47 protein-coding genes, 1 tRNA gene and 2 pseudogenes (1 of these 50 only partly in view) are annotated in these 55,728 nt (G+C 73.3%); 26 read left to right on the top strand and 24 right to left on the bottom strand.

Translation table 11 applies throughout. The features are described from left to right. Nucleotides 1-604 carry the 3' end of an enolase-like domain-containing protein gene (locus AC5JJ1_RS07825; protein WP_495784547.1) on the top strand. The gene continues 800 nt to the left of window position 1, outside the view, so 604 of the gene's 1,404 nt are visible here — the last part of the coding sequence; the start codon falls outside the window, past its left edge; its stop codon occupies nt 602-604. Between the two features lie 13 nt (nt 605-617). Here the strand turns inward: AC5JJ1_RS07825 and AC5JJ1_RS07820 are convergent, their stop codons facing one another. The 4 genes from AC5JJ1_RS07820 to AC5JJ1_RS07805 all read right to left on the bottom strand — a co-directional run bounded on the left by AC5JJ1_RS07820 (nt 618) and on the right by AC5JJ1_RS07805 (nt 5,162). Further along, complete coding sequence (locus tag AC5JJ1_RS07820; RefSeq protein ID WP_495784546.1) at nt 618-1,898, bottom strand: phospholipase D-like domain-containing protein; 1,281 nt, start codon at nt 1,896-1,898, stop codon at nt 618-620. A 66-nt stretch (nt 1,899-1,964) separates the two neighbouring features. Then, nucleotides 1,965-2,546, bottom strand: a complete 582-nt coding sequence (locus AC5JJ1_RS07815) for a Uma2 family endonuclease (RefSeq protein WP_495784545.1) — start codon at nt 2,544-2,546, stop codon at nt 1,965-1,967. A 23-nt stretch (nt 2,547-2,569) separates the two neighbouring features. Beyond that, a complete protein-coding gene (gene mdoH, locus AC5JJ1_RS07810) occupies nt 2,570-4,234 on the bottom strand; it encodes a glucans biosynthesis glucosyltransferase MdoH (protein ID WP_495784544.1) in 1,665 nt (554 codons plus the stop codon). 10 nt (nt 4,235-4,244) lie between these two features. After that, the gene (locus tag AC5JJ1_RS07805) at nt 4,245-5,162 is read right to left on the bottom strand and encodes a LysR family transcriptional regulator (protein ID WP_495784543.1); all 918 of its coding nucleotides are present in this window, start codon (nt 5,160-5,162) and stop codon (nt 4,245-4,247) included. Nucleotides 5,163-5,256: 94 nt separating this feature from the next. On the opposite strand from AC5JJ1_RS07805, the gene AC5JJ1_RS07800 reads away from it, so the two are divergent. Further along, complete coding sequence (locus AC5JJ1_RS07800; protein WP_495784542.1) at nt 5,257-7,755, top strand: SDR family NAD(P)-dependent oxidoreductase; 2,499 nt, start codon at nt 5,257-5,259, stop codon at nt 7,753-7,755. Here AC5JJ1_RS07800 and AC5JJ1_RS07795 read toward each other — a convergent pair. Both AC5JJ1_RS07795 and AC5JJ1_RS07790 read right to left on the bottom strand, forming a co-directional pair. Further along, nucleotides 7,739-8,971 carry an MFS transporter gene (locus AC5JJ1_RS07795; RefSeq protein ID WP_495784541.1) on the bottom strand — a complete coding sequence of 411 codons (1,233 nt, stop codon included), beginning with the start codon at nt 8,969-8,971 and terminating at the stop codon, nt 7,739-7,741. The genes AC5JJ1_RS07800 and AC5JJ1_RS07795 overlap by 17 nt on opposite strands. Beyond that, nucleotides 8,919-9,146, bottom strand: a complete 228-nt coding sequence (locus AC5JJ1_RS07790; protein ID WP_495784540.1) for a hypothetical protein — start codon at nt 9,144-9,146, stop codon at nt 8,919-8,921. Before AC5JJ1_RS07790 ends, AC5JJ1_RS07795 begins: the two co-directional genes overlap by 53 nt. Nucleotides 9,147-9,306: 160 nt before the next feature. Here AC5JJ1_RS07790 and AC5JJ1_RS07785 point away from each other — a divergent pair, with 160 nt between their 5' ends. Continuing rightward, nucleotides 9,307-10,350, top strand: coding sequence for a hypothetical protein (locus AC5JJ1_RS07785; RefSeq protein WP_495784539.1), 1,044 nt, complete (start codon nt 9,307-9,309; stop codon nt 10,348-10,350). A gap of 2 nt (nt 10,351-10,352) precedes the next feature. Here the strand turns inward: AC5JJ1_RS07785 and AC5JJ1_RS07780 are convergent, their stop codons facing one another. After that, nucleotides 10,353-10,817 (bottom strand): MarR family winged helix-turn-helix transcriptional regulator, encoded by a 465-nt coding sequence (locus tag AC5JJ1_RS07780; protein WP_495784538.1) that lies wholly within the window; start codon nt 10,815-10,817, stop codon nt 10,353-10,355. Nucleotides 10,818-10,954: 137 nt separating this feature from the next. Here AC5JJ1_RS07780 and AC5JJ1_RS07775 point away from each other — a divergent pair, with 137 nt between their 5' ends. The 4 genes from AC5JJ1_RS07775 to AC5JJ1_RS07760 are packed head-to-tail and all read left to right on the top strand — an operon-like array spanning nt 10,955 to nt 15,504. After that, nucleotides 10,955-12,007 (top strand): 2,5-dihydroxypyridine 5,6-dioxygenase NicX family protein, encoded by a 1,053-nt coding sequence (locus AC5JJ1_RS07775; RefSeq protein ID WP_495784537.1) that lies wholly within the window; start codon nt 10,955-10,957, stop codon nt 12,005-12,007. Beyond that, a complete protein-coding gene (locus AC5JJ1_RS07770) occupies nt 12,004-12,786 on the top strand; it encodes an alpha/beta fold hydrolase (RefSeq protein WP_495784536.1) in 783 nt (260 codons plus the stop codon). The genes AC5JJ1_RS07775 and AC5JJ1_RS07770 overlap by 4 nt, the downstream gene beginning before the upstream one ends. 4 nt (nt 12,787-12,790) lie before the next feature. Further along, nucleotides 12,791-14,032, top strand: a complete 1,242-nt coding sequence (locus tag AC5JJ1_RS07765; RefSeq protein ID WP_495784535.1) for an acyl-CoA dehydrogenase family protein — start codon at nt 12,791-12,793, stop codon at nt 14,030-14,032. Next, nucleotides 14,029-15,504, top strand: a complete 1,476-nt coding sequence (locus tag AC5JJ1_RS07760) for an AMP-binding protein (RefSeq protein ID WP_495784534.1) — start codon at nt 14,029-14,031, stop codon at nt 15,502-15,504. The genes AC5JJ1_RS07765 and AC5JJ1_RS07760 overlap by 4 nt, the downstream gene beginning before the upstream one ends. A gap of 100 nt (nt 15,505-15,604) precedes the next feature. On the opposite strand, the gene AC5JJ1_RS07755 is transcribed toward AC5JJ1_RS07760, so the two are convergent. From AC5JJ1_RS07755 to AC5JJ1_RS07745, 3 genes are read right to left on the bottom strand one after another with little or no spacing between them, the layout of a single operon-like run. Further along, nucleotides 15,605-16,123, bottom strand: coding sequence for a sugar transferase (locus AC5JJ1_RS07755; RefSeq protein ID WP_495784533.1), 519 nt, complete (start codon nt 16,121-16,123; stop codon nt 15,605-15,607). Next, nucleotides 16,116-17,336, bottom strand: a complete 1,221-nt coding sequence (locus AC5JJ1_RS07750) for an O-antigen ligase family protein (RefSeq protein WP_495784532.1) — start codon at nt 17,334-17,336, stop codon at nt 16,116-16,118. The genes AC5JJ1_RS07755 and AC5JJ1_RS07750 overlap by 8 nt, the downstream gene beginning before the upstream one ends. Continuing rightward, the gene (locus tag AC5JJ1_RS07745) at nt 17,320-17,733 is read right to left on the bottom strand and encodes a hypothetical protein (RefSeq protein ID WP_495784531.1); all 414 of its coding nucleotides are present in this window, start codon (nt 17,731-17,733) and stop codon (nt 17,320-17,322) included. The genes AC5JJ1_RS07750 and AC5JJ1_RS07745 overlap by 17 nt, the downstream gene beginning before the upstream one ends. A 38-nt stretch (nt 17,734-17,771) precedes the next feature. On the opposite strand from AC5JJ1_RS07745, the gene AC5JJ1_RS07740 reads away from it, so the two are divergent. Both AC5JJ1_RS07740 and AC5JJ1_RS07735 read left to right on the top strand, forming a co-directional pair. Continuing rightward, a complete protein-coding gene (locus tag AC5JJ1_RS07740; protein WP_495784530.1) occupies nt 17,772-18,203 on the top strand; it encodes a capsule biosynthesis GfcC family protein in 432 nt (143 codons plus the stop codon). 91 nt (nt 18,204-18,294) lie between these two features. Beyond that, entirely contained in the window at nt 18,295-20,316 is a 2,022-nt protein-coding gene (locus AC5JJ1_RS07735; protein WP_495784529.1) for a YjbH domain-containing protein, read from the top strand. Nucleotides 20,317-20,331: 15 nt separating this feature from the next. Here AC5JJ1_RS07735 and AC5JJ1_RS07730 read toward each other — a convergent pair whose 3' ends face one another. Next, nucleotides 20,332-21,255, bottom strand: coding sequence for a manganese catalase family protein (locus AC5JJ1_RS07730; protein ID WP_495784528.1), 924 nt, complete (start codon nt 21,253-21,255; stop codon nt 20,332-20,334). 129 nt (nt 21,256-21,384) lie between these two features. On the opposite strand from AC5JJ1_RS07730, the gene AC5JJ1_RS07725 reads away from it, so the two are divergent. Next, nucleotides 21,385-22,440, top strand: coding sequence for a glycosyltransferase family 4 protein (locus AC5JJ1_RS07725; protein WP_495784527.1), 1,056 nt, complete (start codon nt 21,385-21,387; stop codon nt 22,438-22,440). Here AC5JJ1_RS07725 and AC5JJ1_RS07720 read toward each other — a convergent pair. The 3 genes from AC5JJ1_RS07720 to AC5JJ1_RS07710 form a co-directional block, all read right to left on the bottom strand. After that, nucleotides 22,424-22,840, bottom strand: coding sequence for a YjbF family lipoprotein (locus AC5JJ1_RS07720; RefSeq protein WP_495784662.1), 417 nt, complete (start codon nt 22,838-22,840; stop codon nt 22,424-22,426). The two genes, AC5JJ1_RS07725 and AC5JJ1_RS07720, sit on opposite strands and share 17 nt — an antisense overlap. Before the next feature lie 18 nt (nt 22,841-22,858). Next, entirely contained in the window at nt 22,859-23,053 is a 195-nt protein-coding gene (locus tag AC5JJ1_RS07715; RefSeq protein WP_495784526.1) for a hypothetical protein, read from the bottom strand. Between the two features lie 148 nt (nt 23,054-23,201). Beyond that, complete coding sequence (locus AC5JJ1_RS07710; protein WP_495784525.1) at nt 23,202-24,056, bottom strand: prephenate dehydratase; 855 nt, start codon at nt 24,054-24,056, stop codon at nt 23,202-23,204. Between the two features lie 75 nt (nt 24,057-24,131). Here AC5JJ1_RS07710 and hisN point away from each other — a divergent pair, with 75 nt between their 5' ends. From hisN to AC5JJ1_RS07695, 3 genes are read left to right on the top strand one after another with little or no spacing between them, the layout of a single operon-like run. Further along, entirely contained in the window at nt 24,132-24,905 is a 774-nt protein-coding gene (hisN, locus tag AC5JJ1_RS07705) for a histidinol-phosphatase (RefSeq protein ID WP_495784524.1), read from the top strand. 38 nt (nt 24,906-24,943) lie between these two features. After that, a complete protein-coding gene (locus tag AC5JJ1_RS07700; protein ID WP_495784523.1) occupies nt 24,944-26,797 on the top strand; it encodes an extracellular solute-binding protein in 1,854 nt (617 codons plus the stop codon). Nucleotide 26,798: 1 nt separating this feature from the next. Continuing rightward, nucleotides 26,799-27,899, top strand: coding sequence for a microcin C ABC transporter permease YejB (locus AC5JJ1_RS07695; protein ID WP_495784522.1), 1,101 nt, complete (start codon nt 26,799-26,801; stop codon nt 27,897-27,899). A gap of 69 nt (nt 27,900-27,968) precedes the next feature. Here the strand turns inward: AC5JJ1_RS07695 and AC5JJ1_RS07690 are convergent. The 6 genes and pseudogenes from AC5JJ1_RS07690 to AC5JJ1_RS07665 all read right to left on the bottom strand — a co-directional run. Beyond that, a pseudogene (locus tag AC5JJ1_RS07690) lies at nt 27,969-28,280 on the bottom strand (hypothetical protein); the annotation flags it as partial. Between the two features lie 240 nt (nt 28,281-28,520). Then, nucleotides 28,521-31,025 (bottom strand): annotated as a pseudogene (locus AC5JJ1_RS07685) (calcium-binding protein); the annotation flags it as partial. Beyond that, complete coding sequence (locus AC5JJ1_RS07680) at nt 30,917-32,401, bottom strand: hypothetical protein (RefSeq protein ID WP_495784661.1); 1,485 nt, start codon at nt 32,399-32,401, stop codon at nt 30,917-30,919. The pseudogene AC5JJ1_RS07685 and the gene AC5JJ1_RS07680, both read right to left, overlap by 109 nt. Next, complete coding sequence (locus AC5JJ1_RS07675) at nt 32,325-33,341, bottom strand: calcium-binding protein (RefSeq protein WP_495784521.1); 1,017 nt, start codon at nt 33,339-33,341, stop codon at nt 32,325-32,327. The genes AC5JJ1_RS07680 and AC5JJ1_RS07675 overlap by 77 nt, the downstream gene beginning before the upstream one ends. Nucleotides 33,342-33,417: 76 nt before the next feature. Further along, nucleotides 33,418-34,251, bottom strand: a complete 834-nt coding sequence (locus AC5JJ1_RS07670) for an NADPH-dependent oxidoreductase (RefSeq protein ID WP_495784520.1) — start codon at nt 34,249-34,251, stop codon at nt 33,418-33,420. 57 nt (nt 34,252-34,308) lie between these two features. Continuing rightward, on the bottom strand, nt 34,309-35,292 hold the full coding sequence (locus tag AC5JJ1_RS07665) for a Bug family tripartite tricarboxylate transporter substrate binding protein (RefSeq protein ID WP_495784519.1): 984 nt from the start codon (nt 35,290-35,292) through the stop codon (nt 34,309-34,311). A gap of 218 nt (nt 35,293-35,510) precedes the next feature. Here AC5JJ1_RS07665 and AC5JJ1_RS07660 point away from each other — a divergent pair, with 218 nt between their 5' ends. Both AC5JJ1_RS07660 and AC5JJ1_RS07655 read left to right on the top strand, forming a co-directional pair. Beyond that, nucleotides 35,511-36,215: a transglycosylase SLT domain-containing protein gene (locus AC5JJ1_RS07660; RefSeq protein WP_495784518.1), complete on the top strand. Its 705-nt coding sequence runs from the start codon at nt 35,511-35,513 to the stop codon at nt 36,213-36,215. Between the two features lie 337 nt (nt 36,216-36,552). Beyond that, complete coding sequence (locus AC5JJ1_RS07655) at nt 36,553-36,957, top strand: response regulator (RefSeq protein WP_495784517.1); 405 nt, start codon at nt 36,553-36,555, stop codon at nt 36,955-36,957. Nucleotides 36,958-37,092: 135 nt separating this feature from the next. Here AC5JJ1_RS07655 and AC5JJ1_RS07650 read toward each other — a convergent pair whose 3' ends face one another. Continuing rightward, nucleotides 37,093-37,287 carry a hypothetical protein gene (locus AC5JJ1_RS07650; RefSeq protein WP_495784516.1) on the bottom strand — a complete coding sequence of 65 codons (195 nt, stop codon included), beginning with the start codon at nt 37,285-37,287 and terminating at the stop codon, nt 37,093-37,095. A 72-nt stretch (nt 37,288-37,359) separates the two neighbouring features. On the opposite strand from AC5JJ1_RS07650, the gene AC5JJ1_RS07645 reads away from it, so the two are divergent. Next, complete coding sequence (locus AC5JJ1_RS07645; RefSeq protein ID WP_495784515.1) at nt 37,360-38,163, top strand: SDR family NAD(P)-dependent oxidoreductase; 804 nt, start codon at nt 37,360-37,362, stop codon at nt 38,161-38,163. 3 nt (nt 38,164-38,166) lie between these two features. On the opposite strand, the gene AC5JJ1_RS07640 is transcribed toward AC5JJ1_RS07645, so the two are convergent. Both AC5JJ1_RS07640 and AC5JJ1_RS07635 read right to left on the bottom strand, forming a co-directional pair. Beyond that, nucleotides 38,167-38,769, bottom strand: a complete 603-nt coding sequence (locus AC5JJ1_RS07640) for a hypothetical protein (protein ID WP_495784514.1) — start codon at nt 38,767-38,769, stop codon at nt 38,167-38,169. Between the two features lie 138 nt (nt 38,770-38,907). Then, nucleotides 38,908-38,993 (bottom strand) — tRNA-Leu (locus AC5JJ1_RS07635). 133 nt (nt 38,994-39,126) lie between these two features. On the opposite strand from AC5JJ1_RS07635, the gene AC5JJ1_RS07630 reads away from it, so the two are divergent. After that, a complete protein-coding gene (locus AC5JJ1_RS07630) occupies nt 39,127-40,077 on the top strand; it encodes a Bug family tripartite tricarboxylate transporter substrate binding protein (protein ID WP_495784513.1) in 951 nt (316 codons plus the stop codon). On the opposite strand, the gene nhaA is transcribed toward AC5JJ1_RS07630, so the two are convergent. After that, the gene (gene nhaA, locus AC5JJ1_RS07625; RefSeq protein ID WP_495784512.1) at nt 40,078-41,268 is read right to left on the bottom strand and encodes a Na+/H+ antiporter NhaA; all 1,191 of its coding nucleotides are present in this window, start codon (nt 41,266-41,268) and stop codon (nt 40,078-40,080) included. Between the two features lie 229 nt (nt 41,269-41,497). Here nhaA and AC5JJ1_RS07620 point away from each other — a divergent pair, with 229 nt between their 5' ends. The 9 genes from AC5JJ1_RS07620 to AC5JJ1_RS07580 all read left to right on the top strand — a co-directional run bounded on the left by AC5JJ1_RS07620 (nt 41,498) and on the right by AC5JJ1_RS07580 (nt 55,703). Continuing rightward, nucleotides 41,498-44,833: a transglutaminase family protein gene (locus AC5JJ1_RS07620; RefSeq protein WP_495784511.1), complete on the top strand. Its 3,336-nt coding sequence runs from the start codon at nt 41,498-41,500 to the stop codon at nt 44,831-44,833. 1 nt (nt 44,834) lies between these two features. Further along, the gene (locus AC5JJ1_RS07615; RefSeq protein ID WP_495784510.1) at nt 44,835-47,339 is read left to right on the top strand and encodes a circularly permuted type 2 ATP-grasp protein; all 2,505 of its coding nucleotides are present in this window, start codon (nt 44,835-44,837) and stop codon (nt 47,337-47,339) included. Then, nucleotides 47,336-48,238 (top strand): transglutaminase family protein, encoded by a 903-nt coding sequence (locus tag AC5JJ1_RS07610; protein WP_495784509.1) that lies wholly within the window; start codon nt 47,336-47,338, stop codon nt 48,236-48,238. Before AC5JJ1_RS07615 ends, AC5JJ1_RS07610 begins: the two co-directional genes overlap by 4 nt. Nucleotides 48,239-48,374: 136 nt before the next feature. Further along, complete coding sequence (locus AC5JJ1_RS07605) at nt 48,375-49,475, top strand: acyltransferase family protein (protein WP_495784508.1); 1,101 nt, start codon at nt 48,375-48,377, stop codon at nt 49,473-49,475. Between the two features lie 108 nt (nt 49,476-49,583). Continuing rightward, complete coding sequence (locus AC5JJ1_RS07600) at nt 49,584-50,675, top strand: zinc-binding metallopeptidase family protein (protein ID WP_495784507.1); 1,092 nt, start codon at nt 49,584-49,586, stop codon at nt 50,673-50,675. Between the two features lie 199 nt (nt 50,676-50,874). Beyond that, the gene (locus AC5JJ1_RS07595) at nt 50,875-51,228 is read left to right on the top strand and encodes a 6-carboxytetrahydropterin synthase (RefSeq protein ID WP_495784506.1); all 354 of its coding nucleotides are present in this window, start codon (nt 50,875-50,877) and stop codon (nt 51,226-51,228) included. Nucleotides 51,229-51,401: 173 nt separating this feature from the next. Next, nucleotides 51,402-51,917 (top strand): putative pterin-binding protein, encoded by a 516-nt coding sequence (locus AC5JJ1_RS07590; protein WP_495784505.1) that lies wholly within the window; start codon nt 51,402-51,404, stop codon nt 51,915-51,917. A 3-nt stretch (nt 51,918-51,920) separates the two neighbouring features. After that, complete coding sequence (locus AC5JJ1_RS07585) at nt 51,921-54,419, top strand: putative bifunctional diguanylate cyclase/phosphodiesterase (protein ID WP_495784504.1); 2,499 nt, start codon at nt 51,921-51,923, stop codon at nt 54,417-54,419. Between the two features lie 45 nt (nt 54,420-54,464). Continuing rightward, a complete protein-coding gene (locus AC5JJ1_RS07580) occupies nt 54,465-55,703 on the top strand; it encodes a cation:proton antiporter domain-containing protein (RefSeq protein WP_495784503.1) in 1,239 nt (412 codons plus the stop codon). Nucleotides 55,704-55,728: the final 25 nt, after the last annotated feature.

Below are 55,728 nucleotides of genomic sequence, written 5' to 3'. Positions count from 1 at the left end.
GGGCGTCGCTGCGCTCTGGCGGGCGATGGAGGCGGAGCCGCGGCTGCGGCGGCTCTCCGCCTCCGTCGCCTATATCGAGCAGCCGGTGGCGCGCGCGCGGGCGCTGCGGACGCGGATCGCCGCCGCCCGCCCCGTCATCATCGACGAGAGCGACGGCGCGCTCGATGCCTTCGTCGAGGCGCGGGCACTCGGCTATGCCGGCGTCTCGTCCAAGGCCTGCAAGGGCGTGTGGCGCTCGCTGCTGAACTTCGCCCGCTGCCGCCACTGGGGCGAGGGATATTTCATGACCGGCGAGGACCTGACGACGCTCGCCGGCATCTGCGTGCAGCAGGACCTGGCGCTGGTGGCGCTGCTCGGCCTCGCGCATGTGGAGCGCAACGGGCACCACTTCATCGACGGCTTCGACGGCAGGCCGAAGGCGGAGGCGGTGCGCTTCATGGAGGCGCATCCGGACCTTTATGCCGACACGCCGCGCGGCCCGCGCCTGGCCATCCGCGAGGGCGCGCTGGAGCTCGGCTCGCTCGAGGTGCCCGGGCTCGGCGCCAGGGAGGAGCCGGACTACGCCGCCATGCAGGCCATGCCGAAGGCCGCCTGGCCCGGCTGACGGGGCGCCGGCCTCACAGCAGGTCGATCATCAGCCGCGAGGATTGCTCGCGGATGCGGGCGCCGAGGCCACGGCGCTCCCATTCCTCCAGCCTGACCGGGCGGGCGCGGCCGAATTCGCGGGCGAGGATGCGCTCGAGCGTGGCGGCGGTGTCGCGGCCGAGGATGATCGCATCCACCTCGTTGTTCCAGGCGACGCTGCGCCGGTCGAGGTTGGAGGAGCCGACGGCGGACCACACGCCGTCCACCACCGCCAGCTTGCCGTGCAGCACGCCGTCGGTGACCTCGTGGATGCGGATGCCGGCCTGCAGCATGTCGTCATAGGCGGCGTGCTGGGCGTTCAGTGCCTCCTGGCTGTCGCTGACGCTCGGCAGCAGCAGCCGCACATCGACGCCGCGGCGCGCTGCGGCGCGCAGCACGCGGCGCTGCTGCAAGGTCGGCACGAAATAGCCGGTGCAGAGCCAGATCCGCTCCCGCGCCGCCTCCAGCGCCGTCACCAGGGTGACGTAGTAGCGCGGCTGCCGCTCGCCCGGCGCGCTGCCGAGGATGCGGATGCGCGCCGGCCCCGCCTCCGCCAGGCGGGGGAACCAGTCGCGGGGCGCCAGCGGCTCGCCGTGCTCCTTGGTCCAGGTCTCGAGGAAGAGGCGCTGCATGGTGGCGACCGCCGGCCCCTCGATGCGGACGGAGGTGTCGTGCCAGCAGGCGGCTTCCGGGTCCGTCGGCGTCGCCCCGGTGCCGCAGGGGTTCTGGTAGACGCGGTCGAGATTGACGCCGCCCATGATGCCGATGCGTCCGTCCACCACCATCAGCTTGCGGTGGTCCCGGTCGTTCGGCTTCCAGCCGCGCTTGGCGGCGGCCGGGTTGAGGGGGTGGAATTCCAGCGTCCGCGCGCCTGCCGCGCGCAGCGGCTCCAGATTCGTGCCGGCGGAGCCGAAGCTGTCATGGATAATGGTGACGGCGACGCCCTGGGCCAGCTTCAGCCGCAGCAGCTCGAAGAGCGAGGGGCCGTCGAGGCCGGGGATGCGGACATCCTGGAAGATGTAGAATTCGAGGTTGATGTGGTCCGTCGCGCCGGCGATGGCGCGGAAGGCGGCGTTGAACATGGCGACGCCGCCGTCCAGCACCTCCACCCGGTTGCCGCCGAGCAGCGGGGCGCCGGCCAGGGTCTCGGCGAGCAGGGCCTGGCGTTCCATCGGGTCCGAAGGGCCGTCCGGCAGCACCGGGATCGCGGCGCATCCCGACAAGCCTGCCGCCAGCAGCCCAAGGCTGCGCCGTCCGATCCGTCCCTGCTTCATGCCGACCGTAACGCCGCCGGGCGGTTCCGGCTGCGCGCCGATCCGGATCAGCTTGGCGAGAGCCGGTCAGCCGAGGATGTCGGCGACCGCGAGGGTGACGTCGGGCAAGGCTTCGGGCTGCACGGCCTCGCCGCGGCCGGCCCGGGCGATGCGGGCATAGCCGCCCGGCCCCGGCCCTCGGCAAAGCTCCACCGCGCCGCCAGCGAGGTCGACGATCCAGACCTCGGGGATGCCGTGCCGGGCATAGAGCGGCAGCTTCACCTGGCGGTCGAGGCGGAGGCTGCTGTCGGCGACCTCGATCAGCAGCAGGATGTCGGCGGGGGTGGGGTGCTCGCTGCGGTAGTCGTCGGCGCGTGGGCGAAGGACGGCGATGTCCGGCTGCGGCTCCGACTCCTCGCCGAGCCGGACCGGGTTCTGCACGGCGACGAAGGCTCGCTCGCCGAGGGCAAGGGAGAGCCGGCGGTTGAGGCCGAGCGTCGTCCCGGCATGCGCAGCCCCGATCGGCGCCATCTGCACCAGCTCCCCCTCGATGAGCTCCACCCGGTCCTCGGGGCCGAGAATCCCGGCCTCGCCCATGCGGTGGAAGTCGTGGACGTCGAGCTTGAAGCGGTTGATCCAGGGGTGGTGCAACAAGCCGGCCTCGCTCATGCCGTGGCCCTCCTTCGCCTAATCTAGGGCGCGGCCCCAGCCGTCGCCAGTTCCTCGGGCGTTGCCGCCAGGCCGCGGCGGCGGAGGTGGTCGGAGAAGCGGGGGGCGGCGGTCGCCACGCAGAAGGGGATGGCGAGCAGCAGCCCGCCGGCCGGGGGCAGCGCCCAAGTCAGCGCGCCGGGCGCCGTCGCCAGCAGCAGGCCGAAGACCAGGGCGCCGACGAGCGTATGCGGCCAGAGCAGCCGCGCCGCATCCGCCCAGCCGATGCCCCGCGCCGCGCGGTTCTGCGGCGCCCAGCCCTGCCGTAGGCCGAAGGGCAGCCGCGCCAGGAAGATCGCCTTGTTCAGGATGCTCACCGGGTCGAGCAGCGTGGTGAAGGCGAGCTCCGCCGCCGCCCCGCGCAGGAAGGCGGCCCGCCCGCCATAGGCCGCGGCGAGGCCCGGCTTCAGCAGCACCTCGGCATAGCCGCAGAGCTTCGGCGCGTGGAGCATGGCCCAGATGGCGACCATCAAGACCAGAAGCCAGGCGCCCGGCGTCTCCGCCACCCCGCCACTTGCGGCATTGAGCGCGGCGAAGAGCAGCAGGCCGGTCCAGAGCGGTGCGCCGAGGAAGAGCAGGATGGCCTGCAGCAACTGCCACCGCCCCATCCAGGTCATCCCCGGCAGGCGGAGCAGGGCGAAATACTGCATGTTCCCCGCTGCCCAGCGCAGGTCGCGCGCCATGAATTCCGGCAGGGCCGGGGGGTTGCCCTCGAGGCTCCCCTCCTCCTCCGGCAGGCAGCACACCTTCCAGCCGGCGGCGTGGAGACGCACCGCCTCCACCTGGTCGTGGCTGAGGATGGGGCTGCCATCGGGCAGCGGCTCCAGCCGGCAGTGGCGGCGGAAGGGCTCGATGCGGATGACCGCGTTGTGGCCCCAATACGGCCCCTCCGGCCCCTGCCACCAGGCCTGGCCCGTCGCCCAGGCCCGCATGCCGGCGCGCATGCCGAACTGGAACAGCCGCGGGAAGGCCGCCGCCGCCGGCCGCCCGACGATGAGCTGCTGCAGGATGGCGAGCCGCGGATCCGCCTCCATGCAGGCGACCAGGCGGAGCACGGCGCGGGCCGACATCTCGCTGTCGGCATCGAGGCAGAGCATCAGCTCGGCGCCGTTCGCGTGGCGGTCGAGGAAGTCCATGACATTGCCGGCCTTGAAGCCGGCATTGTTCTCCCGCCGCCGGTAGCGGGTGTTGGGGTAGCGGGCGCGGAAGGCCTCGATCGCCGCCGCCTCCGCCGCGGCGAGCGCAGGCTCCTGCGTGTCGGACAGGAACCAGAGGGTGAAGCGCCCGGCGGCGCCGGCCTCGGCCAGCCCGTCCAGCAGCCGGGCGAGGGGCGGCAGCACCTCCGCCATCGCCTCGCTGCGGATGCAGACGGCGATGGCGGTGTGCATCCGCCCCGCGCCCGGCCGGATGCGGCGGAGCGCCGGCAGCACCGCGGCCGGCGGATGCGGCGTGCGCAGCAGGATGGCGAGGCCGACCAGCGCATTGCCGGCGCAGAGCGCCGTCCAGGGCGCCGTGCCGGCGAGGCAGAGCAAGGTCAGCGCCTCCCAGGCCGTCCAGCCGCCCGGCGCCATCACCCGGACGGCGAGCCAGAGCTGCAACCCGGCGAGGGCCAGGCAAAGCAGGGCGAAGGCGAGGCGGCGCAGCGGCATGGCGGCCCGCCTATTGCGCCAGCGTGGCGGAATTGCGGAGCATCCGCCGCGCCACGGCGATGAAGGCGGCGAGCTTCGGCGCCTCGGCCGCCCGGCGCGGGTAGTAGAGGAAGAGCCCCGGCTCCTCGATCGCCGCCGCGGGCAGGATGGGCACCAGCCCGCCGTTGGCCAGCTCCGCCCGCACCAGCGGCTCGAAGACATAGGCGATGCCGATGCCGGCCAGCGCCAGCTCCCGAGCATAGCTCGCATCGGTGACGAGGGCGGTGCCGCGGACCGGCACGGCGACATCCTGGCCGCCCTCCGCCAGCTCCCAGGCATAGGTGGCGCCGGAGCGCAGCAGGCGGAAGCCGATGCAGTTATGCGCCGCGAGATCGGCCAGCCGCCCCGGCGTGCCGCGCGCCGCCAGATAGGCCGGCGCCGCCACCATCATCGCCCGGAAGGGCGGCGTGAGGCGCTGCGCCACCATGTCCTCCGCGATCATCTCGCCGAGCCTGACGCCCGCATCGAAGCCGCCCGCGACGATGTCGGTGAGGCCGTCATCCGCCGTGACTTCGACGGTGAGGGCCGGGTGGCGGCGGGCCAGCTCGGCCAGAATCGGCGTCAGGGCGATGGGCAGGGCGATGCGCGGGGCGTTGATCCGCAGCAGGCCGGTGACCTCGCCGCGGGCCGCGCGCAGCCGCTCCAGCGCCTCGCCGATCTCGCGGAAGGCGGGGCCGACCGCGCCGACGAGGGCCGCGCCGGCCTCGGTCAGCGCGACGCTGCGGGTGGTGCGGGCGAAGAGGGGCGTGCCCAGCCGCTCCTCCACCAGCCGCACCGCATGGCTGACGGCGGAGGCGCCCATGCCGAGCTCGGCGGCCGCGGCCGCGAAGCCGCCGCGCCGGGCGACGGCGAGGATCACCGGCAGGTGGGGCAGCAGGTCCCGGTCCATTCATGAACGATGTCGCATGGTGCATGCGGATTGGGGAGCGTTATCGCAAGCCCGGCGAGGCGCCATCCTCCGCTCACCAGCAAGGAGCAAGACCATGAGCGAGACCTGGTTCATCACGGGCGCCTCCACCGGCTTCGGCCGCGCCTTCGCCGAATACGCCCTGGCCCGCGGCCACCGCGTCGTCGCCACCGCCCGCCGGCCGGAGGCGCTGGACGGGCTGGCCCGGCAGGCGCCGGACCGCGTCCTCGCCACGCGGCTCGACGTCACGCAGCCGGGCGAGGCCGAGGCGGCGGTCGCCGCGGCGCTCGCCCGCTTCGGGCGGATCGACGTGCTGGTGAACAATGCCGGCTACGGCATCGTCGGCGCCATCGAGGAGACGCCGGAGGCCGAGCTGCGGGCGGTGATGGAGACCAATTTCTTCGGCGCCATGGCGGTGACGCGGGCGGCGCTGCCGGCGCTCCGGGCGCAGCGGAGCGGGGCGGTGGTCATGATCTCCTCCATGGGCGGGCAGCTTTCCTATGGCGGGTTCGGGGCCTATTCGGCAGCGAAATTCGCCCTCGAAGGCGCGTCCGAAGCGCTGGCGCAGGAGATGGCGCCCTTCGGCGTGAAGGTGCTGATCGTCGAGCCGGGCGCCTTCCGCACCGAATTCGCCGCCGGCGCCCTGCGGCGCATGCCGGAGATGCCGGCCTATGCCGAGGCGCTCGGTGGCGTCCGCGCCTTCGCGGACGGCATGCACGGCACCCAGGCGGGCGACCCGATGAAGGCCGCCTCCGCCATCGAGCAGGCGCTCAAGGCCGGGCACGCCGCTCCGCCTCCAGCTCGGCGCGGATGCCATCGCCGCGGTGCGCGGCCATGCCGAGACGCTGCTCGCCGACCTCGCCGCATGGGAGGCGGTGGGCATGGCGACGGCGATCGAGCGCTGAGCGCCGTCTTGCCGCCCCCGCCCGCGCATGGCCTCATGGTGGCAAGAATGGGGGAAAGCGGGATGGATGAGGCAGCGGATTACGTGATCCTGGGCGGCGGCTCGGCCGGCTGCGTGCTGGCCGCACGGCTCTCCGAGGATCCGGCGGTGAAGGTGGTGCTGCTGGAGGCGGGGCCCTGGGACCGCAACCCCTGGATCCATATCCCGATGGGCTTCGCCCGGCTCTACGTCACCCGCAAATTCGATTGGAACTACCAGACCGAGGCCGAGCCGGAGCTGAAGGGCCGCAGCGTCTACTGGCCGCGCGGGCGCGTCATCGGCGGATCGGGCAGCGTCAACGGCCTCGTCTTCCTCCGCGGCTCGCCGCGCGACTACGACCGCTGGGCGCAGTCCGGCGCCCGCGGCTGGTCGCATGACGACTGCCTGCCCTATTTCCGCAAGCTCGAGACCTTCGCCGGACCCGACAGCGAGTATCGCGGCAAGGACGGCCCGGTGCGCGTCGGCGAGGTGCCGGACCCTTCGCCCGGCTGCCGCGCCTTCGTCGCCGCCTGCGAGGCGCTCGGCTTCCCGCGCAATGCCGACAACAACGGCGCCTGGTTCGAAGGCGTGGCGCCGAACCAGCTCAACGTCTACCGGGGCCGGCGCTGGAGCCCGGCGGTCGCCTATCTGCGGCCGGCGCTCGGGCGGCCGAACCTCAAGGTGCATACGGAGCAGGTCGGCCAGCGCATCATCCTGGAGGGCGGCCGCGCGGTCGGCGTCGCCGTGCGCGGGCCGGACGGGGCGGAGCGCATCCACCGGGCGCGGCGCGAGGTCATCCTCGCGGCCGGCGCCATCGAAAGCCCGAAGATGCTGATGCTGTCCGGCATCGGCGACGGCGCGGCGCTGCAGGCCTTGGGGATCGAGACGCGCGTGCATGCGCCGGAGGTGGGCCAGAACCTGCAGGACCACTTCATGATCCGCTTCGCCTTCCGCACCAGGCCGTGCGGCACGCTGAACGAGTTCATGGCGAACCCAATCAAGACCGCGCAGCTCGGCCTCGACTGGGCAATCCGCCGGCGCGGGCAGATGGCGATCGGCGCCTCGGAGGCGAGCCTCTTCGCCCGCGTGCTGCCGGGCTCGGAGGAGGCCGAGGTGCAGTACCAGTTCGTCAATTACAGCCTCAACAACCAGGCCGCCTCGGCCGCGTCGCTGGCGAAGCATCCTGGCTTCACCTTCAATTTCTGCCAGTGCCGGCCGGACAGCCGAGGCGAGCTCGCGCTGCGCTCCCCGCGCGTCGAGGACAAGCCGCGGATCGAGGCGCGCTACCTGACCGCGCCGTCCGACGTGCATGTGATGCTGGAGGCGGCGAAGCTCGCCCGCCGCATCTCCTCCACCCAGCCCTTCGCCGGGCTGATCGAGGAGGAGGAATCGCCCGGCCCCGCGACCGAGGGCGAGGAGGCGATGCTCGACTACATCCGCGGCGCCGGCACCACCGTCTACCACCCCTGCGGCACCAACCGCATGGGCACGGACGAGCGGAGCGTGGTCGATACCGAGCTTCGGGTGCGCGGCGTCCACGGCCTCCGCGTCGTCGATGCCTCGGTCTTCCCGCTCGTCCCTTCCTCCAACATCCACCCGGCGGTGCTGATGACGGCGGAGAAGGCGGCGGATCTCATCAAGCGCGCGGCCTGAGCAGCCGCGCCATCGCCAGGCAGCCGAGCACCGGGCCGGGGGCGAGCAGGGCGAAGGCCCCGCCGCCCCAGCCGAGCCAGGCCTCGGCCAGCGGCATCAGGTGGATGGCCGGCAGGGTGAGGGCGAAGCCGAGCGAGGTCTGCACCGTCAGCATGGTGCCTGCGAGGCCGGGCGGCGAGGCCTCCGCCACGGCCGCCGAGAACTGTGCGGAATCGGCGACGACGGTGACGCCCCAGGCGAGGCAGAGCGCCATCACCAGCGCGGGCGCCGCGCCGAAGGCAGGTCCCGCGAGCAGGCAGCAGGCGCCGCTCGCCGCCATCGCCCCGATGGTGAAGCGCGCCCTCCCGATGCGGTCGGCCAGCCACCCGCCGGCGATGCAGCCGACCGCTCCCGCCGCCATCACCGCGAAGCCCGCGAGCGCCGGGCTGGCGGCGCTGCCCGCCGCGGCGAAGCTCGCCGCGAGATAGGCGCCGATCCAGGCCCACATCGCGTAGAGCTCCCACATATGGCCGAGATAGCCGAGGGTCGCGAGCCTGGTGCCGCGATGGCGGAACAGCTCCAGCGCCAGCCCCGGCCGGAAGGGCGGCGCCTTCGCATGGCGCGGCCCGGGCCGCGCCAGCAGGATCAGCCCCGCCCCCGCCAGCGCCGCGAGCGAGGCGATGCCCACCGCGCTCCGCCAGCCGAGCCCGCCCAGCGCATTGGCGAGATGCGGCGAGGCGGAGCCAAGGGTCAGCCCGCCCACCAGCAGCCCGACGACGAGCCCCGCATCCCGCGGCCCGGCCCAGCCCGCGGCGAGCTTCATCCCGACCGGATAGACGCAGGCGAGGGCAAGGCCCGTCACGCCCCGCGCCAGGATCGCCAGCGCATCGCCCGGCGGCAGCAGCAGGATCGCCGCGTTCGCCGCCGCACCCAGCAGGCAGGCGCCCGCGACCAGCCGGCGCGGGTCCAGCCGGTCGGGCAGGGCGAGGGCCGCGCTCGCCAGCGTCCCCAGCACGAAGCCGAGCTGCACCCCGCCCGTCAGCCAGGCGAGGAAGCCGGGCGGCAGCGCCGCCTCCCGCGCCATCCCCGGCCCCGCCGCGGTGCCGGAGAACCAGAGCGAAAGGGCCAGGACCTGCGCGACGGTGATGAGGGCGAGGTTGGCGCCCTTGCCCCCGACGGGGCCCTCAATAGGCCGAGGTGAGCTCCTGGTCGCCCCGCTCGATGGGGAGGCAGACATAGCGCTTCCCGGGCCGGGGGGTGAGCTGGGCGATGGCGTCCTCGCAGGCATGCACGGTCCCGTAGAGGTGGAAGCCGACGGTCGGCGCATTCTGCGGCACGACGGCCTGCGGCGGCAGGGTGGGCGAGGCGGCAAGGCTGGCGGCGGCAGCGACGACGATGACGAAGTCGGTCATGATGGCCTCCTTGGCGGCGATCCACCATCACCTCATCCGCTCGCGATCCGTCCTGTCTTTGTCGACATCTTTCTCACTTGTCGATAGAGGCGCCGCTTCGTCAGGGGCCGGCGCCGCCGGTTGACGCCAACCTGGGCGGATGCTGCGGTGCAGCCTGCCCATGACCTGCCCCAACCTCCCGCGCCGCCTTGCCGGGCTGGCCCTTCTGCTGCTCGCCGGCTGCACCGGCCATGGGCCGCAGCAGCTCGAAATGGATCAGGTCAGCTATGCCCAGGCGCTTAGCGACGGGCTGAAGCGGCAGATGCTGCTGAACATGGTGCGGCTGCGCTATGCGGATGTGCCGACCTTCCTCTCGGTCAGCCAGGTCATCACCGGCTACACGCTGCAAAGCACCGGCCAGGCCGGGCTGAATGCCTATCCCAATGCCAATCCGGGCAATTACGTGACCGTGTCCGGCATCCTGCAATACACCACGCGCCCGACCTTCACCTTCACGCCGATGACCGGCGAGCAGTTCGGCCAGTCCTACCTGCGGCCGCTGGCGGCGGCGGAGCTGCTCTCGCTGGCCCAGAGCGGCGCGCCGGTCGACCTGCTCTTCCGCCTCGGCGTGCAGTCGGTGAACGGCCTGCCGAACGGCGCGACCCGGGGCGGCGAGGCGCAGCAGGCCTCGGGCGGCTTCCTCGCCGTGATCGGGACGCTGCGCGAGGCCCAGGCGGCGGGCGCGGTCGGGCTGCGCTTCGAGCGGCATGGCGGGGCCGGCCGCGTCTTCCTGCTGCTGGAGGGCGACGCGCCGGCGGTGCGCCGGGCGCGCGGCCTGCTCGGCCTGAGCCCGGCCGAGCGGGAGGCGGAGGTGGTCTATGGCCAGGCGCGAAGCGGGCCCCGCCAGGTGGCGATCCTCACGCGCTCCGTCCTGCAGGTGCTGCACGAGCTCGGCGCGCAGATCGAGGTGGCGGAGGCGGATATCGCCCGCGGCGACACGCGGCCGACGGATGCGGGCGTCGGTGAGCGGCTGGTCCGCATCCGCCAGGGCCCGGGCGCCCCGGCCGATGCCTATGCCGCGGTGTCCTACCGCGGGCGCTGGTTCTGGATCGACCAGAGCGACTACCGCTCGAAGGCCAGCTTCACCTTCGTCCACATCCTGCAGATCCTGGCCGAGAGCGGTCGGGGGCAGCCGACGCCGGTGGTGACCATCCCGGCGCAGTAGGCTCAGCCGCGCCGGGGCTTGCCATGCCGGGCGAGGATGGCGCGGAGCAGGTTCTTGATTGCCTCCGCCTCGGCGGGCGGGTGGCGGGCCAGCAGCTCCGCCTCGTGCTGCTTGGCCGCCGCCGCCAGCTCCTCCGCCATGGCGCGGCCGGCCTCGGTGAGGGCGACGCGCACCATCCGGCGGTCCCGCTGGTCCGGGCTCCGGGCGACCAGCCCGGCCCGCGTCATGCGGTCGAGCAGCTTGGTCATGGTCGGCTGCTGCAGCAGGCAGGTCTCGGCGAGGCCGGTCACCGTCTCGCCCTCGCTGCCGATCAGGCCGCCGAGCACGCGCCATACCGCGACGGAAATGCCACGGCGCCGCAATTGCTCATGGAATTCTCCGGAAACCTGATGCGCCGCACGGGCCAGCAGATACACCAGATAGTCATCGATGAAGCGGACCCCGGAGGGCGGGGAGGGGGTTTCCATGATGTCGTCGCAACGTCTTCCTAGAGCTTTCGATACGATAGCAAACCTTATGAGGAAAATCTTCGAAATAATACGGGCCAACGATTAGTGCCGTTTCATTGATTTCGCCCGGAACTTGCCCCAAGCTAGGAGGTGCCATGCTCGCCGACCGGATCGAAGCCCCCTGGATCGAGGCCTTCGAGGCCGTGTTGCGCCGCTGCGGCGCCGGCCCCGGCCTGCCCGTCTGCCTGCTCGGCGAAAGCCAGTCCCGCGCGCTGAACCTCGACCTCGCCGAGCTTGCCGCCCTTCGCCTCGGCTGCCGGCCCTTCCGCTGCATCCTGCCGACCCAGCCCTCCGCCGCCCCGGTGCCGGTGCGCTCGACCGGGGCCTCCCGCGCCATCGGCGGCCACCCGGCGGTGATGGCGGCGCTGGCCGCGGCGCCGCTGACCCTCGACCTGACGGTGGAGGGGCTGCTGCACGCGCCCGAGCTCCCCGCCATCCTGAAGGCCGGCAGCCGGGTGATGATGGTCTCGAACGAGCATCCGGAGGTGCTCGCCCGCCTCGTCCCCCGGGCGGAGGACGAGGCGCCGGTCAAGGCGGCGGTGAAGCGCGCCCGCGCCGCCCGGCGGATGCACGTCACCTCCGCCGCCGGCACCGACCTGCATGTGGCGATGGAAGGGGCCGCGGTCGCCGGCGTCTGGGGCTGGACCGACCGGCCCGGCACGGTCGCGCATTGGCCGGGCGGCATCCTCGTCGCCTTCCCGCGCGCCGGCAGCGTCGCGGGCAAGCTGGTGCTGGATGCGGGCGACGTGAACCTCACCTTCAAGCGCTACCTGGAACGCCCCATCCGCCTCACCCTCGCCGACGACCACATCACTGCCATCGAGGGCGAGGGGGCGGATGCGGAGCTGATGCGCCGCACCCTCGCCGCCTTCTCGGAGCATGAGGGTGGCGGCCGCGCCGCCTATGCCGTCTCCCATGTCGGCTGGGGCCTCAATCCGCGCGCCCGCTACGAGGCGCTCGCCTATTACGACCGGCGCGACGTCAACGGCACGGAGCTGCGTGCCTTCGCCGGCAATTTCCTGTTCTCGACCGGCGCCAACGAATTCGCCGGCCGCTTCACCGAGGGGCATTTCGACATCCCCGTCCGCAACTGCACCATCGCCCTCGACGGCGAAAAGGTGGTGGAGGAAGGAAGGCTGCTGCCATGACCGAGGCCCCGATCCCCGCCTGGCGGGAGCATGGCGAGGGACGCCGCGCCCTCGTGCTGCTGCACGGGCTCGGCGGGAATGCCGGCCTCTGGGGCCCGACCTTGCCGGCGCTCGCCGATTACCGCGTGCTGGCCTGGGACATGCCGGGCTACGGCGCCTCGGCCCCGGTGGAGCCGGGCTTCCCGGCGCTCGCCGCCGCGCTCGGGCGGATGCTGGACGCGGCGGGGCTGGAGCGCGCCGACCTCGTCGGTCATTCGATCGGCGGCATGGTGGCGCTGGAATTCGCCCTCACCTGGCCGGAGCGGGTGCGCAGCCTGACGCTCTATGCCAGCCCGCCGGCCTTCGGCGGGCGCGACCCGGCCTTCCGCGAGCGCTTCCTTGCCGACCGGCTGGCGCCGCTCGAGGCCGGGCGCAGCCTCGGCGACATCGCGCCCGAGGTGGTCGGCCGCCTGCTCGGCGACGCGCCCGCCCCGGCCGCGGCGCCGGCGGCCATCGCCAGCATGGCGGCGGTGCCGGAGGCGGGCTACCGCGCGGCGCTCGCCACCCTCGTCACCTTCGACCGCCGGGCCGACCTGGAGCGCCTCGACATGCCCTGCCTGGTGCTGGTCGGCGAGGCGGATCCGCTCGCCCCCTTCCACGTCATGCACTGGACGGCGAGCGCGATCCCCGGCTCGCGGATGGCGATCATCGCCGATGCCGGGCACCTCGCCCATCTCGAGCGGCCCGAGGACTTCAACACCATGCTGACCAGCTTCCTCGACCGGGTGGGGGAGGACTGACGCCATGGCGGCCCCGATCTTCGATCCCGCCGCCTTCCGCCTGACGGCGGCGGAGGCTGCGTTCACCGCCCAGGCCCGCGAATTCGGCGAGGCCGTGCTCGCCCCGCGCGCCGCGCTCTGGGACCGCGAGGCGCGCTTCCCGACCGAGAATTACCGCGACATGCGGGCGAACGGCCTGCTCGGCCTCTGCATCCCGCGGGAGGAAGGCGGGCTCGGCGCCGGCTTCCGCGCCTATTGCCTGGCGGCGGCCGAGCTCGGCCGGTTCTGCGGCGCGACGGCGCTCACCTGGAACATGCATGTCTGCTCGACGCTCTGGACCGGCGCGTTGAGCGACGACCTGGAGATGGACGCCGCACTCCGCGACGCCCACCGTGCGGGCCGCCGGCTGCACTACCGGCGCATCCTGGAGGAGGGCGCGGTCTACTCGCAGCCCTTCTCCGAGGGCGGCGCGGCGGCGGCCGGCTCGGCGGCCTTCGGCACCGTGGCGCGGCCCGTCCGCGGCGGCTGGCGCATCACCGGGCGGAAGATCTTCGCCAGCCTCGCCGGCCATGCCGACTACTACGGCATCCTCTGCACCGAGCAGCGCGAGGGCGAGGCGCCGCTCTCCCGCCGCGACACGCTCTACCTCGCGGTGCCGCGCGACGCGCCCGGCGTCTCGGTCGAGGGCGACTGGGATCCGCTCGGCATGCGCGGCACCGTCTCGCGCACGCTGGTCTTCAAGGATGTGCCGGTCGGGCCGGAGGCGGCGCTGATGCCGCCCGGCCTCTACATGCAGGCGGCCAGCCGCTGGCCGCACATGTTCCTGACGCTGAGCCCGACCTACATGGGCATCGCCCAGGCGGCCTACGACTTCACCATCGCCTATCTGCGCGGCGAGGTCCCCGGCACGCCGCCGGTGAAGCGGCGGATGTACGCTACAAAGCAGATCGCCGTCGCCGAGATGCGTATCACGCTGGAGCAGACCAAGGCGCTCTGGTTCCAGGCGATCACCGAGGCCGGCCCCGACCCGTCACAGGAACAGGTGCAGCGGGCCTGGGCGGCGCAGCACAGCGTGATGGAGAATGCCGCCGCGATCGCCGCCCGCGCGGTCCGCACCTGCGGCGGCCAGGCCATGCTGAAGACGCTTCCGCTTGAACGCCTCTACCGCGACGCGCGTTGTGGCTCCCTCATGCTGCCCTGGACGGCGGAACTCTGCGTCGACCGGCTCGGCCGCGATTGCCTCTACGAGAAGGGCGAGACTGATTGATCTGCCGCACCATCCTGCGCCATGCCGAGCACAAGCCCGAAGCCGTCGCGCTGACTTACGGCGACACCGAGATCACCTATGCCGGACTCGCCCACCGCATCCGCGCCGCGGCCGCCATGTTGGAGGAGCGCGGCTACGGCCATGGCGACTGCATCGCCTATCTCGGCCACAACCATCCGAGCCAGCTCGTCCTGGCCTTCGCCTGCGCCGGGCTCGGCTGCCTGCTGCTGCCGCTGAACTGGCGCCTGGCGCCGCCCGAGCTGCGCTACATCCTCGACGATTCCGGCGCCGCCGCGCTCTTCGCCCTGCCGGAGGCGGCGATGCTCGCCCGCCGCGCCGCGCCCAGGGGCTGCCCGGTCTTCGACGCCGCCGAGGCCTGGCCGGAGGCGGCCGGGCCCAGCGGCATGGGCATCACCCTGCTGACCGAGGCGGAGGACCCGATGCTGCTGGCCTATACCAGCGGCACGACCGGCCATCCCAAGGGCGTGCCGCTCGACCACCGCGCGGTGATGGTCAATGCGCTCAACAGCCGGCACATGCACGGGCTCACCGAGGCGGACCGCGTGCTGACGGTGCTGCCGATGTTCCATCTCGGCGGCCTCAACATCCAGACCCTGCCGGCGCTGCTCTCCGGCGCCGAGGTGGCGCTGCTGCCGCGCTTCGAGCCGAAGGCCTTCTTCGACGCCTGCGCCCGCCGGCGGCCGACGCTCAGCCTGCTGGTCCCGGCGGTGATGCAGGCGCTGGTCGAGCACCCGCTGTGGGAGGCGGCCGACCTGTCCAGCCTGCGCGCCGTCGGCGCCGGCTCCTCCGAGGTGCCGCTGCGGCTCATCGAGGCCTTCCATGCCCGCGGCATCCCCGTGCAGCAGGTCTATGGCGCGACCGAGACCGGGCCGATCGCCATCTACCAGACCCGGGCGGAGGCGCTGGCGCATCCCGGCTCCCTCGGCCAGCAGGCGCTGCACGGCACCGCGCGCATCGTCGATGCGGAGGGCGCGCCGCTGCCGCCCGGCGAGGTGGGCGAGATCGAGGTGCGGGGCGTGCATGTCGCGCGCGGATACTGGAACGCGCCGGAAGCCACGGAGGAATCCTGGCGCAGCGGCTGGTTCGCCACCGGCGACCTCGCCTGGCGCGATGCGGCGGGCCGCTTCTGGTTCGCCGACCGGCGCAAGCACCTCATCATCTCAGGCGGCGAGAACGTCTATCCGGCGGAGGTGGAGCGCGTGCTGCGCGAGGCGCCGGGCGTTGCCGAATGCGCCGTCTGCGGCCGGCCCGACCCGCGCTGGGGCGAGGTGCCGGTTGCCGTCGTCGTCCCCGGGCCGGGCTTCGACGCGGCCGGGCTGCTGGCCCGCTGCGAGGGCAGGCTCGCCCGCTTCAAGCACCCGCGCGCGGTGGTGACGGTCGAGGCGCTGCCGCGCACCGCCCTCGGCAAGGTCCGGCTGGATGCGCTGCGGGAGATCGCGCGGCAGGGCTGAGGCTGGGGCGGCTTCCGTCCGACCTGGTTCGCGCAACCCGCTCCAGCTTGGTGCTGCGCAACCCGCTCCAGCTTGTTGCTTGGGCAAGCAGATGCTTCGATCAGGCGATCTCGCCTGATCGAAGCTTGCTCTCTTCGGCCTCGCCGCGGAAGGCCGGCATGGTGGCATGGCCCGGCGCGCTGGCACCGCGGCCGCGCAGCACCAGCAGGGCGCAGCGCAGCATCAGCGCGAGATCCCCGCCGAGGCTCTGCCGCGCCGCCTGCCCGGGGCTGAACAGCGGGGTATAGGCCGTCGGCAGCGGCCGCGGCCCGACCAGGCTCATCTCGCCGCGCAGCACGTTGAGCAGCTGCGGCAGCTCGTCGAGCGCGCTCGCCCGCAGCCACCGCCCGAAGCGGCCGAGCCGCTCGGCATCGCCGCCGCGCCCCGGGGACATGCTGCGGAACTTCAGCAGGGTGAAGGGCTGGCCGCCGCGCCCCGCCCGCTCCTGCCGGAACAGCACCGGCCGCCCGAGCGCCACCCGCACGCCAAGCGCCACCAGCGCCATCACCGGCGCCAGGATTAGCAACAGGAGGCCGGCGCCGACCAGGTCGAGCAGCCGCTTGCCGCCGCGCTCATACATGCCGCTCCCGCGCCTCCACCCCCATCGACAGCAGCAGGCCGAGGGCGAACCAGACCATGCGGTTGCCGAGATCGGTCGAGACCATCGCCGTCAGCGCCACCGGCAGCGTCAGCGCCGCGATGCGCGCCGCCCGCCCCGGCGCCACCAGCGGCGCTCGCAGCAAGGCCAGCCCCGCGCCGCCGCCGAAGGCCAGCAGCCAGCAGGCGAAGCCCGGCAACCCCGCCTCGGCCAGCATCTCCAGCGCATGATTGTGCGGATGCAGGCTGCGGTCGTCGCCCGTCCCCGCCGCCAGGGTGAAGCCGCCGGTGCCGAGGCCGAAGGGCGCCGCCTCGCCGGCCTGGCGCATTGCCTCGCCCCAGAGCAGGATGCGCGCCGGCACCGCCTCCCCCGGGTCGCCGAAGAACCGGTCGAGGGTGCGGAGAGCGGCCGCCTCCTGCGGCATCGCCAGCAGCAGGGCGAGGCCGCCCGCCCCGGCGAGCCCAACCCCGGCCAGCCAGCCGAACGCCGCCCCCGGCCGCCGCAGCAGCCAGAAGCGCAGCGCCGGCGCACCCCCGAGCCCCAGGCCGAGGCCGAGCGCCGCCGCCCTTCCCCCCGGCACCAGCGAGGCCGCGGCCAGCGCCAGCACCGCCAGCCCCCAGCCGATCCGGCGCCGCCCCTCGGCCTCGGTCAGCCGCACCGCCGCCAGCCCGCCTGCGCAGGCAATGGCCAGTCCGGCCAGCTGGTACTGCACCCGGATCCGGCCCGGGTCGGCGCCGACCTCGCCGCCCAGCACCACCGCATCCCGTGCCACACCCCAGGCGATCCCGGCCCCGACAAGCAGCCCGATCGGCACCACCGCCGCGGCGAATCGGTGAAACGTCGGCGCATCGCCGCCGACCAGCAGCCCCGCCGCCAGCATGGCCGGGCCGAGCAGCACCACCTGCGGCAGCTTCTCGGCGAGCACGGTGCGGGAGGGGCTCCAGGCCCCCGCCAGCACCAGCCAAACCAGCAGCCCGGCAAGGCCCGCCAGCGGCAGGGCAAGTCCGCGCCCGACCTCCCACCGCCGCAGCGCCAGCAGCAGCGAGGGCGCCAGCAGCAGCGCGGCGAGCAGGGTGAGGTCGACGGGCAGGGCGGCGAGGCCGGGCAGCGACTTCAGCGCGCCCGCGAACTGCAGCAGCGCGGCGAAGAGCCCGGCGCCGGCAGCCAGCGTGCCGGCGTCAATCCGCGCCGGCACCGAGCCTCCGCGGCCCGAGCGCCATCTCGTATTGCCGCGGCGCCACCCGCCCCGGCCCGCGCAGCAGCACGAGGCAGGCGGCACCGAGCAGGCTCGCCAGCGGCGCCGCGACGGCGAGGAGGAGGAGCAGCGGCCGGTTGGGCAACGAGGGCCTGATCTCCACCATGGGCACCGAGACCATCCGCGCCGCCAGCGCCTCATCCGCCGCGACGACGAGGGCGATGCGCTGCTGCGCCGCCAGCAGCTCGTAGAGGGCGGCGCGCTGGAACTGGTCCGGCTCGGCGGCCAGCCGCGCCTCGATCGCCGCCATGCGCTGCCGCGCCTGCCCGAGCAGGTCGGCGCGCACCCGCGCCTCGGCCAGGGCGTGCAGGCGGCGGAGCATGTCGAGCGTCGCCATCCGGTCCCGGCCAGGCCCGGGCCGCGGGGCGGATGGTGGTGGAGGCCAACCCGGTGATCCTCGCCGGCCGCCCCGACCTCGACGTGCTGATGGAGCCGGGCGACCTCATCGCCATCCCCAAGCGGCCGAACGAGGTGACGGTGGTCGGCTCCGTCCTCAACCCCGGCAGCCTGCAATTCGCCACCGGCTGGCGGGCGGGCGACTATGTCCGCGCGGCGGGCGGCCAGCAGCGCTTCGCCGATGGCAGCCGCGCCTTCATCGTCCTGCCGAACGGCCAGAGCAGCCCGGCCGGCCTCGGCGCCTGGCAGATGGGCGGCCCGCCGATCCCGCCCGGCAGCACCGTCGTCGTGCCCCAGGACCCCTCGCCCTATGAAAGCTGGGGGATGCTGCGCGACGTGACGCAGGTGCTGTCGCAGGTCGCGCTCTCCAGCGCGGCGCTCGCGGTGATCGTGCGAACGGGTGCGCGGTAACGGTGTGGCCTCGCCGCGTCCTGACTCAAGGGTTCCAAGGGTCCTTCGGCCCTTGGCGGGAGGGTCCAGGGAGGGCAGGGCCCTCCTTGGCATGGCCTTCGCCATCGTCGCGTCCGGGGCACAGGCGCAGGACGTCCCCGCCACCGCCTCCGATTTCGGCGGCGTCGGGCTGATCGAGATGCGCAACGCGCGCTTCCGCCCGGACGGCACGCTGGAGGCCGGCGCCACGATCCGCCACCAGCGGCAGTTCTGGTTCCTCTCCTTCCAGGCCCTGCCCTTCCTCGAGATCACCTTCCGCCTCACCGACCGGCTGGATGCGACGGCGGGGCGCGGCATCACCACGGACCGTGCCTTCGACTTCAAGGCCCGGCTCTGGGAAGAGGGGCCGTGGCGGCCCGCGCTGGCGATGGGCGCGCAGGACTTCATCGGCACCGGCCTCTATTCCGGCGAGTATCTCGTCGCCTCCAAGCGCCTCTGGGACTTCGACGTGACGCTCGGGATGGGCTGGGGCCGGCTCGGGACGGGCGCGGATTTCGGCAATCCCTATGGCCTGATCTCCTCGCGCTACAATACGAGGCCGCGCCGTGTCGGCACCGGCGGCATGCCAGCCTTCGGCAGCCTGTTCCGCGGGCGGGAGGCGGCGGTCTTCGGCGGCGTGGAATGGTCGGTGCCCTGGGTGGAGGGGCTGCGGGCCAAGCTCGAATGGTCCGGCGACGCGCTGCGCGACGAGCGGGGCGGCTACCCGGCGCGCACGACCAACCTCCGCGGCGAGGCGCGGTCGCGCGTCAATGCCGGCCTCACCTGGCAGAATGACTGGCTCGATGCCGGGGTTCACATCGTTCACGGGACGGATGTGCTGTTCCGCCTCTCCCTCCGCCTCGACCCGGCGCATCCGCCGAGCCTGCCGCGCCCGCCGCCGCCGCCCCTGGCCCCGAGACCCGAGGCGCCGGGCGATGCCGAGGCGGCGCTGCGCCGCGCCGGCTTCCGCCCCCTCGCCATCGTCCAGCAGGGGGAGGAGGTGCGGATCGCCGTTGCCGGCGGGCGCTACCGGACGCTGGCGCAGACGGCCGGGCGGGTGGCGCGGGCGGTGCAGGGCGTCCTGCCGCCGGAGGTGGAGCGGGTCGCCGTCGAATGGCACCGCGCCGGCCTGCCCGTTGCCCGGCTGGTGCTGCTGCGCGAGGCGCTGGAGGGCGCCGCGATCGGCGCCGGCTCGGCGGAGGAGGTGCTGGCCGGCGCCAGCCTCGCCCCGGCCGAGCCGGTGCCCGGCTTCGCGCCCGACCTCGCCTGGGCGCTGGAGCCGCGCCTCACCCTGCAGCTCGGCGACCCGAAGACGGGCTTCCGCTGGCAGGCGGCCGGGGCGGCGGTGGCGCGGCTCGGGCTCGGGGCAGGCTTCGCGGTGGCGGGGAGCCTGGCCCAGGCGGTGGCGGGCAATCTCGACCGGGGCCTGCCCTCCGACAGCCGCCTGCCCCGTGTCCGCAGCGACATCGCCCGCTATGCGCGGGAGGGCCGGGCGGCGATCCCGACGCTTTATGCCGAGCGACTCTGGAGCCCGGCGCCCGACTGGTTCGCACGCGTCTCGGCCGGGCTGCTGGAGCCGATGTTCGGCGGCGTCTCGGGCGAGGTGCTGTGGCGGCCGCAGCAGCGCGGCTTCGCCCTCGGCCTCGACCTGGCCTGGGTGGCGCAGCGGGACTACCGGCAGCGCCTCGGCTCGCTCGGCTATTCCGTGGCGACCGGGCATCTCTCGCTCTATGCCGACCTGCCGGTCTGGAACCTCGGCACCGTGGTGCGGGCCGGGCGCTACCTTGCCGGCGACTGGGGCGCGACGCTCGAGGTCAGCCGCCGCTTCGACAGCGGCATCGAGGTCGGCGGCTTCGCCACGCGCACCGACGTCTCCGCCCGGCGCTTCGGCGAGGGCAGCTTCGACAAGGGCATCTTCGTCCGCATCCCGCTACAATTGCTGGGGCCGGAGACGCCGGTGGTGGCGAATGCGGTGATCCGCCCCGTGGTGCGGGACGGCGGCCAGCGCCTCGCGGTCGACAACCCGCTCTGGGAGGTGACGCGCAAGGGGCGGGCGGAGGCGCTGGGGCGGGACTATCTCGGCCTATTGAGATAGTCCCGTCCTGTCAGGTCATCCCATCGCCTTGGTCAGCTTGGCGGCGATCTCGAACATCTCTTCCGGCGCATAGTCCGGGGTGAAGGCCGAGGGGATGCCCTCCAGCTGGTGGATCTTGCCGCCGTCCGGCATGCCCTTCACCACCTCGAGCTCGCCCGGCGGATCGCCCGGCAGGGCCATCTCGCTCGGGTTCCAGATGCCGGCGATGTCCGCATAGTCGTTCGGGCTCCAGGTGTAGAGCCGGCGATGCGAGCCTTCCTGGAGGTACTTCTGGCACTCCGGAATGTTGCCGAGCGGGATGTTCGGCGTCGGCAGCATCTTCTCGAGCTCGACACCGGTGAGGCTCTTGATCGCCAGCGCATAGGCATGCGCATGCACCGAGCCGCGCACCAGCAGGTAGCCGCAGACCTCGCGCCCAGTCGGGTCGGAGAGGGTCTCGTAGACCCGCAGCTTGTGCAGCCGCGCGCCGCATTCGAGGTGGAAATTGTGCAGCAGGTCGAACACCACATTGCCCGTGGTGGTCACCATGTCGGCGTTCCAGGACATGGAATTGCTGTTCACCGGCGTCGCCCCTCCGCCATGGGAGGCGAAGCTGGCGAAGGAGCGGATGTCCTTCATCGCTTCGAAGGGCGTCTTCGAGATGTCGCCGCCGTCCGAGCCGTCGGCGCCCTTGTCCGGCCCGTTGGCCAGCATGGCGACGCCGTTGCTGACCAGCTCGACATGCCCCAGCTCCTCCGCCGTGATGCTGGCGACGAGGCCGTAGAAGGGGCGGAGCTTGCTTTTGCTTTTGAAATTGAAGCTCTGGAACATGTAATTCCCGAGGGTCGACATCTCGCCATACTTGCCGCCGAGCAGTTCCTGCAGGGCAGCCGCGGCATTGGGGTCTTGCCGCTTCGGCGCGGGGAGTTCCGCCTGCAGCTTGTCGACGCGCATGAACATGGCTGATCCTTCCCGGCACTGTGCGGATACGGACATAACCGGCCAGATCACTTCGGGTTTTCGTGGCGCGGGCGGATTGGGACGGGGGCGCTTGCGGTTCGCCGCCACATCGGCCACACCCGCGCCCGCATGACCCTCGGCGCATTCTCGCAACATCTCCTCTTCGCCCTTGGCTTGGCGCTGCTCTCGGCGGCGGCCGTCCGGGCGATGATCCGCTGGCCGATCCTCGACATCCCGAACGGCCGCAGCGCCCATCGTGTGGCGACGCCGCGGGGCGGCGGGGTCGGCGTGGTCCTCGCCTTCATGGTCGGGCTGCTGGTGCTCTACCGCGTCGCCGATTTCGCCCGGCTGGAGGAGAGGCAGTTCCTCGGCGTCATCCTCGCCGCGCTCGCCATCGCCGGCGTCGCGCTGGTCGACGACATCCGCAACCTCTCCGCCCGGCTGCGGCTGCTGGCGCAGCTTGCAGCGGCGCTGGTCGCGGTCGGCACCGGGCTGACGCTCTCCCGCCTTGCGCTCCCCTATATCGGCGTGACGGAGCTCGGCTGGATCGGGCCGGCGCTGACCGTCTTCTGGATCCTCGGCTGCACCAATGCGGTGAATTTCATGGACGGGCTGGACGGGCTGGCCGGCGGCACGCTGCTGATCGCCTGCGCCGCCCTTGCCGCCATCGCCGGCGCCGAGGGCGGGCGCTTCGTCTACCTCTCGGCGCTGATGCTGGCGGCGGGCTTCGCCGGTTTCCTGCCCTTCAACCTGGCGCCGGCGCGGATCTTCATGGGCGATGTCGGCAGCCAGTTCGCCGGCTTCATGCTGGCGGTGCTGGCCGTTGCGGCGGCGCGCTTCGATGCCGGCCAGCTCAGCTTCCTGATCGTGCCGCTGCTGCTCTTCGGCCTGCTCTTCGACGCTGCCTTCACCCTGCTGCGCCGCGGCTGGATGGGCGACAGGGTCGGCGCACCGCACCGCACCCATCTCTACCAGATGGCCCAGCGCAGCGGCATGCCGACCATGGCGGTCGCGGCCACGCATTGGGGCTTCGCGCTCTTCCATGCGGCGCTGGCCGTGCTGTTCCTGCAGCTGCGGCCGGGGCTGAAGCCGCTCATCGTGCTGCCGGCGCTCGCGCTCCAGCTGCTCTGGCTGGCCTATGTGGCGCGGCGCGTGCGGCGGGCCGGACTCAGCTGGCGGGGCTGAGGAATTCCATCACCAGCATCGGCATGGCCGGGCCGATCCACTGCTCGGCCCGCACCACCGCGCCGCCCGCCGCCTCCACCCAGAAGAGGTTGGTGAAGCCGAAGCGCCCGCGGCTGCGGCAGCGCTCCCGCACCAGCAGGATCTCGGCATCCTCCGTGGCCTCGGCCCGCAGCCGGCAATCGAGGGCGAGGCCGAAGCGCATCCCCTCCGGATCGCCGCTCGGGTCCTTCAGGTCGACCAGGCGGCGAGCGGAGGCGGCCTGGTCCAGCAGCCCGGCCGGGTTGGCGAGCGGGTCCGGCCCATCGAAACGCGTCGCCGCGACATACTGCCGGAAGCCGGCCGTGGCGGTGACGCGGCCGCCCTCGGTCGAGACCACCTGCCCGGCCGCGGTGCGCCAGATGCGCCGCTCGCCGATCTCCTACGGCAGCACCGCCGCCGTCGGCCTGCCGCGGATCCAGAGGCGGAGCGCCGGCCCGTCCGGCTCCGGCAGGTCCTCGAGCGGGGTGGCGACGCGCTCCACCGCCTCGGTCCAGGCAGTCTCGGCATAGTGGGCGAAGAGCGTGTCGCCGCAGGCGGCGAGCAGCAGGGGCAGCAGCAAGGGCCAGGCGCGCATGCCCGGCAGTTTAAGATCGATATCAGAATAAAAGAAGCGGAAAGGCGGCGTCGCCCGGCGGACCTGCCGGGATGGGGGTTTGGCGAGGCCTCGGACGCAAAGGGAGAGTCGGGGTCCTCGCAAAGCCGCGCAGCGGTTCTGTGGGGAACTACTCCGCCGCGCCGCGATGCGCCCGCCGGTAGGGGTGCGCCGGATAGGTGCCGAGCAGCTTCAGCTCGCGCGAGAAGAAGGCCAGCTCCTCCAGCGCGCGGCGCACCGACGATTCCTCCGGATGGCCATCGACATCGGCCAGGAATTGCGTCGCGGTGAACTCGCCATCGAGCATGTAGCTCTCGAGCTTGGTCATGTTCACGCCGTTGGTGGCGAAGCCGCCGAGCGCCTTGTAGAGCGAGGCCGGGATGTTGCGGACGCGGAAGACGAAGGTGGTGACGCAGTCCGGCGTCCCCGCCTCCGGCACCCTAGGCGCCGGCGAGCAGACATAGAAGCGCGTGGTGTTGTGCGCCGCGTCCTCCACGTTGCGCCGGAGGATGTTGAGCCCGTAGGTCTCGGCGGCCAGGGCGCTGGCGATCGCCGCATCCTCGATGCCGCCTCGCTCGGCGATGATCTGCGCTGCGCCCGCCGTATCCGCCTCGATCACCGGGGTGAGGGAGAGCTCCTTCAGGATGCTCCGCACTTGGCCGAGCGCGACCGGGTGGCTGTGCGCCCGCCTGAGCGTGGCGAGCGTCGCGCCATGCGGGGCGAGCAGGCAATGCTCCACCCGCTCGAAATGCTCGCCGACCACGGCGAGGCCGCTCTCCGGCAGCAGCCGGTGGATGTCCGGCACCCGGCCGGCGAGCGAGTTCTCGCAGGGCAGCATGGCGAGCGCCGCCTGGCCGCCGCGCACCGCATCCATCGCCGCCTCGAAGCTCGGGCAGGGCAGGGTGGTCCAGCCGGGATAGGCGGCGCGGCAGGCCAGGTCGGAATAGGCGCCGGGCAGGCCCTGGAAGGCGATCACGTCGGTCATGCGGGTGCCGTTGCAAGAGGGGTCCGCGGCTTCTAATCGAGGGGGGAAGAGGGCGCAAACCGGGGGGCCAGGGTCATGGAGGCATTCATCGCGGCAGCCGAGGCGGCGGCCGAGGCGGCGGGCGCCGTCATCCGCCCGCTCTTCCGCTCCCCCCTGCTGGTCGAGGCCAAGGGCGATGCCAGCCCCGTCACCGAGGCCGATCGCGGCGCCGAGCGCGCCATGCGCGAGGTCCTCGCCGCCCGCTTCCCCGACCACGGCATCTGGGGCGAGGAATACGGCCCCGACCAGATCGAGGCCGAATATCTCTGGGTGCTGGACCCGATCGACGGCACTCGCGCCTTCGTCACCGGCCGGCCGCTCTTCGGCACGCTGATCGGCCTGCTTCACCGTGGCGCACCGGTGCTCGGCCTGATCGACCAGCCGGGGATCGGCGAGCGCTGGATCGGCGCCGCGGGCCAGCCGACGCGCTTCCACTCCCCCCTCGGCGGGGCGGCCGGCTGCCGGCCCTGCCCGCGCCTCGCCGAGGCCGAGCTCTCCTGCACCAGCCCCGACATGTTCGCCCCCGCCGACGCGGCGGGCTTCGAGCGCCTCCGCGCCGCCGCCCGCCGCGTCACCTGGGGCGGGGATTGCTACAGCTACGGCCTCGTCGCCCTCGGCCTGGTCGACGTCATCGCCGAGAGCACGATGAAGCCCTGGGACTGGGCCGCCCTGGTCCCGGTGGTGGAGGGCGCCGGCGGCCGCGTCACCGGCTGGCGGGGCGAGGCGCTGACCCTCGAGAGCGACGGCCGCGTGCTCGCGGTGGGCGACCCGGCCCTGCTGGAGGAAGCGGTCGGCCTGCTCGGCGGGTGACGGTTGCCGCGGGCGGGGGGAACCCCCATCCTCCCGCCATGGACCGCCGCACCCTCCTGGCCTCCGGCCTCGCCATCCCCTCGCTTGGGACCCTCCTCCGGCCCGGCGGCGCCGCCGCCCAGCAAGGGCCGACCCGCAGCCACGCCCTCTCCCTGCTCGGCGACCCGGCGCTGCCCGCCGACTTCGCCCATTGGCCCTGGGTGAACCCGGAGGCGCCGAAGGGCGGCGAGATCGCGCTGACCGCCCTCGGCAGCTTCGACAGCTTCAACCCCTACATCCTGCGCGGCACGGCGGCGGTCGCCATCGGCAACCTCTACGACACGCTGCTGAAGGAGAGCTCGGACGAGGCCGGCACGGAGTACTGCCACATCGCCGCCGCCATCGAGCAGCCGGCCGACCGCATGGGCGTCAGCTTCGAGCTCCGCCCCGAGGCGCGCTTCCATGACGGCAGGCCGGTCACCGCCGAGGACGTGGTCTGGACCTTCAACACCCTCCGCCAGAGCGGCCGGCCCTTCTACCGCGCCTACTGGGCCGATGTGGCGGAGGTGGTGGCCGAGGGGCCCCGCCGCGTCACCTACCGCTTCAAGACGAACGAGAACCGCGAGCTGGCGCTGATCCTCGGCCAGATGCCGGTGCTGCCGAAGCATTGGTGGGAGGGGCGCGACTTCGCCCGGCCGCTGCTCGAGCCGCCGCTCGGCTCCGGCCCCTACCGGCTGGAGCGCTTCGAGAACGGCCGCAGCCTGGTCTACCGCCGCGTCCCCGACTACTGGGCGCGCAACCTGCCGACGGCGCGCGGTACCGCCAATTACGACGTGATGCGCTACGAGTATTTCCGCGACAGCACCGTGGCGCTGGAGGCCTTCAAGGCCGGGCAGATCGACTTCCGCACCGAGAACACCGCCAAGGACTGGGCGACGGCCTACGACTTCCCCGCCGTGCAGCGCGGCCTCGTCAAGCGCGAGGAGATCCGCCACGAGCTGCCGACCGGCATGCAGGCCTTCGCCGTGAACCTGCGCCGGCCGCTCTTCCAGGATGCCCGCGTTCGCCGCGCGCTGATCGAGGTCTTCGACTTCGAGTGGATGAACGCCAACCTCTTCTACGGCAGCTACACGCGGACGACCTCCTACTTCTCCAACTCCGAGCTCGCCTCCTCCGGCCTGCCGGAGGGGCGGGAGCTCGCCATCCTGCAGGGCTTCAAGGGCCGGGTGCCCGACCGCCTCTTCACCGAGCCCTACAGGCTGCCCGTCACCGACGGCTCCGGCAACAACCGCGACGGGCTGCGCCGCGCCCTCGACCTGCTGCGCCAGGCCGGGTGGACGGTGCGCGACCGCAAGCTGGTTAATGCCGAGGGCCAGAACTTCGCCTTCGAGATCCTGCTGAACGGGCCGAGCTTCGAGCGTGTGGCGCTGCCCTATGTGCAGACCCTCCAGCGCCTCGGGATGGAGCCGCGCGTCCGCACCATCGACCCGGCGCAGTACCAGGTGCGGATCGACGCCTTCGACTACGACATGACGGTGGACAGCCAGGGCCAGTCCCTCTCCCCCGGCAACGAGCAGCGCGACTACTGGACCAGCGCCAAGGCCCAGGAGAACGGCAGCCAGAACGTCGCCGGCATCGCCAACCCGGTGGTCGACGAGCTGGTGGAGATGGTCATCGCGGCACCCGACCGCGCCGAGCTGGTCGCCCGCACCCGCGCCCTCGACCGGGTGCTGTTGTGGAACGACTACATGATCCCGCACTGGCACAGCCGCACCTTCCGCGTGGCCTATTGGGACAAGCTCGGCCGCCCGCCGCGCAACCCGAAATACGCCCTGGCCATCGACAGCTGGTGGATCGAGCGCGGGCGCGAGGGCACGATCGAGCAGGGCAAGCGCGAGGCGAAGCCGCAATAGCATGGGCGCCTACCTCCTCCGCCGCCTGGCGCTGGTGGTGCCGACGCTGCTCGGCATCATTCTGATCAATTTCGCCGTGGTGCAGTTCGCCCCCGGCGGCCCGGTCGACCAGATGCTGGCGGAGCTGAAGGGACAGGGCGGCAGCACCCTCGGCCGCCTCTCCGGCGAGGGCCAGGGCGAGACCACCCGCCCGCCGGCCAACCAGGGCTCCAACGAGGCCAGCCGCTACCGCGGCGCCCGCGGCCTCGACCCGGCGGTGGTGCAGGAGATCGAGCGCGCCTTCGGCTTCGACAAGCCCTGGCCGCAGCGGCTCGGCGAGATGCTGGCGGGCTATGCCCGCTTCGACCTCGGCCGCAGCCTGTTCCAGGACAGGCCGGTGACGCAGCTGATCCTTGAGAAGCTGCCCGTCTCCATCTCGCTCGGCCTGTGGTCCACGCTGATCATCTACCTCGTCTCCATTCCTCTCGGCATCCGCAAGGCGGTGCGCGACGGCACGCGCTTCGACCTGGCCAGCAGCGCGGTGGTGCTGGTCGGCTATGCGATCCCGAGCTTCCTCTTTGCCATCCTGCTGGTGGTGCTCTTCGCGGGGGGCAGCTTCGTGCAGTGGTTCCCGCTGCGCGGGCTGCTGTCCTCGGGCCTGCAGGACGCTCCCTTCCTGACGCGCGCGGCGGACTATGCCTGGCACATGGTGCTGCCGACCATCGCCCTCGTCATCGGCGGCTTCGCCGGGCTCACCATGCTGACCAAGAACTCCTTCATGGAGGAGATCGGCAAGCAGTACGTGGTGACGGCCCGCGCCAAGGGTGCGGGGGAGAGGCGGGTGCTCTACGGCCATGTCTTCCGCAACGCGATGCTGCTGATCATCGCCGGCTTCCCTGCGGCCTTCATCGGCATCCTCTTCACCGGGGCGCTGCTGGTCGAGATCATCTTCTCGCTCGACGGGCTCGGCCTGCTCGGCTTCGAGGCGGCGATCCGGCGCGACTACCCGATCATGTTCGGCACGCTCTACGTCTTCACCCTGCTCGGGCTGGTGATGCAGATCGTCGGCGACTTCACCTACACGCTGGTCGACCCGCGGATCGACTTCGCCGCGCGGCGCTAGAGCGAACCCCGATCGGGTGGAATCACCTGGTCGGAGGTATGTGCCAGACTGAACAACCCGCTCCGGGGCTCAGCCGAACACGAAGTCACCCGCCCAGAGCGCGGACCGGGCGATGCCGGCCAAGGTGAAGCTGTCGCCCTGGCCGAGGTCGATCACTGCCCCGCCGGGCCGGTCCGTCGTCGCCGCCAGCACCGCGGCGAAGCTGGCGAGGCCGGCGATGCGAGCCCGGTCCACCCCCGGCGTGAAGTCGCCGATCCAGTCCGCCCCGCCTCCCGCGCCGAAGAGGAAGAGGTCCGCCCCCGTCCCGCCGAACAGCACGTCATTCCCCCCGCCGCCATCGAGCGTGTCGTTTCCGGCGCCGCCGAGCAGCCAGTTCGCCAGGGCATTGCCCGTGATGGCATTGCCGAGTTCGTTGCCCTGGCCGATGCGCGTCGTCCCCAGCAGCACCAGGTTCTCGACATTGGCCGGCAGGGTGTAGGTGCCGCCCGGGATGGCGGCGAGGACGGTATCGATCCCGCCGCCCGGCGCCTCCACCACCACATCCGCAAGGCTGTCGACCCGGTAGGTGTCATGGCCGGCACCACCGGCCATCCAGTCCATTTCGCCGAGGCCGGAGGCGCCGTCCAGCAGGTCGTTCCCGTCGCCGCCCAGCAGGCGGTCCGTCCCGCCGCCGCCGACCAGCGTATCATCCCCGCCGCCGCCGAGGAGGAGGTTCGGCCCGTCATTCCCGACCAGCAGGTTGGCCAGCTCGTTGCCGGTGCCCCGCAGCGCCCCGGGCGCCAGCACCAGCACCTCGACATTGGCCGGCAGGACGTAGTCGACGCTGGCGATGTCCGTATCGCTCCCCTCGCCCGGCTCCTCCACCACGCGGTCCCCGACATCGTCGACATGGTAGAGATCGTGGCCCGCACCGCCGACGAGCCGGTCCGGCCCCAACCCGCCATCGAGCGTATCGTCCCCGGCGCCGCCGGCGAGCGTATCGGCCCCCACGCCGCCGGCCAGCCGGTCCGCGCCGGCCCCGCCGATGACGTCCAGCCGTTCGATGCCGCACAGCAGGGTCGTGCGGCTGCCATCGGTGACGCTGCCCGCGCCGAGGACGATGCCGACCAGGCCGGCGCTGCGGTCGATCCGGGCGAGGTCGTCGCCGTCGCCGCCATCCAGCACCACGTCCCAGTCGGTGGACACCAGCGTATCGTCGCCGAGCCCGCCCAGCAGGCTGTTGCGGCCGCCCATGCCGTGGAGCAGGTCGGCGCCGGCCCCGCCGATCAGCGTATCGTCGCCGCCGCCGCCGGTGAGCGTATCGTTGCCGTCCCCGCCATTCAGCAGGCCAGGGCCGTCGCCGCCCGCGAGCCGGTCCGCCCAGGCCCCGCCGGTGACGACCAACCGCTCGATCCCGCGCAGCAGGGTGGTCCGCAGGCCATCCGTCAGGATGCCCGCCGCCATGTCGAGGACGAGGTCGGCGGCGGCGGCGCTGCGGTCGAGCAGCGCGAGGTCGGTGCCGTCGCCCCCGTCCAGCACAGCATCCCAATCCGCGGAGACGAGGGTATCGTCGCCGAGGCCGCCGGCCAAGCTGTCCCGCCCGGCCTGGCCATCGAGCCAGTCGTTGCCGTCATCGCCCCGCAGCGTATCGTCGCCGGCGCCGCCGAGCAGCGTATCCGCGCCAAGGCCCCCGCCCAGCAGGTCGGCTTCGTCGCCGCCGTCGACCCGGTCCGCGCCGGCGCCGCCGAGCAGGGTATCCGCCCCCGCGCCGCCGAGCAGCGTATCGTCGCCCCCCTGGCCGGCGATGAGGTCATTGCCGTCGCCGCCGTCGATCCGGTCGCCGCTGCCGGTGCCGGACAGCGTATCCTCCCCCGCCCCGCCGTTCAGCGTCGCCGCCTGCTGGCCCGCCGACAGCAGCACGTCGTTGCCGGTAGAGCCGTTGATCTCCTCCATGCCGAGCATCGCCCCGGGCAGGGCGCGCAGGTCGAGCAGCATGCCGAGGGCGCCGGCGCTCCAGCGGTCATAGCCGGCGCCGCCATCCATGCTGTCCGCCACGGTGGCGATGCCTGCGAGGGCGATGGCGCGCGGCGACGCCTCGCCGGTGTCGAGCAGCAGGGTGCCGGTGAAGCGGCCATCGGCCTCGCCGACGACGAGATCGTCGCCGTCGCCGCCGAGCAACCGGTCGGCGCCCGGCCCGCCGACGAGGACGTCGTTCCCCGGCTCGCCCCACAGCACGTCGTCGCCGCTGCCGCCGTAGAGCGTATCCGCCCCGTCGCCGCCCCGGAGCGTGTCCTGGCCGGAGCCGCCGTCGAGCGCATTGGCGCCGCCGTTGCCGACCAGCAGGTTGTCGAGCTCGTTGCCCCAGCCATTGGCGCTGCCGGCGGCCTCGGCCAGCACCAGGACCTCGACATGGGCGGGCAGCGTCCAGGCCGCCGCGGCGATGATCGTGTCCTCCCCCTCGCCCGGCGCCTCGATCACCTGGTCGCCGGGGCCGACCCGGTAGAGGTCGTTGCCCGGCCCGCCGATCAGCGTATCGGCCCCCGCCCCGCCGGCGATGGTGTCGTCGAAGGCGGAGCCGCGGATGAGGCTGATGGCGACGAGCCGGTCCGTCCCGCCCCAGCCATCCCGCACCGTGCCGGCGCCGAGGTCGGCGTCGATGCCGGCCGGGTCGCCGGCGTAGTCCGCGCCGGCCCAGCTGCCGCTCCCGGGCGCCCGCAGCGTGTGGTTGCCGGCGAGGCCGCGCATCCAGGTATAGGTGCCGATGGCGATCCCGGTCAGGTCGTCGCCGAGCGGGGAGCCCCAGACCGAAGTGATGCCGCGCAGCACATCGGCCCCGCCCCACTGGTCGGTGGCGGTGCCCGTGCCGAGGTCGACGGTGACGCCCCGCTCCGCTAGCCCGCCCGTCTCGTAGCTGACGGTATCGAGCCCGCCGCCGCCATCGATGGTGTCGTTGCCCGGCCCGCCGCTGAACCGCTCGTCCGCCGCCGAGCCATGGATGCTGTCGTCGCCCGGCCCGGCGGTGATGACCTTGATCGAGGTCAGCCGGTCCGTCCCCCCGGCTGCAGCACATAGGGGCCGAGGAGGAAGCCGCCGACCAGGCGCGGCGTGAGCTCGACGGTGATGGCCCCGTCGCCGGCATAGCGCCACTCATCCTGCCCGGCGCGGCCGCCGAAGCTCTTGTTGCCGTCCCGTCCGGAGAGGAAGACGTCGTCCCAGGCCGAGCCCAGCACCGTGTCGCCATGGACCGAGAGCGCCGCGACCCTGCGGATGTTCACCAGCGTGTCGATGCTGCCCCAGCCATCCTGCGCCGTGCCACCCTGGAGGTCGATGAGCGCCGCCGCCGGGCTCGCCCCGTAGGAGACCTGCACCGCCGTGGTACCGTTGCCGATGATCCGGTCTGCCCCCGCCCGCCCCTCGAGGCTGAGGGCGAAGAACCCGGCCGCGGCGCCGCTGCCGTCCAGCGTGTCGTCGCCCGCGGTGCCGGCGATCACCTGGATGTCGGTGAAGCGGTCCACCCCGCCGCCCGGCTTCGCCACCGTGCCCGCGGCATAGCCGGCGAGGGTCACGGCGACCGGGCCGGCGAGGCCGGCATAGCTCAGCGCATTCCCCGCCCCCGCCCCGCCGGCGATGCGGTCATTGCCGGGGCTGCCGAGGAAGGTCTCGGCCAGGCTGCCGCCCCGCAGGCTGTCATCCCCGACCGTCCCGGCGATGACGAAGCCGCCGCCCAGGGTGAGGAAGGTGCCGTCGATGAAGTCAGCCACCCCGAGCGAGGCGACGCCGTCCAGCCGCACGGCGAGGTCCGTCGCATCCAGCCGCCCGTTGCGGTCGAGGTCGAGGACCAGCCAGCCGCCGCCGTCCCGCCCGGCCAGCCAATGGGCCTGGTAGGCATCGAGCCGCTGCGCCGGCAGCGCCATCCCGGCGACCGGCGCCGCGATGAGCGCGCCGGTGCTGCCGCTGAAGACCAACGGCCGGGCGATGCCGTCCGTCCCGGTATAGGTCCCGGCATCCGCCCCGCCGCCATCCGCCCGGCCGAACCAGGCATTGCTGATGCGAAGCCGGTCGCCCGCCGCGCGGCCGAAGCCGATGACCGTGTCCATCGCCCCGAGGCCGGACCAGCTCGCCTGCCCCATGCCCTGGAGCAGCAGCGTATCGGCCCCCAGCCCGCCCTCGAGCCGGTCGGCGCCGAAGCCGCCCTGCAGGTTGTCGTTCCCGTCGCCGCCCTGCAGCCAATCGTCGCCGGCGCCGCCGAGCAGCAGGTCATCCCCGGCGCCGCCGATCAGCCGGTCATCGCCGCACCCGCCGTCGAGCACGTCGGTCCCGGCGCCGCCGTCGAGCGTATCCTCGCCCTCGCCGCCGACCAGGCTGTCGAAGCCGGCGCCGCCGACGAGGCTGTCGAAGCCGGCGCCGCCGACGAGGCTGTCGAAGCCGGCGCCGCCGACGAGGCTGTCATTCCCGTCGCCGCCGATGAGGGTGTCGTCCCCGTCGAGGCCGAGCAGCGTATCCGCGCCGGCGAAGCCGAGGATCCGGTCCGCCCCGGCGGTGCCGGCCAGGCTGTCCGCCCCGGCGGTCCCGAGGAGGGAGAAGGTGCCGGCGACGAAGCTCCCGGCGCCGATCGCCTGGCCCGTCGGCAGGTCGAACCGCACCACGAGGTCGGCACTGCCGAGCAGCCCGTCCCGGTCGAGGTCGAGCAGCAGCCAGCCGCCCCCCGAGAGCCCCGGCTGCCAGTAGAGGGTGAGGCCCTGCCCCCCCCGTCGCATCCGGCAGCGCCATGCCGGCGGCCGGCGCCGCCCGCGCGGCCAGCGCCCCGCCGAAGCCGACCGGCAGGGCCGCCCCGCCGGAGAGGTCGAAGCTGCCGGTGGCCAGCGGCAGCAGACCGGTGCCGATCGCCTCGCCCCGCAGGACCAGCAGGTCGCCCTCGGCGGCGTTGAAGTCGGTGATGCGGTCGGTGGCGGCGAGGCTGCTGTCGAGCCCGCCGCTGCCCTGCAGGATGAAGCGGTCCGCCCCCGCCCTGCCCGTCAGCGCATCGGCCCCGGCGCCGCCGAGCAGCGTATCCGCCCCGGCGCCGCCGACCAGCGTATCCGCCCCGGCGCCGCCGACCAGCGTATCCGCCCCGGCCAGGCCCTGCAGCGCGTCGTTTCCTGCGCCGCCGACCAGGCTGTCGTCGCCCGCGCCGCCGACCAGCCCATCATCCCCGCTTCCCGAGAGGAAGGTGAGGTTCTCCACCCCCGTCACCAGGGTGCCGGCGATCTGGCTGACCAGCCCCGGCGCCAGCATGTAGAAGCCGATGGCCGCCGTGCTGGCCGAGCGGTCGATCACCGCCCGGTCATTGCCCGGCCCGCCATCGAGCGTGTCGTTCCCCGCGCCGCCGACCAGCGTATCGTCGCCGCCGAGGCCGGAGAGGCTGTTGCCCCCGTCCGTCCCCTGCAGCAGGTCGGCGCCCGCGGTGCCGGTGAGCGTGGCCATGGACCCCCTCGCCGGCCCGCCGCGGATCGGCGCGGCCGGTAGGGCGGCTCTACCCGCTTCCCGCTTAAGAAACCCTCTACTTCAGCGGAAAGCCGCGGTCCCGGAGTGCCGCCACCAGCCGGTCCCGCCCCGCCATCGCCTTGAGCTTCGCCAGCCGGCCGATGACGCGCCCGGTCCAGCCCTCCGGCCCCATGCCATGGCGGGCGGAGAAGTCACCGAGCACCGCGTCGTATCCGGCCCGCAGCGCCGCCTCGCCCTCGGTCGCATAGCGCTCCCGGTGCAGCACGGCTGCCTGCGGCAGGCGCGGCTTCACCGCACCCGGCTCGGCGGCATAGCCCACGCAAAGCCCGAAGACCCCGACCGCCCCCGGCGGCAGGCCGAGCAGCCCGGCCACGCGCTGCACGTCGTTCCGCAGCGCGCCGATATAGACGGTCGACAGGCCGAGCGACTCCGCCGCCACCACCGCATTCTGCGCGGCGAGCGCCGCATCGACCGCGGCCACGAGGAAGCTCTCGAGATAGGGCAGCGCCTCGAGCGCAACCCCCTGCGCCTCGCCCAGCCGGGCATTGCGAGAGAGGTCGGCCAGCCAGACGAGGAAGAGCGGACATTGTCGGATATGCCGCTGCCCGCCCGCCAGCTCGGCCAGCGCGGCCCTGGTTTCTGGGTCCTGCACCGCGACCACCGACCAGGTCTGCAGGTTGGAAGAGGTCGCGGCCGAGGCGGCGGCGGCCACTAGCGTCTCGAGCGTCCCCTCCGGCAGCGGGTCGGGCCGGTAGGCGCGGACCGAGCGATGGCCGAGCATGCCGGCAATGGTCTCGTTCCAGGGTCCGGCAGGCGGGATGGCATCGCGGCCGTAGCGGGCCGCGAGCGCCTCCGCCTTGCCGGCGGTGGCGGGGGTGAGGCTGTCCATGGGCGGTCTCCGTTTCGCAGCCAGGGTAGCCGCGGCGGCCCCGGCGGCAAGCCCGGCTCAGACCAGGCCGAGCCGCTTCGCCAGCTCCCGGTACAGCGCCACCTGCGCCCGCACGTAGTCCAGCGTCTCCTCCGGCGCGAGCAGCCGGGGGATGGAGCCGACGCGGCGGGTCGCCGCCATCCAGTCCCGGTCCTGCCGCAGCCGGGCGAGCGTCGCGGTCCAGGCCTTCACCACCCCCTCCGGCAGGCCCGGCGGGCCGAAGAGCGCGTTCCATCCGGCGATGCGGGCCAGCGGCTCCACCTCCGCCTCGCGCGCGGTCGGCACGCCGGGCAGGCTCGGCAGCCGCTCCGCCGTGCCGACCACCAGGGCGCGGAGCTGCCGGTCGGCCACCGCCCCGGCCATGTCGCTCAGGTTGTTGCCGATGAACTGCGCCTGCCCGCCGAGCACCGCCGCCACCGCCTCCGCCCCGCCGCGGAAGGGGATGGCGACGCCCGCATCGATCGGCAGGCCGAGGCTGGCGAAGAGGTGCCGCACCCCGAGGTCGAGCAGCGTCGCCGGCCCGGTCGTCGAGAAATTCAGCCGGCCCGGCGCCTCGCGCAGCGCCGTGGCGAGGTCGCCGAGCGTCCGCCACGGCGCGTCGGCGCGCACGCAGACGACGAAGGGGTTCTCGTCCAGCAGGCCGAGCATGGTGAACTCGTCCCAGGCATAGGGCGTACGCGGGTCGGTCGCCGGCAGGATGGCGGAGGAGCCGGTGCGGGCCAGCAGCAGGGTATGCCCATCCGGCTTGGCCCGCGCCACGAAGCCGGTGCCGACCGCGCCCGAGGCGCCGGTGCGGTTCTCCACCACCAGCCCGGCCTGCGGGTTCGGCAGGGTGCGCGGGGCATGGGCGGCCAGCGTCCTCGCCGCGATATCGGCCGCGCCGCCGGCGGAGAAGGGCACCACGACCGTCACCGGCCGCTCCGGATAGGCGGCCTCCGCCCGGGCGGGCGGGGTGAGGAGGGCAAGGCCCGCGGCGAGGCTGCGGCGCGTGAGCTGCGGCATGGTCGGTGTCTCCCGGCGGCGGAGCCTCGTGCGGAAATGGGGCAGCCTCGCGGCCGGCGAAGCCCGGGGCCGATCACGCCATGTTGCGCAATCCTTCCGGCCCATGCTAACGCCGAGGCATGACGTCCGCGAACGGCACGCCGGCAGGCAACTCCCGGCGACCCTCAGCGGCGTTCCCGCACGGTGTGCGGGGCGCCCTCCCTTCAGGGAAAAACCGCATGGCAGGGGCCTTGCGGCGGGCCGGCATTGCCTTGGCGCTGGTGCTGGCCGCGGCTCCGCCCGGCGGCGCCCTGGCCGGCCCGGCGCGGCGGCCCGCCGAAGCGGCGCCCCGCCTGCCCGATGCGCCGCAGGAACTCATCCCGCCCGCCGTGGCGACGGCCCTGCCGAGCTCCCCCCGCGCCGCCTGCCTCGCCGCGGCCCGCCGGGCCGAGCGGGTGCACGGCCTGCCGCAGGGCCTGCTGGTGGCCGTGGCCCTGTCCGAGAGCGGGCTGCACGCCCATGCGCTGAGCATCGGCGGCCGCGCCTATTTCCCGGACGACCTGCCGACCGCGCGCCGCATGCTGACCCAGGCGCCGGCCGGGCACAGCGTCATGGCCGGCTGCGTGCAGGTGAATGCCCGGGTGCATGCGCGCGGCGCCGACTGGCCGCTCGACCCGGTGCGGGCGACCGACTGGGCCGGCGGCCTGCTGCGCCGCTGGTACACCGAGACCGGCCGCTGGGAGGAGGCGATCCGCCGCTGGCATGGCGGCTCTCCCGCCTCCTCGCAGCGCGTGGTCTGCCGGGTGCGGGCCAAGCTCGAGGTGACCGCCCCCGGCTCCGCCTTGCTGCGGGGCCAGCCCTGCCGGGAGACGGATACGCTGCAGGCCCGCCGCAACGGCGCGACCCTGCTCGAAGTCGCCGAGATGCAGGACAGCGCCAACTGAGCGCCTGATTCTGCCAGCGCACATCCTAGAACGGGATCAATCTTCGCCCGGCCGTGATATCGCGGCTGAATCAATGCATGCGTGCCGCATGCGAAATATCAAGATCAAGATGGATTTATCTCGGCATCAATACTGAGGGCCAGGCGCGCAATGTTTGCGGCCGGCAAGGCGCTGCCGAGGTTTCCCTCATTCCGTTCCAATACGACTTATGCGCGACAAGCGCATTTTCGTGCGCCGTGTCACGCGCTCGTCACAGCGGGACCGGGCAACGCAGGCATCGGTCGGGGCTTCGGGTAAGGGGGCAAGGAATCCACCGATGCATGGTCACAGATCTGTTTTGCTGGTTGTCGAAGACGATTTCCTGGTCCGTCTGACGCTCGTCGACGCCCTCGGCGATATGGGCTTCGAGGTGCTGGAGGCGGAGGATGCCAGGGCCGCGCTGTCGCTGCTCTGCGACCATCCGGAAATCGACCTCATGCTAACTGACATCAACCTGCCCGGCGGGTCGGACGGCTTCGCCCTGGCCCGCGCCGCGCGCGTGATCCGCACCGGGCTGCCGATCATCTATGCCTCGGGCCGCTACAACCGGGCGGAGCCGCAGCAGCAGGTGGCCGGCTCTCGCTTCATCGCCAAGCCCTTCACGCCGACGCTGGCCGTCGCCGTCATCTCCGACCTGCTGCGCGGCGAGGGGCTGCAAGGCCAGTATCGGCCCGAACAGATCGGGACGGACCGCCGCATCTGAGGGCGGTCCCTCGCTGATGCCGAGGTGCCGCAGGCCTCGCCCTCAGGCTGGCAGCCCCCATCCCCGGTAGCCTGCCCCTCCGCTCCGTCCTCAGGCGAGGCCCGCGGATGGCGGGGGCAGGAAACCGGGCGCGCCTCAGTTCACCGCACGGTCCACCGAGCGGCCCAGCCGCTCCACCGGGCCCCGCGGCGGGTCCACCGTATCGCGCACACGCTCCCCGACACGGTCGAGGCTCCGACCCGCGCGCTCGCCCGGGCCTTCCCTATTGCAGGCGGCCAGGGTCATGGTCAGCAGGGCGGGGATCAGCAGCAGGCGAAGCAGCGTGTTCATGCAATCCTCTGTCACGATGGCGGTCGTTGCTTCATCGCCGGGGCGGCACGAAAGTTCATCGGGGAGGGGAGAATGCTGGGTCTGACCGGAAAGGTCGCCATCGTCACCGGCGCGGGCTCGGTCGGGCCCGGCTGGGGCAACGGCAAGGCAACGGCCGCGCTGCTGGCCCGCCGGGGCGCCCGGGTCTTCGCCATCGATGTCGTGCCGGAGGCCGTCGGCGACACCGCCTCGATCATCGCCGGCGAGGGCGGCACCTGCACCGCCCATGTCTGCGACATGCTGGACGCCGCGGCGGTGGAGGCCGCCATCGGCGCCTGCCTCGCGGCCCATGGCCGCATCGACATCCTGGTGAACAATGTCGGCGGCTCGGCGCCCGGCGGGCCGGTCGACATGCCGGAGGAGGTTTGGGACCGGCAGATCGACTTCAACCTGAAGACGGCCTTCCTCGGCTGCAAATACGCGATCCCGGCCATGGAGGCCGCGGGCGGCGGGGCGATCGTCAACATCTCCTCCGTCGCGGCCCTGCGCATGTCGGCGGGGCGGCCGCACAGCGCCTATTCGGCGAGCAAGGCCGGGATCATCGCCTTCTCGAAATCCGTCGCCATGGCCCATGCGCGCCGGGGCATCCGCTGCAACACGGTGATCCCTGGGCTGATGCACACGCCGCTGGTGGAGCACCGCCTGGTGCGCCAGCTCGGCGCCAACGATGCCGAGGCGCTGATCGCCCGGCGCCATGCCAGCGTGCCGGTCGGGCATATGGGCAGCGGCTGGGACGTCGCCCATGCCGTGCTCTTCCTCGTCTCGGAGGAGGCGAGGTACGTCACCGGGGCGGAGCTTGCGGTCGATGGCGGCTTCACCGCCGCCGGGCCGGTGTAGCCCTTACGGCCGCAGCGCCTCCGCCGGCGACCAGCCACGCTCCAGCCGCTTGCAGAGCCGGCGGTAGTCGATGCCGGTCGCGGCGGCGGCGGCGGAGAGGCTGACCATGCGCCCGCGATAGGGGATGAAGTGCCGCGGCGTGCCGCGCCGCGGCGGCGAACGCTCCCAGGCGCAATTCGCCGGGGAGAAGCCGCGCGCCTCGTTCAGCCGCACCAGCCGGTGGTCCGGGCTCGGCCGCTTGCCGAGATCCTCGAGGAAGGCGGCATAGCCGCGCCCGCCGCCGGCCTGCCAGCGGCGGCAGACCGAGGCCTCCTGCTGCCGGTGCAGCAGCGCCTGCCAGACATGGTATTCCGGCGCCACCCGGCCGCCGGCCTTGCCGCCGTGGCGGAACTGCCGCTCGCGGGAGGCGTCGTCGCGCAGACAGCCGCAGCTCAGCGTCGTGCCGGCCTTCAGCCGGTCCTCCCGCACGGTCGCGCTGCCGCCGCATTCGCAATCGCAGAGCCAGCGGCGCCGCGCGAAGCGGCCGCGCCAGAAATAGGGGCTGTCCTCATGCGATACCACGAGGCGGCCAAAGCGAAGACCGCTGCGGATCGTACCAGTCGCCATGCGTGCGTTTCCTGTCGAACTCACTTGTGACGATCTTGGGACAGAGGCGGCAAAAACACCCCTCACATGCCGCGCAGCGAGCCTGGCTCAAGGAGGGTTGATATCGGGTTGAGAACGGCTCAGCCGGCGGACGGGAGCTGGTAGGGGCGGCCGGACTCGAACCGGCAAGGCCTTGCGGCCGGGGGATTTTGAGTCCCCTGTGTCTACCATTCCACCACGCCCCCGCGCCGGGCTGGATAGCACGGACTGCGGCCCGCTGCGAAGCCGGGGCGGCCGCCCGCGTCGCATCCGCAGGGCGCTTGCCAACCCCGGGCCCGCATTGTTCAGTGACCCGCAAGAACGACCGGAGGATCCGCCGTGCCCATCCCCCGCCGGGCCCTGCTCGCCGCGCCCGCGCTGCTGCCCGGCCTCGCCCGCGCCCAGTCCTGGCCCGACCGCCCAGTCCGCATCGTCGTCGCCTTCCCCGCCGGCACGGTGACGGACACGCTGATGCGCCACCTCGCCGAGCCGCTCGCCCGCGAGCTCGGCCAGCCGGTCATCATCGACAACCGCCCGGGCGGCAGCGGCGTGGTCGGCACGGAGAGCGTCGCCCGCGCCGTGCCGGACGGCCTCACCTGGTGCGTGCTGAGCGTCACCAACGGCGCGCTGAACACCTACCTGGTCCCGCGCCTGTCCTACGACCCGCTGAAGGACTTCGCCCCGGTCGGCTATGTCGCCGATACCGCCTATGTCCTCGTCGTCCCGGCCGCGAGCCCGGCGCGCGACCTGCAGGGCTTCGTCGAACTGGCACGGCGGCAGCCCCTCACCTTCAGCTACGGCAATGCCAGCGCCCGCATCGCCTCGGCGATGCTCACCCGCATGGCCGGCGCCGAGATGACGGCCGTGCCCTATCGCGGCGGGCCGGAGGCGCTGACCGACGTCATCGCCGGCCGCATCGACAGCACCTTCACCGACTTCGCCGCCGGCCTGCCGCAGGTGCGGGAGGGGAAGGTGCGGGCGCTCGCCGTCACCTCGCCCGAGCCCTTCGCCCTCGCGCCCGAGATCCCGCCCGTCGCCAGCCTGCTGCCGGGCTTCGCCGTCTCCGCCTGGTTCGGCATGGGCGTCCCCGCCGCGACGCCGGCGCCGGTGGTCGCCCGGGCCAACGCCGCGCTGGTCGCGGCGCTGGCCGATCCGGGCTTCACCGAGAAGGTCGGCCGGCTCGGCTACGTCCCGCGCGGCTCGACACCGGAGGCCTTCCACGCCTTCCTCCGCGGCCAGATCGCGGAGCTGGCGGTGCGCGCCAGGGAGGCGGGGCTGGAGCCGGGCTGATCAGCCCCGCCGCGCCCCCAGCCGCAGCACCAGCGCTCCGGATACCCCCGCCAGCAGCGAGCCGGCGAGAATGCCGATCTTCACCTCCGCCTGCAGCAGCGGCTCGCCCTCGAAGGCCAGCATGCCGATGAAGAGGCTCATGGTGAAGCCGATGCCGCAGAGCAGGGCCGTGCCCAGCAGATGCCCCCAATGCGCGTCGACCGGCATGTCCGCCCAGCCGAGCTTGATCGCCGCCGCGGCCGCGCCGAAGACGCCGATCAGCTTCCCGAACAGCAACCCGGCCGCCACGCCGAGGGTCAGCGGGTCGAGCAGCGCCTCCCGCGTCAGCCCGTCGAAGGAGACGCCTGCATTGGCGAAGCCGAAGACCGGGACGATGAGGAAGGCGACCGGCAGGTGCAGCGCATGCTCCAGCCGATGCAGCGGCGAGGCCGCGAGGTCGTCCGACCCGCCCGGCCGGTTCCGCAGCGGAATGGCGAAGGCCAGCAGGACGCCGGCGACCGTCGCATGCACGCCGGAGCGCAGCGTCAGCCACCACAGCGCCGCGCCGAGCAGCAGGTAGGGCGCCAGCCGGCACACCCCCGCCCGGTTCAGCCCGAGCAGGGCGAGCGAGACCAGCCCAGCGAGGCCGAGATAGGGCAGGGCGATCTCGCCCGTGTAGAAGACCGCGATGATGGCGACCGCGCCGAGGTCGTCGAGGATGGCGAGCGCCGCCAGGAAGATGCGCAGCGAGGCCGGCACCCGCGAGCCGAGCAGCGCCAGCACGCCGAGCGCGAAGGCGATGTCGGTCGCCGCCGGGATGGCCCAGCCGCGCAGCGTCGCCGGATTGCCCGCATTGAAGGCGACGTAGATCAGCGCCGGCACCGCCATACCGCCCGCGGCGGCAACGCCGGGCAGGATGCGGCGCCCCCAGCTGGCGAGCTGGCCGTCCAGCAGCTCCCGCTTGATCTCGAGGCCGACGAGCAGGAAGAACACCGCCATCAGCCCGTCATTGATCCAGTGCAGGACGCTGAGCGGCCCGAGATAGGCCGCGAGCATGCCGAAATACCGCTCCGACGCCCCGGAATTGGCGAGGATGAGGGCGATGGCCGCCGCCGCCATCAGCACCAGACCGCCCGAGGCGCTGTTGTGGAGGAAGTCCCGCAGCAGCGAGCGGGCGCGGCGCGAGGCGGGCTCCACTGGCATGTCCGGCATGTAGGCTCCTTCCAGTCGGGTGATGGCGCGCCGTGCTGCCGGAATTGTGGAGAAAAAGCAATCCGAACCGGCCGCCATCCGCGCCGGCGGCTGGGTGGCACCGCCATTGCATCGCCGCTGGCGACGCCGGCGCCCGGCCCGGGATGGACGCATGGGCCTGTGCCGGCGACATTCCTGCTGTAAGCGGTCCCCCATCGTCCCCACCCAGGACTCCGGATACCCCTCCCCCATGCCGCTGCACGTCGCGCTGACTCACGCCACCCGCTACAGATACGAGCACGCCGTCACGCTCGGGCCGCAGACCATCCGCCTGCGCCCGGCGCCGCATGCCCGCACGCCGATCGTGAGCTATGCGCTGACCATCGAGCCGCGGCCGCACTTCCTCAACTGGATGCAGGACCCGCAGGGCAACCACCTGGCGCGCGTCGTCTTCCCCGAGCGGGTCACGCATTTCGACGTCACGGTCGACCTCGTCGCCGACATGGCGACGATCAACCCCTTCGACTTCTTCCTCGAGCCCCAGGCCGAGACCTGGCCCTTCGCCTACGACCCGGTGCTGGAGCAGGAGCTGGCCCCCTTCCGCCGGACGGAGGCCGCCGGCCCGCTGCTCGCCGAGTTCCTGGCGGCGACCCCCCGCGGCGAGCAGCCGACGGTGGACATGCTGGTCGGGCTGAACCGCCGCATCCAGGAACGCACCGCCTATGTGGTGCGGCTGGAGCCGGGCGTCTGGACGCCGGAGGAGACGCTCGGCAGGGGGCGGGGCTCCTGCCGCGACAGCGCCTGGCTGCTGGTGCAGGCGCTGCGGCACCTGGGCTATGCGGCGCGCTTCGTCTCCGGCTACCTGATCCAGCTCGTCGCCGACCGGAAGCCGGTCACCGGCCCCGAGGGGCCGACTTCCGACTTCACCGACCTCCATGCCTGGGCCGAGGTCTACCTGCCCGGCGCCGGCTGGATCGGGCTCGACGCCACCTCCGGCCTGATGGCCGGCGAGGGGCATATCCCGCTCGCCGCCAGTCCGGAGCCGGCCTCGGCGGCGGCCATCAGCGGGCTTGCCGAGAAGGCGGGGACGGAGTTCGAATTCGCCATGTCGGTGACGCGGGTGCGCGAGACGCCGCGCGTCACCAGGCCCTATGCCGAGCGGCAATGGCAGGACATCCTCGCCCAGGGCGAGCGGGTGGACCGGGCGCTGCGGGCCGGCGATGTCCGCCTGACCATGGGCGGCGAGCCGACCTTCATCGCCGCCGACGACATGGACGCGCCGGAATGGAACACCGATGCGCTCGGCCCCACCAAGCGCCGCCATGCCGGGCGCCTGCTCCGCCGCCTCGCCGAACTCTGGGCGCCGGGCGCGGCGCTGCAATACGGCATGGGCAAGCAGTATCCCGGCGAGCAGCTCCCGCGCTGGGCGCTGCATGCCCATTGGCGCCGCGACGGCGAGCCGGTCTGGAAAGACCCTGGCCTGCTCGCCTCCGACGACGACCGCGGCAGCGCGACCGCGGCGGATGCTGCCCGCTTCGCCGGGATGCTCGCCGAGCGCCTGCAGGTCGACCCCTCGCTGGTCAACACAGCGCATGAGGACGTCCACTACTACCTGTGGCGGGAGAAACGCCTGCCCGCGAACGTCACCGCCGAGGATGCAAGGCTGCGCGACCCGCTGGAGCGCGCCCGCCTCGCCCGCGTCTTCGGGCAGGGACTGGCCGCCCCGGTCGGCAGCGTGCTGCCGCTGCGCCGGGTGATGCAGGACGGCCGGCGCCGCTGGCAGTCCGGCCGCTGGTTCTTCCGCGACGACACGCTGTTCCTCATCCCCGGCGACAGCCCAATCGGCTTCCGCCTGCCGCTCGAGAGCCTGCCCTGGGCCGACCCCGCCAGCATCGAGGCCGAGGTCGAGGCCGACCCGATGGCGCCGAGGGAGCCCCTGCCGCCATACGGTGACGTCGCGCGGCTTGCGCCGCGACAAGCCTCCGGGCGCCCGCACGGCCCAAGCACCATGGGCGCCGGCGCCGAGGGCTTCCGCCCGGTGCCGCAGGACCTGCCGGTCGTCGGCCAGGGCGAGCCCGGCCTGGTCCGCACCGCCCTCGCGGTCGAGGCGCGGGACGGCAGGCTCCATGTCTTCTACCCGCCGTTGATGGCGGCCGAGGACTGGCTCGACCTCACCGCCGCCGTGGAGGCGACCGCGGCCGAGGCCGGCCGGCAAGTGGTGCTGGAAGGCTACCTTCCGCCGCGGGACGAACGGATCCTGAGCTTCTCCGTCACCCCGGACCCGGGCGTGATCGAGGTCAACATCCACCCCAGCGCCTCCTGGGCCGAGCATGTCGAGCGGACGGAGCTGCTCTACGAGGAGGCCCGGCAGCTCGGGCTGTCGGCCGAGAAATTCATGCTCGACGGCCGCCATGTCGGCACGGGGGGCGGCAACCATGTGGTGATGGGCGCCGCCTCGCCCGCCGACAGCCCCTTCCTGCGGCGGCCCGACCTGCTGAAGAGCCTGCTCGGCTTCTGGCACAACCATCCGAGCCTCTCCTACCTGTTCAGCGGCCTCTTCATCGGCCCGACCAGCCAGCACCCGCGCGTCGACGAGGCGCGGGGGGACGCCATCGCCGAGCTGGAGGTCGCCTTCTCCAAGATCGAGCCGGGGCGGGAGGCGGCGCCCTGGCTGGTCGACCGGCTGTTCCGCAACCTGCTGGCCGACATGACCGGCAACACCCACCGCACCGAGTTCTGCATCGACAAGCTCTACGCGCCCGAGACCCGCTCCGGCCGGCTTGGCCTCGTCGAGTACCGCGCGCTCGAGATGCCGCCGCATGCCCGCATGTCGGCGGCGCAGATGCTGCTGATGCGGAGCGCCGTCGCCGCCTTCTGGCAGCACCCCTATGAGCGCCGCCTGGTCCGCTGGGGCACCCGCCTGCATGACGAGTTCATGCTGCCGCACTATGCCGAGCAGGACTTCCGCGATGCGCTGGACGAGCTCGGCTCGCTCGGCTTCCCGCTCGACCCAACCTGGTTCGCCCCACATCTCGAATTCCGCTTCCCCCGCATCGGCGAGGTGACGCTGCGCGGCACCGGCATCGAGCTGCGCCACGCCCTCGAGCCCTGGCATGTGCTGGGCGAGGAGCCGGCCGGCGGCGGCACCGCCCGCTACGTGGACAGCAGCACGGAACGGCTGCAGGCCCGCGTGACGGGCTGGGTCGCGGAACGCTATACCCTCGCCTGCAACGGCTTCGAGGTGCCGCTGGTGCCGACCGAGACCCAGGGCGAGTATGTCGGCGGCATCCGCTTCAAGGCCTGGGACCCGCCCTCGGCCCTGCACCCGACCATCCCCGCCCAGGGGCCGCTGGTCTTCGACCTTTATGACCGCTGGACGGGGCGGAGCCTCGGCGGCCTCACCCACCATGTGGTGCATCCGGGCGGCCGCAGCTACGACACCCTGCCGGTGAACGCCAACGAGGCCGAGGCCCGCCGCCGCACCCGCTTCCAGCCCTTCGGCCACACCCCCGGCCCGATGGCGCCGCCCGTCGCCGTGCCGGCCGGGGAGGCGCCGCGCAGCCTCGACCTGCGGCGGGTGGGGTAGGGTGGAGGCCGGCGCCCCGCTCGACGAGATGGTGGACGGCGCCGGCGGCTTCCGGCCGCACTGGCGCCCGCTGCTCGGGGCGCTGGCCGATCTGGGGCGCGAGGCGCTGGCCGAGCGCGCCCTCCTCATCGACCGCTTCTTCGCCGATGAGGGGGTGACGAGCCTGCTCGCCCCGCAGGAGGGCGCGCCTGCCGCCGCCTGGCGCTGCGACCCGGTGCCGCTGATCCTGCCGCCCGCCGAATTCGATGCGCTCGAGGCCGGCCTCGCCCAGCGCGCGGCGCTGCTGGAGGCGGTGCTGCAGGATGTCTACGGCCCGCAGCGCCTGCTGGCGGAGGGCGCCCTGCCGCCCGCCCTGGTCCATGCCAACCCCGCCTTCCTCCGCCCCTGCCGCGCGCCGGGGGGCGGCCGGGCCGGGCCGCTGCTGCACCTCTACGCCGCCGACCTGGTCCGCGCCCCGGACGGCGGCTGGCGCGTCGTCGCCGACCGCACCGCGAGCCCCACGGGCCTCGCCCATGTGCTGGAGAACCGCCGCGCCCTCTCGCGCCACATGCCGGAATTCATCCGCTCGCGGGAGCTGCGCCAGCTCGGCCCCTTCTTCGACCTCTGGCAGGAAGCCTTGCAATCCCTCGGCGCCGGCGGCAATCCCGCGATCGCCCTGCTGGCCACCGGCCATGCCAGCCCGCTCTGGTTCGAGCAGGTGATCCTGTCGCGCGAGCTGTCCTGCGCCCTGGTCGAGGGCGGCGACCTCAGCGTGCGCGACGGCGTGCTCTACCTGAAGACGCTGCGCGGGCTGCAGCGCGTCGACGTGCTGCTGCGCCGGCAGGACGGCCGCACCATCGACCCGCTGGAGCTCGACCCCAGCATGGCCCATGGCGTCGCCGGCCTGCTGGATGCCGCCCGCGCCGGGGCGGTGAAGATCGTCAACGACCCGGGCACCGGCTGCGTCGAGGCGCCGGGGATCGCCGCCTTCCTCCCCCGCCTCGCCCCGCGGCTGATCGGCGAGGCGCTGCGGCTGCCCGGCGCCCGGACCCTCTGGCTCGGCGAGGCGGAGGCCCGTGCCGAGGCGGAGCGGGACCTCGGGTCCTGGCTGGTCCGGCATGCGGTCGACGGCACCGTCCGCTCCATCCGTCCCGCCGCGCTGGGCGCCGAGGCGCGCGCGGCGCTGCTGGCCCGCATCGCCGCCGCGCCGCAGGACCATGCCCTCTCCGAGGTGATCCGCCCCTCCGTCGCCCCCTGCGTCGGGACGGCGGGGCTGGCGCCGCGGCCGGTGATGCTCCGCCTCTTTCTCCTCTTCGACGGCAGCCGCTGGCGCGCCCTGCAGGGCGGCCTGGCCCGGGTTCTGGATGGGGCGCCCGGCCCGGCGATCGCCAAGGATGTCTGGATCCCGGCCGAGGACGGCGCTGCCATCCATGGCCCGCACGGCCGCGCCGCCGCGCCGCTCGCCATCCGCCGCACCGCCGGCGAGCTGCCGAGCCGCGTCGCCGACAATTTCTTCTGGCTCGGCCGCTACCTGGAGCGGCTGGAGAATGCCGCCCGCCTGCTGCGCGCCGGGGCCAGCCGCCTCGGCCGCCCGGCGCCGACGCCGCGCGAGCTGGCCGAGCTCCGCAGCCTCTTCGCCTGCCTGGTCCGCGCCGAGCTGCTGGATGCCGAGACGGCGCAGGGCGGCGTGCACGGGCTCGGCGCCCGGGCGCTGACCCGCGCCCTGCTGCGGGCGATGCAGGAGGGCGGGCCGGTCGCCGGCCTCCTCGCCCGCGTCTCCCACCTCGCCGAGCTGCTGCGCGACCGGCTGACCGGCGAGATGCAGCACGCCCTCCACCAGGGCCTCCGCCAGCTCGCCGCCCAGCTCCGCCCGGTGCCGCAGCTGCGGGAGGATGCGCTCGGCCTCGAGCGGCTGGCCGAGCTGGGCAACGCCATCCTCTCCTTCGCCGCGACGGTCGCCGGCCTCGCCGCCGAGAACATGGTGCGGGGCGGCGGCCGGCTCTTCCTCGATCTCGGCCGGCGGGTGGAGCGCGCCCAGGCGATCGCCGCCGAGATTGCCCGCGCCCTCGACCAGCCGGGCGCCGCCGCCCAGCCGGCGCGGCTGGAGCCGGGGCTGCGGCTGGCGCTGGAGCTCAGGGATTCCGTCATCACCTATCGCAGCCGCTACCTGACGGCGCTGCAGGCCGGGCCGGTGCTCGACCTCGTCCTCGCTGACGAGGGCAACCCGCGCGGCCTGGCCTTCCAGCTCGCCGCCGCCCGCGACGTGCTGGCGGACCTGGACGGCGAGTCGCCCCTCGGCCTCGCGGCCGGGCAATTGCTGGAGGAGGCGCGGGCCATGGTGCGGGATGTCGCGGCGGCGCCGGTGCAGGCGGAGGCGGCGCTCGCCCTGCCGCCCCGGCTGCTGGCGATGGAGGGCGCGGTCGCCGCCCTCTCCAACCGCATCGCCCGGCGCTACTTCGCCCTGCTGCCGGTGGCGCACAGCCTCGGCCCCGCGGCCCCGGGCGGCCGGCTGCGCGGCGCCGCGTGATCTATCGGGTCCGCCACAGCACGCGCTATGCCTATGGCAGCACGGTCGACCTCGCCGCGCACCTGCTGCACCTGATCCCCCGCGCCCTGCCCGGCCAGCGCGTGCTCCAGGCCGCGGTGACGGCGACGCCCGCCCCCTCCCGCCGGCGGGATGCGCTCGACCATTTCGGCAATCATGCCACCTGGCTCTTCCTCGACGAGCCGCATGCCGCCTTCGAGGTGGTGGGGGAGGCGATGGTCGAGGTCGGCTTCGGCGCCCCGCCGCCCGCCGCGGCGACGCCGGCCTGGGAGCAGGTGGCGGCGATGGCGCGGGCCGGCGGCCCGGCGGCCTGGCAGGCGGCGGAATTCGCCTTCGCCAGCCCGATGGTCCGGGTGGAGCCCGCCGCCGGCGCCTATGCCGCGCCGAGCTTCCCCTCCGGCCGGCCGGTGCTGGAGGGGCTGCTCGACCTCAATGCCCGCATCCGCCGCGACTTCGCCTACCGCCCCGGCGCCACCGGCCTGGCGACGCCGGTGGCGGAGGTGCTGGCGCGGCGCGAGGGCGTCTGCCAGGACTTCTCCCATGTGATGATCAGCGCGCTGCGGGCGCTCGGCCTGCCGGCGCGCTATGCCTCCGGCTATATCCGCACCCGCCCGCCGCCGGATGCGCCCCCGGGCCAGCCGCGGCGGCGCGGCGCCGACCAGTCGCATGCCTGGGTCGGCTGCTGGCTCGGCCCGCAGCATGGCTGGGTGGACCTCGACCCGACCAACGGCGCGGTGGTGCGGGACGAGCACCTGGTCGTCGGCTGGGGGCGCGACTACGGCGATGTCAGCCCGGTCAGCGGCGTGGTGCTCGGCGGCGGGGAGCACGCCCTCGCCATCGCCGTCGACCTGGAGCCGGTCGCCGTCGAGGCCGCGGGGTAGCGGGGCGAGGCGTTCGGCCTGATGACATCGCGCCGGCCGAGGCGGTACTAGAGCGAGCCCCAGGGGATAATCCGCAACGGGCTGGAGCGGCGCCGGGCCGTCCGGGTCCTGGGCGGCGGGGAGCAGTGGGGGCGGGATGCCGGAACAGGGTCGCGGGCTGCTGCCCGGATTGCACGGGCTGCGCGCAGCGGCGGCGATGATGGTGCTGCTCTACCACCTGCATGCCATCCCCAACCTCGCGGTGCCGGCGGCCCTGCCCTGGATCGCCACGCATTTCGGCCTCGGCGTCCACCTGTTCTTCGCGCTCTCGGCCTTCGCCCTGGCCTGGGCGAACCCCCAGATGGCCGAGCGGCCGGGACCCTACCTGGTCAAGCGCTTCTTCCGCATCGCGCCGCTCTACTACCTCGTCCTCGCCGCAATTCTGCTGCGCGCCGGCTGGCCGGGCCCCGGGCGCCTGGCCGCAGAGGTGACCTTCACCTTCAACCTGCTGCCGGGCTGGCATGGCGGGCTGGTCCCGGCTGGCTGGACCGTCGGCGCGGAGATGCTGTTCTACCTCCTGCTGCCGCTGCTGATGCGGGTCCGCGGCGTCGCCGGCATGGCCGTGGCCACCATCCTGGCGATGCTGGCCTCCGGCGCCGCGCGCCTGCTGCTCACGGCATGGATGCCCGGCAGCGACTACAGCCTGACCTCGCTGGCCAGCAACCTGTCGGTCTTCGTCACCGCGCTGCTCGCCTTCCGCATCTTCGAGCGCGTGCGCGGCACGCCGGCCGAGGGCCGCGTGGCCGCGCTGGCCGCCGCCCTGGCCCTCGGCCTGCTGGCCCTGCTGCTCTCGCCTGCGGCCTGGCTGGCGGACGGGCCGGGCGATGCCCGGGTCCTGGCCTTCGGCTGCGCCTTCGCCGCGGCCTGCCTGTGGCAGGCGCTGCGGCCCTCCTGGCTGATGCGGTCCCGGCCCGCGCTGTGGCTGGGGGAGCGGAGCTACAGCATCTACCTCTCGCACTTCCTGCTGATCCTGGCCCTGCGCCCGGCCTATGGCTGGGTCCTCGACCGGCTCGGGCAGGGCGGGGCCGCCTTCCTGGCCTGCGCCGCCATCACGCTGCCGCCGCTCTGCCTTGCCGCGGCGCTCGGCTACCGGTTCGTGGAAGTCCCGGGCATGGCCCTCGGCCGCCGGCTGCTCGGGCGCAGGCTGGACGGGGGCGGCCGCGCCGGCCTCGCGCCGGCGCCGCGGGTCGGGGCCTGAGCCCATCGGCCGCAGCGGGCGACGGCGGCCGGCTCCGGAGGCGACGTCCATGGAACCATTCGGACAACGGCGCGTCTCGCCCGCGCCTCCCGGCCCCCTGAGGTCCAAATGAAGCTCTTCCGCTGCCAGGCCTGCGCCCAGGTCCTTTATTTCGAGAACACCCGCTGCGAGCGCTCGGGCCATGCCCTCGGCTACCTGCCGGAGGAGGTCGAGCTCTCGGCCCTCGAGCCGCTGGAGCCCGCCGGCGACGGCACCGCGCGCTGGCGGCCGCTGGCCGACCCGAATTCCGAGGTCCGCTTCTGCGCCAATGCGCAGTACGAGGCCTGCAACTGGCTGGTCCCGGCCGGGTCGGAGGAGCCCTTCTGCCGCGCCTGCCGGCACAACCGCACCGTCCCCGACCTCACCGATCCGGCGAACCTGCATGCCTGGCAGCGCTGGCAGGGCGCCCTGCACCGGCTGTCCTACACCCTCCGCCGGCTCGGCCTGCCGCTCGCCAACCGGGTCGACGACCCGGAGCACGGCCTTGCCTTCGACGTGCTGGCCGACACGCCCGGGGGGCCGAAGGTGATGACCGGGCATGACGAGGGCATCATCACCCTCGCCCTCTCCGAGGCCGACGATGCCGAGCGCGAGCGCCGCCGCACCGCGATGGGCGAGCCCTACCGCACCCTGCTCGGCCATGTCCGGCACGAGACGGGGCACCATTACTGGAACGTCCTCGTCCGCGACGCCGGCCGGCTGGAGGAATGCCGCGCCGTCTTCGGCGACGACAGCCAGGACTATGGCGAGGCGCTGAAGCGGCACTATGCCGAGGGCGCGCCGGCCGACTGGCAGGACGCCTACGTCAGCGCCTATGCCACCGCCCACCCCTGGGAGGATTTCGCCGAGACCTGGGCGCATTACCTGCACATCGTCGACACGCTGGAGATGGCGGCCGCCTTCGGCCTCCGCCTCCGCCCGCGGCTGCCCCAGGCCGAGGCGACGGCGGCCATGGTGCTGGCGGCGAATATCGACTTCGACCCTTACGGCCAGGTGTCCATCGAGGACATGATCGAGGCCTGGCTGCCGCTGACCTATGCGGCGAACAGCCTCAACCGCTGCATGGGAGCGCCGGACCTCTACCCCTTCGTGCTGTCGGCCCCGGCCATCGCCAAGCTCGGCTCGATCCACCGGCTGGTGCACGCGCAAAATGCCGCTTGAACAGTCATCTTCGAGATGTCACGGTTGTGGAACGGAAAATCGGTGCCCCTTCGAGGCGGAAGCGGTTAAGATCGGCCTACACGACCAGGCGTTCAGGCGGCAGGCTTTTCAACCTGAGAGAGCTATGACAAAGATTGATGCGGTGTTAAGCGCCGGTTACGCGCCGGTATCCAAGCCCGAAGGCACCGATCCCGGCAAGGTGGCCGACCGTGCCGGGGAGGCGCGCTCGACGATGACGATCTGGGCGGAGTGCATCGTCTCCGCCGCGCACCGCTTCGCCCAGTACGACCTGCACGGCCACACCTACACGGTCCGCGTCTCCGTTCGCGAGGGGGTGGACGGCTTCGTCAATGCCGAGAGCTTCCGTGACGAGCTGATGCGCATCCGCCAGGGCGTCGACCATCGCTGCCTGAACGACGTGCTGGAAACCCCGACCATGGAGGAGCTCGCGCGCTGGTTCGCCCGCGAGGTCCGCAAGGAGGGGTTCGACGTCACCGAGGTGCAGATCATCCGCCCCGAGGGCCTCGGCTGCCGCCTGAGCCTCGACGGTTGAGCGGAAACCGGGTGGCCCCCCGCGGGCCGGGTCGCCGTCCGGCTTCGTTTCGTGGCGTTTCCGCCAATTCCGCCGCTGCCAAGCCCTCTCCTTCTCGTTTATAAGGAAGGTGGCTTCTCCCCGGCGTGTGGATTGCACCCCGGGGCCGGGCCATCCGTGACGAGGGGTTGACGATGCGGCTGATCGAGCGGCGCCGGATGATGGTGGGGGCCGGCCTCCTGGCGCTGACCTGCGGGCGTGCCGGGGCGGAATCCCTGCAGGCGCCCAGCGGCCGCGTCATCCTCACCGTCTCGGGCAGGATCGGCGTCAGCAACGAGGGCGAGGCCGCCCGCTTCGACCGCGCCATGCTGGAGGCGATCGGCATGGCCTCTTTCACCACCACCACCCCCTGGTATGACGGCCCGGTGACCTTCGAGGGCGTGCCGATGACGAAGCTGCTGCAGCGCCTCGGGGCCCAGGGCGACATGGTGCAGGCGATCGCCCTTAACGACTACTCGACCGAGATCCCGGTCGCCGACTTTGCCCAGCACGGGGTGCTGCTGGCGCTGAAGCGCGACGGCGCCTACCTGACCGTGCGGGACAAGGGGCCGCTCTTCATCGTCTACCCCTATGATTCCGACCCGGCGCTGAAGTCGCCGCGGTATTACGGCCGCTCCGCCTGGCAGGTAGCGCGCTTGGTCGTCCACTAGCCGATGCCCTGGCCGGACGCCAATCGCCGGGCGCAGCCCCCCGCGGGCCTGCCGCGCCTCCAGCGCTTCGGCTTTGTCACCATCATCGGCGTCCTGGTCCTGGTCGCCGCCTATGTCTCCGTCCTCATCAACCAGCGCCAGCAGTCGCTGGCCGCGGTCTCGCGCTACAACGTCACCTGGCTGGTCAGCCAGGGCGTGCTGGAGGTGGCGCGGCTGCAGGCGGCCATCGCCACCTACCGGGCCCAGCCCGAGGAGGAAAATCTCGAGACCGTCCAGCTCTGGCTCGACATCGTCGCCAGCCGCGCCCAGCTCCTCAGCGGCGGGGGCGACGCGGCGCTCTTCATCCGCGACGATCCGGAGCGGCTAGCGACCGTCGCCCAGCTCCAGCGCACCATCGTCGCGGCCCAGCCGATGGCGGAGCGGCTCGGCGAGCCGGGCGTCGCCGGCCGCATGCTGGATGCCTTCGCCGAGCTGAGCCCGCGGCTCACCCGCCTCGTGGCCGCCTCCTATGCCCATGGCAACGACCTCGTCTCCGGCGACATCCAGCAGCTCGGCTGGCTCTACTGGACCTTCACCGGCGTGCTGGTCGCGCTGCTGCTCTGCTGCGGAGGGCTGATCGCCACGCTGATGGCGCATAACCGGCTGATCCGGAACGCCCATGCCGAAGTCCAGGTGCTGGTCCAAGACCTCACCCGCACCGGCCGCCAGCTCGCCGTCGCCAAGGAGCAGACGCAGGAGGCGATGGCCGAGGTGCAGCAGCAGTACCGCGCGCTCCGCCTCAGGGATGCCGAGCTGCACCTGCAGAACACCCGGTTCGACGCGGCGCTGAACAACATGTCCCAGGCGCTCTGCATGGCCGGGCCCGACCGGCGGCTGATCGTCTGCAACAGCCGCTTCCTCGAGCTGTTCGGCCTCACCGAGGTGGAGGCCATGGCCGGGACCCCGCTCAGCGCGCTGATGGCCTCGCTCCGCCGGGCCGGACGGTTCGGGCCGGCCCTGCTGGCCGATCTCCGGGCTGCCCAGGCCGCGCTGGTTGCCGAGGGCCGGGCCGATACCTTCTGGCGCGAGGGGGCGGATGGCCGCGCCATCGCCGTGTCGCATCGTCCGATGGCCGGCGGCGGCTGGGTGGCGACCTATGAGGACATCACCGAGCGCCGCCGGGTCGAGGCGCGCATCAGCTACATGGCGCATCACGACACGCTGACCGACCTGCCGAACCGGCTGCTCTTCCGCGAGCGGATCGAGGCGGCGCTGGCCGCGGCGGGGTCCGGCCAGAATGGCGGGGCGGCGCTGCTCTTCCTCGACCTCGACCACTTCAAGAACATCAACGACACGCTCGGCCATCCGCTCGGCGATGCCCTGCTGCGCGACGTGGCGCGGCGGCTGCGCAGCTGCATCCGCGAGGGCGACCTGGTGGCGCGGCTCGGCGGCGACGAATTCGCCATCCTCCAGGCCCCGGGCCGCTCGGCGGCGGATGCGGCGGCGCTCGCCCAGCGCGTGGTCGACGTGGTCTGCGCCCCCTACGAGCTGCTCGGCTACCGCGCCCAGGTCGGCGCCAGCATCGGCATCGCGCTCGCCGAGCATGTCGCCGGCGAGCCCGCCACGGCCGCCAACCAGATGCTGAAGCATGCCGACCTCGCCCTCTACCGCGCCAAGGCCGCCGGGCGGCGGACCTGGCGCTTCTTCGAGGCCAGCATGGCGGCGGAGCTGGAGGCCCGGCTGTCGATGGAGGCCGACCTGCGCGAGGCCCTGCCGCGCAACCAGCTCGAGGTGATGTACCAGCCGATCTTCGGCCTGAAGGCCAACCGCCTCGCCGGCTTCGAGGCGCTGCTGCGCTGGCGCCATCCGGTGCGCGGCATGGTCTCGCCCGGCGAGTTCATCCCGATGATGGAGGAGATCGGGCTGATCGAGGCGGTCGGCCGCTGGGTGCTGGAGCAGGCGACGCGCGAGGCCGCCACCTGGCCGGCGCCGCTGAAGGTGGCCGTCAACCTCTCGCCCCTGCAGTTCCGCGCTGCCGACATCGCCGCCAGCATGCTGCACGTCCTCGGCCAGTCCGGCCTCGCGCCGGGGCGGCTGGAGCTGGAGATCACCGAATCGGCCCTGCTGCAATCGGATGGCGGCGTGGCCGAGGTGCTGCAGGCCTTCCGCAGCACCGGCATCCGCACCTCGCTCGACGATTTCGGCACGCGCTACTCCTCGCTGAGCTACCTGCTCAGCTTCCCCTTCGACAAGATCAAGATCGACCAGTCCTTCGTGCGCGACATGGCGGACCGGGCGGAATCCGTCGCCATCGTCACCTCCGTCGCCCATCTGGCGAACCAGCTCGGCATGGCGACGACGGCCGAGGGGGTGGAGACGGCCGAGCAGCTCCGCCGCGTGCGCGAGGCCGGCTGCACCGAGGCGCAGGGCTACTTCTTCGGCGCGCCCGAATCGGCGGCCGAGCTGCGCCGCTGGTTCGACGAGCCGAGCCGCTCCGAGCGCATCCTCCAGGCAGCGCTGTAACCGCAGCCGGTTGGCCGCGGCGACCGCCGCTGGCAGATAGGGCCCATGCCGCATCACACGCCTCTCCTCACGACGCTTGCCGCCGCACTCGGGGCTGCCCTCCTGCTCGGGGTGCTGGCGCGCAAGCTCCGCCTGCCGCCGCTCGCCGGCTACCTCCTCGCCGGCATCCTGATCGGGCCGCACACGCCCGGCTTCGTCGGCGACCTGGCGCTGGCCGCGGAGCTGTCCGAGATCGGCATCATCCTGCTGATGTTTGGCGTCGGCCTCCATTTCTCCCCGCGCGAGCTGGCCGAGGCGCGCGGCGTCGCGGTGCCGGGGGCGCTGGTGCAGATGGGCGTCGCCACGCTGCTCGGCTGGGGGCTGGCGCGGCTCTGGGGCTGGACGGACGGGCAGGGGCTGGTCTTCGGCATCTGCCTCTCCGTCGCCAGCACCGTCGTGCTGCTGCGCGCCCTGCAGGAGCGCGGCGGGCTCGGCAGCCGGGCCGGGCAGGTCGCGGTCGGCTGGCTGGTGGTGGAGGACCTGGCGATGGTCGTCGCCCTGGTGCTGGTCCCGGTCGCCGCCGCGCTGCTCGATGGCCGTGCGCCGGCGGGCATGCTGATGGGCATGGGCATGAGCATCGGCGGCCAGGACATCCTGCTCTCGCTGCTCATCACCCTCGGCAAGATCGCGGTCTTCATCGGGCTGATGCTGGTGGTGGGCAGCCGGGTGATGCCCTGGGCGCTGTCGCTGGTCGGCGGGCTGCGCTCGCGGGAGCTGTTCTCGTTGGCGGCCTTGGTCGCGGCGCTCGGCGTCGCCTATATCGCCTATGTCGCCTTCGGCGTGTCCTTCGCGCTCGGCGCCTTCCTCTCCGGCCTGGTGCTCGGCCAGTCGCCGCTCAGCCAGAAGGCGGCGGAGCAGACGCTGCCGCTGCGCGACGCCTTCGCCGTGCTGTTCTTCGTCTCGGTCGGGATGCTGTTCGACCCGGGCATTCTGGTGCAGCAGCCGCTCGCCGTCGCCGCCGCGACGCTGGTGGTGATTGCGGGGAAGTCGGCGGCGGCCTGGGCCATCGCCCGGCTGCGCGGGATGAGCGAGGGGGAGGCGCTGATGATCGCCGCCTCGCTCGCGCAGATCGGCGAGTTCAGCTTCATCCTGGCCGGGATCGGCGTGGCGGAGCGGGTGATGCCGGCGGCCGGGCGCGACCTGGTGCTGGCGGTCGCGCTGCTGACCATCGCGTTGAACCCGGCCGTCTTCTGGCTGGCGGACCGGGTGGCGGCCCGCCTCACGCTTCCCCCAGCACCTCGGTGATGGTTCCGTCCTGTGCGATGCGGCC

Source organism: Belnapia sp. (assembly GCF_059504005.1).
The sequence above is the reverse complement of the archived record's forward strand: the minus strand, read 5'-3'. Positions and strand labels throughout refer to the sequence as shown.

Excerpts from the sequence above, each read along its gene's own strand:
- AC5JJ1_RS07780 (WP_495784538.1), bottom strand. The coding sequence starts at position 10,817 with ATGGAAACCCCCTCCCCGCCCTCCGGGGTCCGCTTCATCGATGACTAT.
- AC5JJ1_RS07670 (WP_495784520.1), bottom strand. The coding sequence starts at position 34,251 with ATGGACAGCCTCACCCCCGCCACCGCCGGCAAGGCGGAGGCGCTCGCG.
- AC5JJ1_RS07675 (WP_495784521.1), bottom strand. The coding sequence starts at position 33,341 with ATGGCCACGCTCACCGGCACCGCGGGCGCCGACCTGCTGCAGGGGACG.
- AC5JJ1_RS07710 (WP_495784525.1), bottom strand. The coding sequence starts at position 24,056 with ATGACCGACGTGATCGCCTTCCAGGGCCTGCCCGGCGCCTATTCCGAC.
- AC5JJ1_RS07800 (WP_495784542.1), top strand. The coding sequence starts at position 5,257 with ATGAGCGAGACCTGGTTCATCACGGGCGCCTCCACCGGCTTCGGCCGC.
- AC5JJ1_RS07795 (WP_495784541.1), bottom strand. The coding sequence starts at position 8,971 with ATGTCTGCCTCCCCATCGAGCGGGGCGACCAGGAGCTCACCTCGGCCT.
- AC5JJ1_RS07580 (WP_495784503.1), top strand. The coding sequence starts at position 54,465 with ATGCCGCATCACACGCCTCTCCTCACGACGCTTGCCGCCGCACTCGGG.
- AC5JJ1_RS07765 (WP_495784535.1), top strand. The coding sequence starts at position 12,791 with ATGGCGGCCCCGATCTTCGATCCCGCCGCCTTCCGCCTGACGGCGGCG.
- AC5JJ1_RS07715 (WP_495784526.1), bottom strand. The coding sequence starts at position 23,053 with ATGCGCGCCTGGCCCTTGCTGCTGCCCCTGCTGCTCGCCGCCTGCGGC.
- AC5JJ1_RS07650 (WP_495784516.1), bottom strand. The coding sequence starts at position 37,287 with ATGAACACGCTGCTTCGCCTGCTGCTGATCCCCGCCCTGCTGACCATG.
- AC5JJ1_RS07755 (WP_495784533.1), bottom strand. The coding sequence starts at position 16,123 with ATGTATGAGCGCGGCGGCAAGCGGCTGCTCGACCTGGTCGGCGCCGGC.
- AC5JJ1_RS07730 (WP_495784528.1), bottom strand. The coding sequence starts at position 21,255 with ATGTTCATGCGCGTCGACAAGCTGCAGGCGGAACTCCCCGCGCCGAAG.
- AC5JJ1_RS07585 (WP_495784504.1), top strand. The coding sequence starts at position 51,921 with ATGCCCTGGCCGGACGCCAATCGCCGGGCGCAGCCCCCCGCGGGCCTG.
- AC5JJ1_RS07590 (WP_495784505.1), top strand. The coding sequence starts at position 51,402 with ATGCGGCTGATCGAGCGGCGCCGGATGATGGTGGGGGCCGGCCTCCTG.
- AC5JJ1_RS07640 (WP_495784514.1), bottom strand. The coding sequence starts at position 38,769 with ATGGCGACTGGTACGATCCGCAGCGGTCTTCGCTTTGGCCGCCTCGTG.
- AC5JJ1_RS07660 (WP_495784518.1), top strand. The coding sequence starts at position 35,511 with ATGGCAGGGGCCTTGCGGCGGGCCGGCATTGCCTTGGCGCTGGTGCTG.
- AC5JJ1_RS07745 (WP_495784531.1), bottom strand. The coding sequence starts at position 17,733 with ATGGCGACGCTCGACATGCTCCGCCGCCTGCACGCCCTGGCCGAGGCG.
- AC5JJ1_RS07770 (WP_495784536.1), top strand. The coding sequence starts at position 12,004 with ATGACCGAGGCCCCGATCCCCGCCTGGCGGGAGCATGGCGAGGGACGC.
- AC5JJ1_RS07725 (WP_495784527.1), top strand. The coding sequence starts at position 21,385 with ATGACCCTCGGCGCATTCTCGCAACATCTCCTCTTCGCCCTTGGCTTG.
- AC5JJ1_RS07775 (WP_495784537.1), top strand. The coding sequence starts at position 10,955 with ATGCTCGCCGACCGGATCGAAGCCCCCTGGATCGAGGCCTTCGAGGCC.
- AC5JJ1_RS07665 (WP_495784519.1), bottom strand. The coding sequence starts at position 35,292 with ATGCCGCAGCTCACGCGCCGCAGCCTCGCCGCGGGCCTTGCCCTCCTC.
- AC5JJ1_RS07600 (WP_495784507.1), top strand. The coding sequence starts at position 49,584 with ATGAAGCTCTTCCGCTGCCAGGCCTGCGCCCAGGTCCTTTATTTCGAG.
- AC5JJ1_RS07645 (WP_495784515.1), top strand. The coding sequence starts at position 37,360 with ATGCTGGGTCTGACCGGAAAGGTCGCCATCGTCACCGGCGCGGGCTCG.
- nhaA (WP_495784512.1), bottom strand. The coding sequence starts at position 41,268 with ATGCCGGACATGCCAGTGGAGCCCGCCTCGCGCCGCGCCCGCTCGCTG.
- AC5JJ1_RS07620 (WP_495784511.1), top strand. The coding sequence starts at position 41,498 with ATGCCGCTGCACGTCGCGCTGACTCACGCCACCCGCTACAGATACGAG.
- AC5JJ1_RS07815 (WP_495784545.1), bottom strand. The coding sequence starts at position 2,546 with ATGAGCGAGGCCGGCTTGTTGCACCACCCCTGGATCAACCGCTTCAAG.
- AC5JJ1_RS07735 (WP_495784529.1), top strand. The coding sequence starts at position 18,295 with ATGGCCTTCGCCATCGTCGCGTCCGGGGCACAGGCGCAGGACGTCCCC.
- AC5JJ1_RS07605 (WP_495784508.1), top strand. The coding sequence starts at position 48,375 with ATGCCGGAACAGGGTCGCGGGCTGCTGCCCGGATTGCACGGGCTGCGC.
- AC5JJ1_RS07695 (WP_495784522.1), top strand. The coding sequence starts at position 26,799 with ATGGGCGCCTACCTCCTCCGCCGCCTGGCGCTGGTGGTGCCGACGCTG.
- hisN (WP_495784524.1), top strand. The coding sequence starts at position 24,132 with ATGGAGGCATTCATCGCGGCAGCCGAGGCGGCGGCCGAGGCGGCGGGC.
- AC5JJ1_RS07820 (WP_495784546.1), bottom strand. The coding sequence starts at position 1,898 with ATGAAGCAGGGACGGATCGGACGGCGCAGCCTTGGGCTGCTGGCGGCA.
- AC5JJ1_RS07785 (WP_495784539.1), top strand. The coding sequence starts at position 9,307 with ATGACCTGCCCCAACCTCCCGCGCCGCCTTGCCGGGCTGGCCCTTCTG.
- AC5JJ1_RS07700 (WP_495784523.1), top strand. The coding sequence starts at position 24,944 with ATGGACCGCCGCACCCTCCTGGCCTCCGGCCTCGCCATCCCCTCGCTT.
- AC5JJ1_RS07805 (WP_495784543.1), bottom strand. The coding sequence starts at position 5,162 with ATGGACCGGGACCTGCTGCCCCACCTGCCGGTGATCCTCGCCGTCGCC.
- mdoH (WP_495784544.1), bottom strand. The coding sequence starts at position 4,234 with ATGCCGCTGCGCCGCCTCGCCTTCGCCCTGCTTTGCCTGGCCCTCGCC.
- AC5JJ1_RS07790 (WP_495784540.1), bottom strand. The coding sequence starts at position 9,146 with ATGACCGACTTCGTCATCGTCGTCGCTGCCGCCGCCAGCCTTGCCGCC.